Source organism: Streptomyces sp. NPDC058195 (genome assembly GCF_042883525.1).
Taxonomy (GTDB): Bacteria; Actinomycetota; Actinomycetes; order Streptomycetales; family Streptomycetaceae; genus Streptomyces.
This window is the reverse complement of sequence record NZ_JBHVVM010000010.1, coordinates 166,056-223,334: the sequence shown is the minus strand read 5'-3', so window position 1 is coordinate 223,334 and position 57,279 is coordinate 166,056. Positions and strand designations below refer to the sequence as shown.

At 71.9% G+C, this 57,279-nt stretch carries 47 protein-coding genes and 2 tRNA genes (2 of these 49 running past the window's edge); 26 read left to right on the top strand and 23 right to left on the bottom strand.

The window, feature by feature from the left end:
- Window positions 1-242: the 3' portion of a helix-turn-helix domain-containing protein gene (locus ACFVWY_RS15745; protein ID WP_389871948.1), read on the top strand. Its footprint begins 652 nt before the window's first position; only the last 242 of its 894 coding nucleotides appear in the window; its start codon lies beyond the left edge, outside the window; the stop codon is at window positions 240-242.
- 11 nt (window positions 243-253) lie between these two features.
- Window positions 254-580: a chorismate mutase gene (locus tag ACFVWY_RS15740; protein WP_389871946.1), complete on the top strand. Its 327-nt coding sequence runs from the start codon at window positions 254-256 to the stop codon at window positions 578-580.
- Between the two features lie 28 nt (window positions 581-608).
- Here ACFVWY_RS15740 and ACFVWY_RS15735 read toward each other — a convergent pair whose 3' ends face one another.
- Entirely contained in the window at window positions 609-1,358 is a 750-nt protein-coding gene (locus ACFVWY_RS15735; RefSeq protein WP_389871944.1) for a hypothetical protein, read from the bottom strand.
- A gap of 138 nt (window positions 1,359-1,496) precedes the next feature.
- Between ACFVWY_RS15735 and pepN the strand changes: the two genes are divergently transcribed.
- The 3 genes from pepN (at window position 1,497) to ACFVWY_RS15720 (ending at window position 7,083) form a co-directional block, all read left to right on the top strand.
- A complete protein-coding gene (pepN, locus tag ACFVWY_RS15730; RefSeq protein ID WP_389871942.1) occupies window positions 1,497-4,001 on the top strand; it encodes an aminopeptidase N in 2,505 nt (834 codons plus the stop codon).
- A gap of 263 nt (window positions 4,002-4,264) precedes the next feature.
- Window positions 4,265-5,668, top strand: a complete 1,404-nt coding sequence (locus ACFVWY_RS15725; RefSeq protein ID WP_389871939.1) for a pyridoxal phosphate-dependent decarboxylase family protein — start codon at window positions 4,265-4,267, stop codon at window positions 5,666-5,668.
- Window positions 5,665-7,083, top strand: coding sequence for a lysine N(6)-hydroxylase/L-ornithine N(5)-oxygenase family protein (locus ACFVWY_RS15720; protein WP_389871937.1), 1,419 nt, complete (start codon window positions 5,665-5,667; stop codon window positions 7,081-7,083). Before ACFVWY_RS15725 ends, ACFVWY_RS15720 begins: the two co-directional genes overlap by 4 nt.
- Window positions 7,084-7,153: 70 nt before the next feature.
- Here ACFVWY_RS15720 and ACFVWY_RS15715 read toward each other — a convergent pair whose 3' ends face one another.
- Window positions 7,154-8,965, bottom strand: coding sequence for a bifunctional metallophosphatase/5'-nucleotidase (locus ACFVWY_RS15715; protein ID WP_389871935.1), 1,812 nt, complete (start codon window positions 8,963-8,965; stop codon window positions 7,154-7,156).
- Between the two features lie 201 nt (window positions 8,966-9,166).
- On the opposite strand from ACFVWY_RS15715, the gene ACFVWY_RS15710 reads away from it, so the two are divergent.
- Together ACFVWY_RS15710 and pyk are read left to right on the top strand one after the other, a co-directional pair.
- Window positions 9,167-9,865, top strand: a complete 699-nt coding sequence (locus ACFVWY_RS15710) for an SIMPL domain-containing protein (RefSeq protein WP_389871932.1) — start codon at window positions 9,167-9,169, stop codon at window positions 9,863-9,865.
- 135 nt (window positions 9,866-10,000) lie between these two features.
- Window positions 10,001-11,434 (top strand): pyruvate kinase, encoded by a 1,434-nt coding sequence (gene pyk, locus ACFVWY_RS15705; protein WP_389871930.1) that lies wholly within the window; start codon window positions 10,001-10,003, stop codon window positions 11,432-11,434.
- Window positions 11,435-11,487: 53 nt separating this feature from the next.
- On the opposite strand, the gene ACFVWY_RS15700 is transcribed toward pyk, so the two are convergent.
- Window positions 11,488-11,570 (bottom strand) — tRNA-Leu (locus ACFVWY_RS15700).
- 99 nt (window positions 11,571-11,669) lie between these two features.
- On the opposite strand from ACFVWY_RS15700, the gene ACFVWY_RS15695 reads away from it, so the two are divergent.
- Window positions 11,670-12,320: an ANTAR domain-containing response regulator gene (locus ACFVWY_RS15695; protein ID WP_389871927.1), complete on the top strand. Its 651-nt coding sequence runs from the start codon at window positions 11,670-11,672 to the stop codon at window positions 12,318-12,320.
- Between the two features lie 77 nt (window positions 12,321-12,397).
- Here ACFVWY_RS15695 and ACFVWY_RS15690 read toward each other — a convergent pair whose 3' ends face one another.
- From ACFVWY_RS15690 to ACFVWY_RS15660, 7 genes are all read right to left on the bottom strand, one after another.
- On the bottom strand, window positions 12,398-13,114 hold the full coding sequence (locus tag ACFVWY_RS15690; protein WP_389871925.1) for an ABC transporter ATP-binding protein: 717 nt from the start codon (window positions 13,112-13,114) through the stop codon (window positions 12,398-12,400).
- Entirely contained in the window at window positions 13,111-14,010 is a 900-nt protein-coding gene (locus ACFVWY_RS15685) for an ABC transporter ATP-binding protein (protein ID WP_389871922.1), read from the bottom strand. Before ACFVWY_RS15685 ends, ACFVWY_RS15690 begins: the two co-directional genes overlap by 4 nt.
- Entirely contained in the window at window positions 14,007-15,794 is a 1,788-nt protein-coding gene (locus ACFVWY_RS15680) for a branched-chain amino acid ABC transporter permease (protein ID WP_389871919.1), read from the bottom strand. Before ACFVWY_RS15680 ends, ACFVWY_RS15685 begins: the two co-directional genes overlap by 4 nt.
- Window positions 15,795-15,799: 5 nt before the next feature.
- A complete protein-coding gene (locus ACFVWY_RS15675) occupies window positions 15,800-16,729 on the bottom strand; it encodes a branched-chain amino acid ABC transporter permease (protein ID WP_389871917.1) in 930 nt (309 codons plus the stop codon).
- Window positions 16,730-16,831: 102 nt separating this feature from the next.
- Window positions 16,832-18,055, bottom strand: a complete 1,224-nt coding sequence (locus ACFVWY_RS15670) for a branched-chain amino acid ABC transporter substrate-binding protein (RefSeq protein WP_389871973.1) — start codon at window positions 18,053-18,055, stop codon at window positions 16,832-16,834.
- 678 nt (window positions 18,056-18,733) lie between these two features.
- Window positions 18,734-19,204, bottom strand: coding sequence for a PaaI family thioesterase (locus ACFVWY_RS15665; RefSeq protein WP_389871914.1), 471 nt, complete (start codon window positions 19,202-19,204; stop codon window positions 18,734-18,736).
- Between the two features lie 159 nt (window positions 19,205-19,363).
- Window positions 19,364-21,661, bottom strand: coding sequence for an FdhF/YdeP family oxidoreductase (locus tag ACFVWY_RS15660; RefSeq protein ID WP_389871912.1), 2,298 nt, complete (start codon window positions 21,659-21,661; stop codon window positions 19,364-19,366).
- Window positions 21,662-21,851: 190 nt separating this feature from the next.
- Here ACFVWY_RS15660 and polA point away from each other — a divergent pair, with 190 nt between their 5' ends.
- Entirely contained in the window at window positions 21,852-24,563 is a 2,712-nt protein-coding gene (gene polA, locus ACFVWY_RS15655) for a DNA polymerase I (RefSeq protein WP_389871909.1), read from the top strand.
- A 29-nt stretch (window positions 24,564-24,592) separates the two neighbouring features.
- Here the strand turns inward: polA and ACFVWY_RS15650 are convergent, their stop codons facing one another.
- The gene (locus ACFVWY_RS15650) at window positions 24,593-25,423 is read right to left on the bottom strand and encodes a DUF4184 family protein (RefSeq protein ID WP_389871908.1); all 831 of its coding nucleotides are present in this window, start codon (window positions 25,421-25,423) and stop codon (window positions 24,593-24,595) included.
- 186 nt (window positions 25,424-25,609) lie between these two features.
- On the opposite strand from ACFVWY_RS15650, the gene ACFVWY_RS15645 reads away from it, so the two are divergent.
- The 3 genes from ACFVWY_RS15645 (at window position 25,610) to ACFVWY_RS15635 (ending at window position 28,638) form a co-directional block, all read left to right on the top strand.
- Window positions 25,610-27,349, top strand: a complete 1,740-nt coding sequence (locus tag ACFVWY_RS15645) for a lytic transglycosylase domain-containing protein (RefSeq protein WP_389871905.1) — start codon at window positions 25,610-25,612, stop codon at window positions 27,347-27,349.
- 147 nt (window positions 27,350-27,496) lie between these two features.
- Window positions 27,497-27,634, top strand: a complete 138-nt coding sequence (locus ACFVWY_RS15640; RefSeq protein WP_352274982.1) for an SPW_0924 family protein — start codon at window positions 27,497-27,499, stop codon at window positions 27,632-27,634.
- Between the two features lie 14 nt (window positions 27,635-27,648).
- Window positions 27,649-28,638, top strand: coding sequence for a DUF3068 domain-containing protein (locus tag ACFVWY_RS15635; protein ID WP_389871903.1), 990 nt, complete (start codon window positions 27,649-27,651; stop codon window positions 28,636-28,638).
- Here the strand turns inward: ACFVWY_RS15635 and hrpB are convergent.
- Both hrpB and ACFVWY_RS15625 read right to left on the bottom strand, forming a co-directional pair.
- Complete coding sequence (hrpB, locus tag ACFVWY_RS15630) at window positions 28,625-31,123, bottom strand: ATP-dependent helicase HrpB (protein WP_389871901.1); 2,499 nt, start codon at window positions 31,121-31,123, stop codon at window positions 28,625-28,627. The genes ACFVWY_RS15635 and hrpB overlap by 14 nt on opposite strands.
- 116 nt (window positions 31,124-31,239) lie before the next feature.
- Complete coding sequence (locus ACFVWY_RS15625; protein WP_389871899.1) at window positions 31,240-32,052, bottom strand: class I SAM-dependent methyltransferase; 813 nt, start codon at window positions 32,050-32,052, stop codon at window positions 31,240-31,242.
- Between the two features lie 396 nt (window positions 32,053-32,448).
- On the opposite strand from ACFVWY_RS15625, the gene rpsA reads away from it, so the two are divergent.
- Window positions 32,449-33,960, top strand: coding sequence for a 30S ribosomal protein S1 (rpsA, locus tag ACFVWY_RS15620; RefSeq protein WP_072483117.1), 1,512 nt, complete (start codon window positions 32,449-32,451; stop codon window positions 33,958-33,960).
- 106 nt (window positions 33,961-34,066) lie between these two features.
- Here rpsA and ACFVWY_RS15615 read toward each other — a convergent pair whose 3' ends face one another.
- Complete coding sequence (locus tag ACFVWY_RS15615) at window positions 34,067-35,029, bottom strand: nitrous oxide reductase family maturation protein NosD (protein ID WP_389871896.1); 963 nt, start codon at window positions 35,027-35,029, stop codon at window positions 34,067-34,069.
- A gap of 466 nt (window positions 35,030-35,495) precedes the next feature.
- Between ACFVWY_RS15615 and ACFVWY_RS15610 the strand changes: the two genes are divergently transcribed.
- From ACFVWY_RS15610 to ACFVWY_RS15600, 3 genes are all read left to right on the top strand, one after another.
- Window positions 35,496-36,434 carry a PAC2 family protein gene (locus ACFVWY_RS15610; protein ID WP_389871894.1) on the top strand — a complete coding sequence of 313 codons (939 nt, stop codon included), beginning with the start codon at window positions 35,496-35,498 and terminating at the stop codon, window positions 36,432-36,434.
- 43 nt (window positions 36,435-36,477) lie between these two features.
- A complete protein-coding gene (gene coaE, locus ACFVWY_RS15605; RefSeq protein WP_389871892.1) occupies window positions 36,478-37,080 on the top strand; it encodes a dephospho-CoA kinase in 603 nt (200 codons plus the stop codon).
- Between the two features lie 141 nt (window positions 37,081-37,221).
- Entirely contained in the window at window positions 37,222-37,590 is a 369-nt protein-coding gene (locus ACFVWY_RS15600; RefSeq protein ID WP_389871889.1) for a tetratricopeptide repeat protein, read from the top strand.
- Window positions 37,591-37,608: 18 nt separating this feature from the next.
- Here ACFVWY_RS15600 and ACFVWY_RS15595 read toward each other — a convergent pair whose 3' ends face one another.
- Entirely contained in the window at window positions 37,609-37,887 is a 279-nt protein-coding gene (locus tag ACFVWY_RS15595) for a DUF6343 family protein (protein ID WP_389871886.1), read from the bottom strand.
- A gap of 77 nt (window positions 37,888-37,964) precedes the next feature.
- Here ACFVWY_RS15595 and ACFVWY_RS15590 point away from each other — a divergent pair, with 77 nt between their 5' ends.
- The gene (locus ACFVWY_RS15590; RefSeq protein WP_389871884.1) at window positions 37,965-39,104 is read left to right on the top strand and encodes an ADP-ribosylglycohydrolase family protein; all 1,140 of its coding nucleotides are present in this window, start codon (window positions 37,965-37,967) and stop codon (window positions 39,102-39,104) included.
- 72 nt (window positions 39,105-39,176) lie between these two features.
- Here ACFVWY_RS15590 and ACFVWY_RS15585 read toward each other — a convergent pair whose 3' ends face one another.
- Genes ACFVWY_RS15585 through ACFVWY_RS15575 form a run of 3 tightly spaced genes read right to left on the bottom strand, consistent with a single transcriptional unit; the run spans window position 39,177 to window position 43,222 of the window.
- Complete coding sequence (locus ACFVWY_RS15585) at window positions 39,177-40,283, bottom strand: tyrosine-protein phosphatase (protein ID WP_389871882.1); 1,107 nt, start codon at window positions 40,281-40,283, stop codon at window positions 39,177-39,179.
- Window positions 40,284-40,324: 41 nt separating this feature from the next.
- Complete coding sequence (locus ACFVWY_RS15580) at window positions 40,325-42,316, bottom strand: hypothetical protein (RefSeq protein ID WP_389871880.1); 1,992 nt, start codon at window positions 42,314-42,316, stop codon at window positions 40,325-40,327.
- Window positions 42,317-42,322: 6 nt separating this feature from the next.
- Complete coding sequence (locus ACFVWY_RS15575) at window positions 42,323-43,222, bottom strand: SGNH/GDSL hydrolase family protein (protein WP_389871879.1); 900 nt, start codon at window positions 43,220-43,222, stop codon at window positions 42,323-42,325.
- A 187-nt stretch (window positions 43,223-43,409) separates the two neighbouring features.
- On the opposite strand from ACFVWY_RS15575, the gene ACFVWY_RS15570 reads away from it, so the two are divergent.
- Complete coding sequence (locus ACFVWY_RS15570; RefSeq protein ID WP_389871970.1) at window positions 43,410-44,621, top strand: PucR family transcriptional regulator; 1,212 nt, start codon at window positions 43,410-43,412, stop codon at window positions 44,619-44,621.
- 60 nt (window positions 44,622-44,681) lie between these two features.
- Window positions 44,682-45,377, top strand: a complete 696-nt coding sequence (locus ACFVWY_RS15565; RefSeq protein WP_389871877.1) for a class I SAM-dependent methyltransferase — start codon at window positions 44,682-44,684, stop codon at window positions 45,375-45,377.
- Window positions 45,378-45,389: 12 nt separating this feature from the next.
- On the opposite strand, the gene ACFVWY_RS15560 is transcribed toward ACFVWY_RS15565, so the two are convergent.
- Entirely contained in the window at window positions 45,390-45,734 is a 345-nt protein-coding gene (locus tag ACFVWY_RS15560; protein ID WP_389871874.1) for a hypothetical protein, read from the bottom strand.
- 214 nt (window positions 45,735-45,948) lie between these two features.
- Between ACFVWY_RS15560 and ACFVWY_RS15555 the strand changes: the two genes are divergently transcribed.
- The 3 genes from ACFVWY_RS15555 (at window position 45,949) to ACFVWY_RS15545 (ending at window position 51,266) form a co-directional block, all read left to right on the top strand.
- Window positions 45,949-46,890, top strand: a complete 942-nt coding sequence (locus tag ACFVWY_RS15555) for a slipin family protein (RefSeq protein WP_389871871.1) — start codon at window positions 45,949-45,951, stop codon at window positions 46,888-46,890.
- A 150-nt stretch (window positions 46,891-47,040) separates the two neighbouring features.
- A complete protein-coding gene (locus ACFVWY_RS15550) occupies window positions 47,041-49,968 on the top strand; it encodes a DEAD/DEAH box helicase (protein WP_389871869.1) in 2,928 nt (975 codons plus the stop codon).
- Window positions 49,965-51,266: an SWIM zinc finger family protein gene (locus ACFVWY_RS15545; RefSeq protein WP_389871866.1), complete on the top strand. Its 1,302-nt coding sequence runs from the start codon at window positions 49,965-49,967 to the stop codon at window positions 51,264-51,266. The genes ACFVWY_RS15550 and ACFVWY_RS15545 overlap by 4 nt, the downstream gene beginning before the upstream one ends.
- 158 nt (window positions 51,267-51,424) lie before the next feature.
- Here the strand turns inward: ACFVWY_RS15545 and ACFVWY_RS15540 are convergent, their stop codons facing one another.
- On the bottom strand, window positions 51,425-51,736 hold the full coding sequence (locus tag ACFVWY_RS15540) for a hypothetical protein (protein WP_389871864.1): 312 nt from the start codon (window positions 51,734-51,736) through the stop codon (window positions 51,425-51,427).
- Window positions 51,737-52,452: 716 nt separating this feature from the next.
- On the opposite strand from ACFVWY_RS15540, the gene ACFVWY_RS15535 reads away from it, so the two are divergent.
- Entirely contained in the window at window positions 52,453-53,184 is a 732-nt protein-coding gene (locus ACFVWY_RS15535; protein WP_389871861.1) for a hypothetical protein, read from the top strand.
- Between the two features lie 32 nt (window positions 53,185-53,216).
- Window positions 53,217-53,302 (top strand) — tRNA-OTHER (locus ACFVWY_RS15530).
- 297 nt (window positions 53,303-53,599) lie between these two features.
- Here the strand turns inward: ACFVWY_RS15530 and ACFVWY_RS15525 are convergent.
- Both ACFVWY_RS15525 and ACFVWY_RS15520 read right to left on the bottom strand, forming a co-directional pair.
- On the bottom strand, window positions 53,600-54,235 hold the full coding sequence (locus ACFVWY_RS15525) for a peptidase (protein ID WP_389871967.1): 636 nt from the start codon (window positions 54,233-54,235) through the stop codon (window positions 53,600-53,602).
- An 81-nt stretch (window positions 54,236-54,316) separates the two neighbouring features.
- On the bottom strand, window positions 54,317-55,528 hold the full coding sequence (locus ACFVWY_RS15520; RefSeq protein WP_389871858.1) for a pyridoxal phosphate-dependent aminotransferase: 1,212 nt from the start codon (window positions 55,526-55,528) through the stop codon (window positions 54,317-54,319).
- Window positions 55,529-55,612: 84 nt separating this feature from the next.
- Here ACFVWY_RS15520 and ACFVWY_RS15515 point away from each other — a divergent pair, with 84 nt between their 5' ends.
- Window positions 55,613-56,281, top strand: a complete 669-nt coding sequence (locus ACFVWY_RS15515) for a winged helix-turn-helix transcriptional regulator (RefSeq protein WP_389871855.1) — start codon at window positions 55,613-55,615, stop codon at window positions 56,279-56,281.
- Between the two features lie 57 nt (window positions 56,282-56,338).
- Here the strand turns inward: ACFVWY_RS15515 and ACFVWY_RS15510 are convergent, their stop codons facing one another.
- The gene (locus ACFVWY_RS15510) at window positions 56,339-56,704 is read right to left on the bottom strand and encodes a nuclear transport factor 2 family protein (RefSeq protein WP_389871854.1); all 366 of its coding nucleotides are present in this window, start codon (window positions 56,702-56,704) and stop codon (window positions 56,339-56,341) included.
- Window positions 56,705-56,881: 177 nt separating this feature from the next.
- Between ACFVWY_RS15510 and ACFVWY_RS15505 the strand changes: the two genes are divergently transcribed.
- A protein-coding gene (locus ACFVWY_RS15505; protein WP_389871852.1) for a hypothetical protein crosses the window boundary here: on the top strand, window positions 56,882-57,279 show its 5' portion. The gene runs 493 nt beyond the window's last position; only the first 398 of its 891 coding nucleotides appear in the window; the start codon lies at window positions 56,882-56,884; its stop codon lies beyond the right edge, outside the window.

Sequence of the window (57,279 nt, the reverse complement as noted above, 5' to 3'; positions counted from 1 at the left end):
GCATCCGGCTCGGTCGCGCCAAGGAACTCCTCGCCGCCACGGACCTGCCGGTCGCCGCCGTGGCCCGGCGCGTCGGCTACGACGATCCGGCGTACTTCTCCCGGCTCTTCGCCCGCCGGGTCGGCACCGCCCCCGTCCGCTTCCGCGAGCAGCAGGGGCGCAGTGTCCCCGGCGGCTGGAGCGACCGGGTTCCGGACCCGGAGCACCCGCCGACGATCACCACGCGGCCGGACACGGCCTAAGCTCGCTGACCATGACGACGAGTGACATCGACGCGTCCGTGAGCGCGGAACTGAACCGGCTGCGCGAGAGCATCGACAACATTGACGCCGCTGTGGTCCACATGCTCGCCGAGCGATTCAAATGCACCCAGCAGGTCGGCCACCTCAAGGCCGCCCACCACCTGCCCCCCGCCGATCCGGCCCGCGAGGGCCGGCAGATCGCCCGGCTGCGACAGCTCGCGGAGAGCGCGCACCTCGACCCGGCCTTCGCCGAGAAGCTGCTGAACTTCATCGTGGCGGAGGTCATCCGTCACCACGAACGGATCGCGGAGGAATCCGCCACCGCCGCCGACGACTGAGCACCGGACCCCGGCCGGTGCACCGGCACTAGGGCGGGGACACCGGTACGGTCACCGCGGCCCCGGGCCCGTCCGCCCGGCGCCGTCCGCGCCGCCTCGACCGCACCACCCCCGCGGTCACCAGCAGCCCCCATCCCGTGGCCAGCACGGTGATCCCGGCGGCGGCCGACTCGTTCACATGACCGCCGCCGCCCACCGGCTCCGGCGCCCCGCCGCCCGCCCAGTCCGGCAGGACCAGCAGCCCCAGCCCCACCAGGGCGGGCAGCACCCACCCCACGCTCCCGCGGCGCGCACACCGCACCGCCAGCAGCGCGCCCGCGGTCAGCAGCACCGCGCAGCCCAGCGCCGGAAGCACGGTGTACGCCAGCCATTCCGACAGCAACGGCCGCCAGTACCACTGCGCACCGGGCCTGGGCCCGTCGTAGTAGTACAGCGTCCGGGGCTGCGGGTCGCCCAGGAAGTCCCGTAGCGTCCCCGGCACCATCCCGCCCGCCAGCCCGCCGCCGAACACCAGCCCCGCGAACCGGCCGGACCGGCTCCCGTCGGCCCGGCCGATCCGCAGTGCCCCCACCGCGCAACAGCCCGCCAGCAGGCCCAGGAAGACCCCCTTGACCGCCCCGTAACCGACCGGTGTCCAGGCGCTCCACGGGTAGTTCTCCAGATGTGCGGCCCGCCACATCCCGACGAGGCACCAGGCGAGCGCCCCCGCCGCCACCCCGCACGGCACGACCCCCACGATCCGCTGCCCGCCCGGCCGCCCGGCCACCGCTCCCGCCACTGTCCGCCCCCGTGCCGCTCCTGCCCCGCCCGTCGCAGGGCGGGACGCGGGCCACCGCCCCCACGGTTGCCGGGCCCGTCGCTCAGCCGTGGGAGAACTCGACTGCGGGCGGCCCACCGGGTACGGCAGCATGGACGCATGTCCGTACTGACGCGCGACGAAGCGCAGACCCGAGCCCAGTTTCTCGACGTGCACCACTACACGATCGACCTCGACCTGACCCTGGGGGAGGAGACCTTCGACTCCCGCACCGTCATCCAGTTCACCGCGGCCACGGCCGGGGACACCTTCGTCGAGCTCAGGCCGGCCACCCTGCGCTCGATCAGCCTCGACGGACATGCCCTCGACCCCGCCGACCTCGTCGAGAACCGCTTCCCGCTCACCGGTCTCACCCCCGGCGCCCACGAACTGCGCGTCGACGCCGCCATGCGGTACTCCCGCACCGGCGAGGGCATGCACCGCTTCACCGACCCGGCCGACGGCGAGACCTACGTCTACACCCAGCTCTTCATGGAGGACGTCCAGCGCGTCTTTGCCGCGTTCGACCAGCCTGACCTCAAGTCCGTCTTCGCCCTCACGGTCACCGCCCCCGAGGGCTGGAGCGTCCTTGGCAACGGCATCTCCGAACACCAGGGCCAGGGCCGCTGGGAGCTGGCCGCCACGCCCCTGATCTCCACCTACCTCGTCGCGGTCGCCGCGGGCCCCTGGCACTCCGTGACCACCGAGCACGCCGGACTGCCCTTCGGCATCCACTGCCGCCGCTCGCTCGCCCCTCACCTCGACGCCGACGCCGACGAGATCCTCGACATCACCCGGGCCTGCTTCGACCGCTTCCACGAGAAGTTCGACGAGCCGTACCCGTTCGACTCCTACGACCAGGCCTTCGTACCCGAGTTCAACGCGGGTGCCATGGAGAACCCCGGCCTCGTCACCTTCCGCGATGAGTTCGTCTACCGCTCCGCCGTCACCGACACCGAACGCCAGACCCGCGGCATGGTCATCGCCCACGAGATGGCCCACATGTGGTTCGGCGACCTGGTCACCCTCGCCTGGTGGGACGACATCTGGCTCAACGAGTCCTTCGCCGAGTACATGGGCTTCCAGACCCTCGCCGAAGCCACCCGCTTCACCGACACCTGGGTCGACTTCGGCGTCGCCCGCAAGGGCTGGGGGTACGACGCCGACCAGCGCCCCTCCACCCACCCCGTCGCCCCCGACCCGGAGGCCGTGCCCGACACCGCGTCCGCGCTGCTCAACTTCGACGGCATCTCCTACGCCAAGGGCGCCTCCGCCCTGCGCCAGCTCGTCGCCTGGCTCGGCGAGAAGGACTTCCTGGCCGGGATCAACGCCCACTTCGCCCGCCACAAGTTCGCCAACGCCACCCTCGCCGACTTCATCGACAACCTCGCCTCGGCCACCGACCGCGACGTCCACGCCTGGGCCGACGCCTGGCTGCGCACCACCGGCGTCGACACCCTCACCTCCCGCGTCGAGGAGGCCGACGGCGGCTGGACCCTCGCCGTCGACCGCAAGGGCAGCCGCCCCCACCGCATCGCCGTCGGTGCCTACGACCGGGCCCCGGACCCGCACACCGGCGCCGACGGGCTCGTCCTGCGCGAACGGTTCGAGATCGACGTCCCGCAGAACGGCACCCCCGGGGTCCGCCCCGGCCACCGCCCCACCCTGCTCGTCCTCAACGACGGCGACCTCGGCTACGCCAAGGTCCGTCTCGACGGCCACTCCTGGGAGACCGTCCTCACCGGTCTCTCCGGCATCCCCGACGCGCTGAGCCGCGCCGTCGTCTGGAACACCGCCCGCGACATGGTCCGCGACGGCGAGCTCTCGCCCAGGGCCTACCTCGACGCGGCCCGCACCCACCTCCCGCACGAGAGCGACCTCGCCCTCGTCCAGGGCGTACTCGCTTTCTCGGGCACGCACATCACCCGTCAGTACCTCAGCTCCGAGGACCGCCCCGCGGGCCTCGCCACCCTCACCGCCCTCTGCCGCGACCTCATCCGCCGCACCGAGGACGGCCACAACCCCGGCCTCCGCCTCCTCGCCGTACGCCACCTCATCGACGCCGCCACCCAGCCCGACACCATCCAGGACTGGCTCGCCAACGGCACCGTCCCCGGCGGACCCGAGCTCGACCCCGAGCTGCGCTGGCGCGTCCTCACCCGCCTCGCCATCCTCGGCGCCACCGACGAGGCCGCCATCGCCGCCGCCCTCGAACAGGACCCCAGCGCCACCGGACAGGAAGGCGCCGCCCGCTGCCGTGCCGCCCTTCCCACCCCCGAGGCCAAGGACGCCGCCTGGCAGGCCCTGTTCCATGACGACAGCCTCTCCAACTACCTCTTCGCCGCCGTCGCCCAGGGCTTCTGGCAGCCCGAACAGGCCGATCTCGTACGCGCGTACGTGCCCCGCTTCTACCCCGAGGCCACCGCGCTCGCGGCCCGCCGCGGCACTGCCATCGCCGAGGCGGCCGGAGCCCACGCCTTCCCCGTCCACGCCGTCGACGCGGACCACCTCCGCCTCGGCGAGCAGACCCTGGACGGCCAGGACCTCACCCCCGCCCTGCGCCGCAAGCTCGTCGACCGGATCGACGACCTGCGCCGCGCCCTGACCGTGCGCGAAGCCCACTGACCGACCCCGGACCACCTGTGCCCGGCGCCCCCCACGGGAGGGCGCCGGGCACAGTCATGCCAGGCACCCGTCCCCACGGGAGGGCGCCGGGCAGAGCCATGCCAGGCACCCTTTAACACCAAAACCGCCACGCCACCCACCATTCGAATCGTCATCCCCCTTTCGGGTTCAAATTTTTCGGCTCCGTGCGTGAGCCCCGGCGAAACCCGGGCAAGCTGACACGTCGTCCCCTGCCCCCCACGCAGCCGAAGGGCCCCACAGCCATGCCCACGCAGCCCCCGCCCCTCGCCGGAACCACGACCGGACCCGCCGCGCTGCGCCCCCTTCTCGCCACCGTCCTCGACGCCCTCCACGACGGAGCCCGCCGACGCGACGGCCCCCTCCCCGCCGGTGGCCCCGACGCCGTCACCCCCCGGACGCGCGCCGCCACCCACCCCGTCATCCCCGACCAGGGCACCGGCCCCCACCACGCCCTGCGCACCCTCGTCACCGCCCTCGCCGAAGGCGCCGCCGACCCCGCCGACCCCCTCTGCACCGCCCACCTCCACACCCCGCCCCTCGCCCTCGCCGCCGCGGCCGACCTCGCCGCCTCCGCGCTCAACCCCTCCATGGACTCCTGGGACCAGGCCCCCGCGGCCTCCGCCATCGAGGCCGACACCACCGCCGCGCTCGCCGCCGAGGTCTACCCCCACCACACCGGCCCCGACGCCCTCATCACCACCGGCGGCACCGAGGCCAACCAACTCGCCCTTCTCCTCGCCCGCGAACGCAACGGCCCCGTCCAGACCGTCTGCGCCGCCAGCGCCCACCACAGCATCACCCGCGCCGCCTGGCTCCTCGGCCTCCCCGCCCCCGTCGTCCTCCCCGCCCCCGACGGGGTCATGGACCTCGCCGCCCTCGACGAAGCCCTCACGGCACTCCACCCGCCGCTGTTCGTCACCGCCACCGCGGGCACCACCGACACCGGCCGCATCGACCCCCTCGCCGACATCGCCGACCTCTGTGCCACCCACGGCGCCGAACTCCACATCGACGCGGCCTACGGCGGCCCTCTGCTCTTCAGCCCCACCCACCGCGGCAAGGTCCACGGCCTCGACCTTGCCCACAGCGTCACCCTCGACCTGCACAAACTCGGCTGGCAGCCCGCACCCGCCGGCATCCTCGCCGTTCCCCACCACCACGACCTCGACCCCCTCCATCACCAGGCGCCCTACCTCAACGCCCACGACGACACCGAAGCCGGCCTCCCCGACCTCCTCGGCCGTTCCCTGCGCACCACCCGCCGTCCCGACGCCCTCAAGATCGCCGTCACCCTCCGGGCGCTCGGCCGCGACGGACTCGCCGACCTCGTCGACCGCACCCTCGCCACCGCCCACCGCCTCGCCGACCTCATCGCCGAGACCCCCGGTCTCGACCTCTACGACCGCCCCACCATCAGCACCGTCCTCTTCCGCCCCACCGGCGCCGACGACGACACCGTCGCCGCCATCCGCCGCACCCTTCTCACCCGGGGACGGGCTGTCCTCGGCCGTGCCCACGCGGGCGGCCGCCTCTGGCTCAAGGCCACCCTCCTCAATCCCCACACCACCCCCGGCCACCTCCGCACCCTCCTCTCCCTGGTGCACCGGCTCGCCCACGAGATCCCGGAAGGCAACACCCCCCGATGACCGACCAGCCCACCCCCGGCACCGACCAGCCACACGACCTCATCGGCATCGGCATCGGTCCCTTCAACCTCTCCCTCGCCGCCCTCGCCCACGGCGTCCCCGGCCGTCCCCGCCCCCTCGACACCGCCTTCTACGAGCAGCGCCCCGCCTTCCACTGGCACCCCGGCCTCCTCATCGACGGAGCCAGCCTCCAGGTCCCCTTCCTCGCCGACCTCGTCACGCTCGCCGACCCGGCCAGTCCCTGGTCCTTCCTCAACTACCTCCGCAGCCGCGACCGCCTCTTCCCCTTCTACTTCGCCGAGCGCTTCCACATCCAGCGGGCCGAGTACGACGCCTACTGCCGCTGGGTCACCGGATCGCTCCCCGGCCTCCACTTCAGCCACCAGGTCGACGCCGTCCGCTGGAACCACCAGCGCGGCCTCTTCGAGATCGACTTCACCCAGCTCGACCACGACGGCGAGGCCCAGGCCCTGGGCCGCGCCCACGCCCGCCACATCGCCCTGGGCGTCGGCACCGAACCCCACATCCCCGGCCCCCTCAAACCCCTCATCGAGGCCGACGACCTCCCCGTCATCCACTCCGCCGACTACCTCCACCACCGGCAGGAACTCCTCGACGCCCACCACATCACCGTCATCGGCTCCGGCCAGTCCGGCGCCGAGATCTTCCTCGACCTCCTGCGCGCCCGACCCGCCGGCCGCGAGAACCTCCACTGGCTCGCCCGCACCCACGCCTTCGCCCCCATGGAGTACTCGAAGCTCGGCCTCGAACACTTCACCCCCGACTACAGCCGCTACTTCCACGCCCTGCCCGAAGCCGTCCGCGACGAACTCGTCCCCCACCAGTGGCAGCTCCACAAGGGCATCGACGCCGACACCATCGCCGCCATCCACGACGAGCTCTACCGCCGCACCCTCCACGGCGGCTGGCCCGACACCACCCTCACCCCCGGCGTCTGCGTACGCACGGCCGGACGCGTCGCCCGCGCCCGCATCGAACTGCACCTCGAACACACCCAGCAGAACAGCCGCACCCGGCTCACCACCGACGCCGTCGTCCTCGCCACCGGCTACCGCGAGCGCTCCCTGGACCGCGTCCTCAGCTCCCTCGACCCCTACCTGCGCCGCGACGCCTCCGGCCGCCCCCGTATCGACGACCGGTTCCGCCTCGTCCTCGACCCCACCGTCACCGGGAACGTCTACGTGCAGAACGCCGAACGCCACACCCACGGCGTCGGCGCCCCCGACCTGGGGCTCGCCGCCTGGCGCAGCGCCACCATCCTCAACGACCTCACCGGCACCACCCCCTATCCCCTCCCCGAGCGCACCGCGTTCACCACCTTCGGCCTCTCCCCCCAGGGCCCCGGCGTCCCCACCCGCAGCGCCGACCTCATCCCCCTCGCCCGTAACAACTGACTCCCCCCACCACACAGAAGGCGGCCGCCCCCTCCCGAAGGAGAAGACGGCCGCCCGCCGGCAGCACCCGCTAGAACACCGGTGTGCCCTCACGGGTCAGGCGCCAGTCCACCGAGGCGAACCGCGCGCTGTCCACCGAACCCTTCGCCTGCACCCAGGCGATGATGGTGTTCCGGATCTCCTCCGAGTTCGCCCACAGCTGCTTGGCACCCGCCACGTGCGGGAAGTTGCCTCCACCGCTGGCCCGGTAGTTGTTCACCGCCAGCACGAACTGCGCCGCCGGATCCACCGGCTTGCCCTCGAACGCCAGGTTCACGATCCGCGAGCCGCTGGGCTTGGCGATGTCGATCTCGTACGTCAGTCCCGACACCGCGTCGTAGTTGTAGTCCGGGGTGTTGTCCGCGTTCGTCAGCTTCGCCGTGTCCACCGGCGCACCCGCCGCCGTCCGCACGTAGTACCGCGCGGAGAACTCCAGGTAGTCCCGCAGCTGGGCGCCCGTCAGCAGCCGGGCCTCAAGGGTGTTCTCGAAGGGGTATAGACCCGCCGCGTCCTTGATCGTCACGTCCCCGGCCGGAATCCGCGCCGTACGCGAGAAGCAGGACGCCTGCGAGAGCACCGGCAGCGCCGCGTACGCGCCCCCGGCCAGTGCCTCCTTCACCGTCTCCGTCTGGACGACGTTGATCAGGTCGATGATCGGCTCGTCCTTCCAGGCCGCCTCCGCCGTGCTCATCGCCGCGGTCGACGTGCCGATGACCTGATTGACGTAGGCCACCACCTTCCTGTGCTCGTCCGCCAGCAGCCGGGTGATCTTCGGGTCCTCCGCCTCGGTGTTGGAGTTCAGCACCCGCGAACCGGCCTTCTCCACCACCCAGCGGCCCTTCTCCCACACCAGGCCGAAGTCGAAGAGGGTCAGCCGCTGCCCCCACTTCAGCGGCTCGGACAGCACGACCTTCTTGCCCGTCTGCCTGTTCTCCACGAAGTACTCGGGGATCTCCAGGTGCGCGTGCCCGACCAGGATCGCGTCGATCCCCGGCACCTGCTCGGCGACCAGCCCCGCCGCGTTCTCCACGTAGGGCACCTGGTCCCCGTACGACGAGGTGCCGCTCGTGCCCGAGTGCGCCGCGACGATCACCACGTCCGCACCCAGCGAACGCAGCCGCGGCACGAACTTCGCCGCCTGCTCCTCCAGTCCCGGGAACACCATCTTCCCGCCGACGTTCGCCTTGTCCCAGATCGCGATGCCCGGGTTGGTCAGCCCCAGGATCCCGACCTTCACGTCCCGGCCGTGCGGCGTCCGCAGCTTCTTGATGACGTACGGGGCGAACGCGGGCCGCAGCGACTTCGCGTCCAGCGCGTTCGCTCCCAGCAGCGGGAAGTCGCACTGCTCCTCGAACTTCCGCAGCACCGGGATGCCGTAGTTGAACTCGTGGTTGCCGAGCGCCGCCGCGTCGTAGCCGATCGCGTTCATCGCCTGTGCCATCGGGTGCACCGGACCGCGCTTCGCCGTGATCGGGTCGATCTTGGCGTAGTAGTACGACAACTGGGTGCCCTGGATGGTGTCACCCGCGTCGATCATCAGCGTGTTGTGACGGCCCTTCTCCCGGCGGACCCGGTCCACCAGCGTGGAGATCTTCGCCAGACCGACGTCGTTGTGGTCCTTGTCGTCGAACTCCTTGTCGGTGAAGTAGTCCCAGTTGAAGACGTTCCCGTGCAGGTCCGTCGTGCCCATCACGGTGAACGAGTACCGCTTCTGCGGACGCCCGTGGCCGTGGCCCCGGCCGGGGCCGTCGGCCGCGGCGGGCGCCGCGGAACCCCCCGCGACCGCCACACCCGCACCGGCGGCCGCCGATGCGCCCAGGAACGTCCTACGGTTCAGCGGCATTTCGTCTCCCACATCTCAGTTCTCACGCGCTTCAGTTCCCGCGCGTTCCGTTCGCGTACGGCACGGCGCGGTTCCGGAATCACCGGGCCGACCGCGCACAACGCGCGTAGATAATGTCGCAGGAGCCGCACCCGGCAACACCCCTCGCGGGTTTCGATCTGGTGACCAGCCGTTGTCGGACCCGGATGCGACAGTGGAACCATGACCCAAGCGCCGCCGCCCCACGGAACCCCCGAGCACCCCCGCGTCGCCGTCCGCGGCGACGCCCGCCTCGAAGTCGAACCCGAGACCGCCCGCGTCGGCATCACCGTCACCGCCCGGGGCAAGGACCGCCGCCACGCCCTCGACGACCTCACCCGCCGCAACAACCAGGTGCTCGAACTCGCCCGCGGTTACGGACCGGCCGTGGAAAAACTCGAAACCGGCGCGTTCTCCCTCACGCCCGAACTCGCCCAGTCGGGCCGGAACGAGAAAATCCGCGCTTACCACGGCCGCGTCCACATCACCGCCGTCCTCAACGACTTCACCGCGCTCGGTGAATTCACCACCCGAATCGCCGACCTCGAAATGACCCGGGTCAACGGCCCCTGGTGGGGCCTGCGCCCCGGCTCACCGGCCCACGCCGAAGCCCGCCGCCTCGCCGTCCACGCGGCCGTCCAGCGTGCCCGGGAGTACGCCGGTGCCCTCGGCTCCCAGCTCACCGCGCTCGTCGAACTCGCCGACCTCGGCGCGGAGAACGCCGCCCCGCCCGTCCCGGCCGCTCCCGGAGCCCCGCGCGGCCGCGCCGCCTACGCGGGGGCCGCGGCCGAGCCCGCCCCCGCCCTCGATCTCGAACCCCAGCGCCAGACCGTCTGCGCCCAGGTCAATGCCCGCTTCATCATGTCACCGCCAAAACTCTGACGAGTTCCGCGGGAAATGCTCATCCGAGCACCCCGGTGCACAATTCGGCACTTGTCAATAACCCTTCATCCAAAGGTCGTTGAGCAGTCACAGGAGGCCAATCGGCTACCCGTAGGTAAGGGCTAGGGTCGAAGCATGCGCCGAGCGAAAATTGTTTGCACCCTGGGCCCTGCCGTCGACACGTACGACCGGATCAAAGCATTGGTCGAAGCGGGAATGGACATCGCCCGCCTCAACCTCAGCCACGGCACCTACGCGGAACACGAGGAGCGGTACCGCCGCGTACGCAAGGCCTCCGGCGAGCTCGGGCGCAGCGTCGGCATCCTCGCCGACCTCCAGGGGCCGAAGATCCGCCTCGGCTGCTTCGGTGAGGGCCCCGTGCTCCTCGAACGGGGCGACACCTTCACCATCACCGTCGAACCCGTCGAGGGCGACCGCCACATCTGCGGCACCACCTACGACGGGCTCGCCGCCGATGTCACGCCGGGCGAGCGCATCCTCGTCGACGACGGCCGGGTCACCCTCGAAGTCACCGGGGTCGACGGCCCCCGGGTCCGCACCACCGTCATCGAGGGCGGCATGGTCTCCGACCACAAGGGCCTCAACCTTCCCGGCGTCGCCGTCTCCGTCCCCGCGCTCTCCGAGAAGGACATCGAGGACCTGCGCTGGGCCCTGCGCACCGGCGCCGACATCATCGCCCTCTCCTTCGTGCGCAGCGGACGCGACATCGAGGACGTCCACCGCGTCATGGACGAGGAGGGCCGCCGCCTCCCCGTCATCGCCAAGGTGGAGAAGCCCCAGGCCGTCGAGAACATCGACGGCATCGTCGCCGCCTTCGACGGCATCATGGTCGCCCGCGGCGACCTCGGCGTCGAGATGCCTCTGGAGCAGGTGCCGATCGTCCAGAAGCGGGCCATCAAACTCGCCAAGCGCAACGCCAAGCCGGTCATCGTCGCCACCCAGATGCTCGACTCGATGATCGACCATTCCCGCCCCACCCGCGCCGAGGCCTCCGACGTCGCCAACGCCGTCATCGACGGCACGGACGCGGTGATGCTCTCCGGCGAGACCAGCGTGGGCACGTACCCGGTCGAGACCGTCCGTACGATGTCCCGCATCGTCGAGGCCGCCGAGGAGGACATCCTGGCCAAGGGCCTCCCGCCGCTGACCGACCGCAGCAAGCCCCGCACCCAGGGCGGCGCGGTGGCCCGCGCGGCGGCCGAGATGGGCGACTTCCTCGGCGCGAAGTTCCTGGTCGCCTTCACGCAGAGCGGCGACACCGTCCGCCGGCTGTCCCGCTACCGTTCGCCGATCCCGCTCCTGGCCTTCACCCCGGACCGGGCCACCCGCGCCCAGCTGAACCTGACCTGGGGCGTCGAGACCTTCCTGGGTCCGGAGGTGGACTCGACGGACGCCATGGTCGCCCAGGTCGACGAGGAGCTCCTGAAGATCGGCCGCTGCCAGAAGGGCGACATCGTGGTCATCACGGCGGGCTCCCCGCCCGGCGTCCCGGGCTCGACGAACCTGGTCCGGGTGCACCACATCGGCGAGGACGACAGCCCGAAGTAGGGGGGAAGCGGAAAGCGGATGCTCACGAGAGTGTGAACATCCGCTTCGGGATGTGCCGGGTGCGGGAGTCGAACCCGCACGTCCTTTCGGACAGATGTGTTTGAGACATCAGCGTCTGCCATTCCGCCAACCCGGCTGGCCAACCCGGTCGGAGTCTACCGGTTCCGCGCGGGTTCCTGCAGCTAGGTAGGCTGCATCAGCAGCAGCATCTGTCCGGCCCGTAATGAGGAGCCCCGTGACCACGCCCGAGTCGCCCCAGCCAGCCGCTGACGATGACCAGCCGCACGTTCCGCCGCTGACGACCCGCGTCGTCATCGCCGAGGACGAGGCGCTCATCCGTCTCGATCTCAAGGAGATGCTGGAGGAAGAGGGGTACACGGTCGTCGGCGAGGCGGGGGACGGGCAGCAGGCCGTCGAGCTGGCCCGGGAGCACCGGCCGGATCTGGTGATCCTCGATGTGAAGATGCCGGTTCTCGACGGGATCTCCGCCGCGGAGAAGATCGCCGAGGAGTCGATCGCGCCGGTGCTGATGCTGACCGCCTTCTCGCAGCGCGATCTGGTGGAGCGGGCCCGGGACGCCGGGGCGATGGCGTATCTGGTGAAGCCGTTCAGCAAGAGCGACGTGGTGCCCGCCATCGAGATGGCGGTGTCGCGGTTCGCGGAGCTGAAGGCGCTGGAGAACGAGGTCGCGGACCTGGCACAGCGGCTGGAGACGCGGAAGCTGGTGGACCGGGCGAAGAGCATTCTGCAGACGGACTACGGGCTCTCCGAACCGGCCGCGTTCCGGTGGATCCAGAAGACGTCGATGGACCGCCGGCTCTCGATGCAGCAGCTCGCCGAGGCGCTGATCGCGGACGCCGAGGAGAAGAAGAAGGCCGCCGAGTAGGCGGCGCACGAGCGTACGCGCAAGGCCCGCACCCGGGGTGGAAACGGGGTGCGGGCCTTCCGCGTACGGGAGGAGGGTCAGTCCTCGCCGAGGTAGGCCTTGCGGACGGACTCGTCGTGCAGGAGGTCCGCGCCGGTGCCGGAGAGGACGATCTTGCCGACCTCCATGACGTGGCCCTGGTCGGCGAGGGAGAGCGCGGCCTGGGCGTTCTGCTCGACGAGCAGGATGGTGGTGCCCTGGGCCTTCAGCTCGACGATCGTCTCCATGATCTTCTGCATCATGATCGGGGAGAGGCCCATGGAGGGCTCGTCGAGCATCAGGAGCTTGGGCTGGCACATGAGGGCACGGCCCATGGCGAGCATCTGCTGCTCGCCGCCCGAGAGGGTTCCGGCGGCCTGCTTGCGGCGTTCCCCGAGGATGGGGAAGAGGTCGTAGGCGCGCTGGATGTCCTTCTCGATGCCCGCCTTGTCGCTGCGGAGGTAGGCGCCGAGCTGGAGGTTCTCGGTGATGGTCAGCCGGGGGAAGATGTGGCGGCCCTCGGGGGAGTGCGCCAGGCCCAGCGCGACGACCTTGTGGGCGGGGACGTCGTTGAGCGGTCTGCCGTCGAAGACGATACGGCCGCCAGCTGGCTTGAGCAGGCCGGACAGGGTGCGCAGGGTGGTGGTCTTGCCCGCACCGTTGGTGCCGATGAGGGTGACGACCTGACCGGCTTCGACGGTGAAGGAGATGCCCTTGACGGCTTCGATCTTGCCGTAGGCGACGCGGAGGTCCTCGACCTCTAGCAGTGCGGTCATCGGGTGTCCTCCTCCTCGGTGCTGGTGCTGGTGCTGGTGGTGGCGGCCTTCGCCGCGCCGGTCTCGGCGGCCTCGACCTCGGCGGCCTCCTCGGCGCCGGGGGCGCCTTCGAAGGGGGTGCCGAGGTAGGCGGCGACGACGCGTTCGTCGCTCTGGACGACGTCGGCGGTGCCCTCGACGAGCTTCTCGCCCTGGACGAGCACGGCGACGCGGTCGCAGAGGTTGAAGATGAACCGCATGTCGTGCTCGATGACGAGTACGGCGATGCCCTTGTCCCGGATGGCGAAGATGAGCTCTTCGGTGACGCGGGTCTCCTGCGGGTTCATCCCGGCGGTGGGCTCGTCGAGCAGCAGGAGCCCGGGGTCGCTGGCGAGGGCGCGGGCGATCTCCAGCTTGCGCTGGTCTCCGTAGGGGAGGTTGCGCGCGAGGTGGTCGGCCTTGTCCTGGAGACCGATGAACTCCAGGAGTTCCATGGCGCGTTCGCGGCTGGCCTGCTCGGCCCGGGTGAAGCCGGGGAGGCGGAGCAGGGCGGACCAGAGACCTTCCTTGGTCCTGGTGTGACGTCCGACGAGGACGTTCTCCAGAACCGTCATATTGGCGAAGAGCCGGATGTTCTGGAAGGTGCGGGCGATGCCGGCCTGGGTGACCAGGTGCGGCTTGGGCGGCAGGACCGTGCCCTTGTAGCTGACCTTGCCCTCGGTGGGGACGTACAGCCCGGTGAGGCAGTTGAAGAAGGTGGTCTTGCCCGCGCCGTTGGGGCCGATGAGGCCGACGATCTCGCCCGCGTTGACGGTGAAGTCGACGCCGCGCACGGCGGTGAGGCCGCCGAAGCGCATGGTGACGCCGCTGGCTTCGAGGACGGGGGTGGCGGTCTTCGTGGTGGTCATGGTGGTCACGCCCCCGCCTTGGCGATACCGGCGCCGGTCTCTTCGGACTGCCGTGGTTCGGGTACGTCGGGCTGGTCGTTCTCGTGGAACTCAAGCTGCTTGCGGCGGTCGGCGACCAGTCCTTCGGGGCGCAGCCGCATCAGCAGGATGAGCGCGATGCCGAAGAGGAAGAGCTGGTAGTCCTGCATGAACTGGAGCTTGGCCGGGATGAGGTAGAGCAGCGCGGCGCCGACGAGCGGTCCGCTGAGGGTGCCCATGCCGCCGAGGATGACCGCGGCGAGCAGGAACGCCGAGTTCGGCGGTACGGAACCGGCGAACTGGTACTGCTCGGGCGTCACGGTGTAGTTGACGTGCGCCTGGACGGTTCCGGCGAGCCCGGCGAGGGTGGCGCCGAGGGCGAAGGCGAGCAGCTTGAGCCGGAAGGCGTTGATGCCCATGGCGGTGGCGGCGGTCTCGTCCTCGCGGATGGCGACCCAGGCGCGGCCGATACGGGATTCCCCGGAGCGGCGGAAGACCAGGACGACGACGGCGGTGAAGACGAGCATCAGCAGGTAGTAGTTGGAGGACCTGCCGAGGTCGAAGCCGAGGATGCTGTGCTTCAGGCCGAAGTCGAAGCCGAAGAAGTTGAGGTCCGGGATGCTGGGGATGCCCTGGGAGCCGTTGGTGAGGTCGGGGCCGCTGTTGCCGTTGAGGTTGTTGACGGTGAGGCGGAAGATCTCTCCGAAGCCGAGCGTCACGATGGCGAGGTAGTCGCCGCGGAGCCGCAGGGTGGGTGCGCCGATGAGTACGCCGAAGACGAGCGAGGCTCCGGCGCCGGTGAGGACGGCGGCCCAGAAGGGGAACTCGACGCCGATGGCCGACATGGTGGAGCCGGAGACCAGGGCGGCGGCGTAGGCGCCGACACCGAGGAAGGCGACGTATCCGAGGTCGAGGAGGCCGGCGAGGCCGACGACGACGTTGAGGCCGAGCGCGACGGTGCCGAAGATGAGGATGTTGGCGCCGATGAGCGCGTATTCCTCTTTCTGCTGGGTGAAGGGGAAGCAGACGGCTGCGACGAGCGCCGCGGCGAGCGTGATGTTGCGGTGCTTCGCGGTCAGCGCGGTGAGGCGGGAGACGAGTCCGGCCCGGTGGAGCGCGGTGAAGGCGAAGGCGACGGTGATGAGGAAGCCGATGAAGAGTTCGGTGTAGTCGGTGTCGATGCCGTAGGCGAAGACGTAGAGGCCGATGCCGAACGCGACGACGATGATCAGGATCTCGGCCCAGGAGGGGAGGGCCTTGGCCCGGGGGGCCTGCGGGGCGCCGAGGCTGTTGCGGAAGCGCTGCCAGGCGGTGGCCCCGGTGCCGGTGAGCGGCTGGTCGCCGGGGAGGCCGAGCGCGGCGACCGCGGCGATGAGCGCGCCGATGCCGCTGACCCAGGCGCCGGGCTCCAGGTTGACGGCGCCGCCGAGTTCGTAGGAGATGGCACCGAGGGCGTAGCCGGTGGTGCCGAGGGTGCCCAGTGCGACGAGGCGTACGGGGCTGTTGGTGCCGCCGGGAGTGAGCCAGCGCAGACCGCTGATGCCGTACCCGGAGAGGGCGAGGAGCAGGGTGAGCGCGGCGCTGATCAGGGTGAGGACCTGGAGGCCGCCGGGGTAGCCGGTGACGGTGAGGTCGCCGGGGAATTCGCTGGTCCAGGTCCAGGCGAGGAAGGTGCCGGCGAGTGCGGCGGCGGCGCCGACGACGGTGCCGATGCGGGCCGCGGAGGCGGGGACCGGCAGGAAGGCGGCGGGTGCGGTGGTGTGGTTCGTGGTCATCCGTATCACGCCCGATCCGCGACGCGTTCGCCGAGCAGACCCTGGGGGCGCAGCAGCAGGACGATGATGAGCAGGACGAAGGCCCATACGTCCTTCCAGGCTCCGCCGCCGAAGAGCTCCATGCCGGGCACGTTGCTCATGTAGCCGGTGGCGAGGGATTCGGCGATGCCGAGGACGACGCCGCCGAGCATGGCGCCGTAGATGTTGCCGATTCCGCCGAGCACGGCCGCGGTGAAGGCCTTGAGGCCCATGATGAAGCCCATTTTGAAGCCGATCTGGCCGTTCTTGAGCCCGTAGGCGACGGCGGCGACGGCGGCGAACGCGGCACCGATGGCGAAGGCCATGACGATGATGCGGTCGGTGTTGATGCCCATGAGCTTGGCGGTGTCGGGGTCCTGGCTGGTGGCCTGCATGCCGCGGCCGGAGCGGGTCTTGGAGACGAAGAGCCCGAGAGCGAGCATGCAGATGGGTGCGGTGATGAGGACGAAGAGGTCACCGCGCTGGATGTGGGCGCCGAAGATGTCGAGCGCCTCACCCTTGAACTGGGGGAAGGAACGGTCCTTCTTGGCGTCCGGGTACCACTTCCAGATGGCCTGCTGGAGCGCGAGGGAGAGTCCGATCGCGGTGATCAGCGGGGCCAGCCGGGGTGCGTTGCGCAAGGGCCGGTAGGCGAAGCGCTCGGCGGCGGTGCTGACGGCGACGGAGCAGATGACGCCGCCGATGATCATGAGAGGGATGATTGCGAGGAGGGAGACACCGGCCGGCATCCAGAGGTACACGGTGAGAGCTCCGAAGCCTCCGATCATGAAGATCTCGCCGTGGGCGAAGTTGATGAGCTGGATGATTCCGTAGACCATCGTGTAGCCGATCGCGATGAGTCCGTACATCGCGCCGAGGATGAGTCCATTGGCCAGCTGTTGCGGCAGTTCGTTCACCGCAGGGCCTCCGTGGAGTGGTTCGGATATGGCACCGCGCGGGAGGCTGGTAGCGCTCCCGCGCGGTCTGGTGTGGGCGTCAGGCGTGGGCCCGGGAGCGGGTTACGGCTTGTAGGCCTCGCTGAGCTTGGAGGCCCACTTGCCGCCGTCGACCTGGTAGGCGGTCATCATGGTGTTGGTGGTGTCGCCGAACTCGTCGAAGGAGACCGGGCCGGTGACGCCCTCGAACTTGACCTTGGCCATGGCCGCGAGGACCTTGGCGCGGACCTCGTCGCTGCCGGGCAGCTTGCCGCCGTTGTCGGCGACGGCGATCTTGACGGCCTCGATGATCGACCAGGTGGCGTCGTAGGTGCCGCCGCCGTACGCCTCGTAGGCGTCCTTGTACCCGGCGTTCTTGTAGTCGGCGATGAACTTCTTGGCCGAGTCGAGCTCCTCGACGGGCTTGCCGACGGAGGTGGCGATGTCGCCCTGGGCCTTCTTGTTGAGCTTGATGAAGTCGGCGCTGTACATGCCGTCGCCGCCCATGAGCGGGATCTGCACGCTGTCCTTGAGCTGCTGGCTCAGCGGAGCACCGGCGGGGTACTCGCCACCGTAGTAGACGGCCTTGGCGCCGGACCGCTTGACCTTGGTGACGACGGCGTTGAAGTCGCGGTCGTCGGGGTTGACGTGGTCGGTGCCGACGATCTTGCCGCCGAGGGTGGTGAAGGTGTTCTTGAAGGACGCGGCGAGACCGGCGCCGTAAGGCTTCTGGTCGTCGATGAGGTAGACCTGCTTGATCTTCGCGTCGTTGAAGAGGTACTTCGCGGCGAAGGCACCCTGGATCTGGTCCGTGGTGGCGGTGCGGAAGTAGGTCTTGAAGGGACGCTTCTTGTCGCCGGTCTTCCAGTTCTCGCCCTGGGTCAGCTCGGTGCCCGTGTTGGCGGGGGAGACCTGGGTGAGGCTGGCGTCGTTGAGCGGCTTCTGCATCGACTGCGAGACGCCGGAGTTCAGGGGGCCGACCACACCGACAACGCTGTCGTCGTCGATGAACTTCTGGGCGTTCTGCTGGCCGACGGAGGGCTGCGCCTGGTCGTCGAGCGGCTTGACCTCGAACTTGATGCCCGGGACGGTGTTTTCCTTGTTCGCCGTCTTGGCCGCGAGGTCGGCGGAGTTCTTGATGCCGAGGCCGAGGGCGGACAGGTCGCCCGTGATGGGCGCGTCGACGCCGATGACGACGGTCTGGGTGTCGCCGCCGCCACCACCGCCGCCGTTCTTGCTGTCGTCGCGCGACCCGCAGGCGGTGAGTGTCAGTGCTCCGGTGGTGAGCACTGCGGTGAGTATGAACAACGAACGGTGTCGCACGAAAGGTCCTTTCCCTGGCGCGGCCTCCTCTGCGTGAGGTGCCGTGACGTTCGCCGGGCCGTACTGGGTGGTACAGGGCCGTGCTTGCAGACGCGCCCGGCGGCGCGGTGACTGGCCGTGACTCTAGGCGCAGGGGCGGGCGTCGGGGGTGGGTCCGCCGCAGGATGTGACTGTCTTGTTATGCCGTTGAGCAAGGCTTGAGGTGGCTGTGCGGACATGTACGTCTTTTTACCGGACGGTGAAGTGACCGCATTCTGAGAACACCCAGCTCTGCTAAGGGGCTTGAGCCGATCACGCTGCTGTCGCACGAGGTGGCGCGGGGTGCGGCGGGCGGAGGTGCGGCGAGGGTCCGGTGGCCGCCGGGCCGGGTGCCCGAGGGGCGGAAAGGGTCCGGGCGGTGACTACGCAGCGTCACCTTGGAGGTGGTGCGGTCGACTCGGCGTGGCACGCGTGATGGTGAGTTGGCCATACAACAGGGCGCTCGGTCAAGGGAGTTGATGCATCGAATGGCCAACTCCACCGCGTGTACGGGCTGTTGTGGACGGAAATGACTCTGCCCGGCCGGATTGTTCTCCGGCCGGGCAGGGGCGTCGCACCTCGTGGTGCGTTGTGCTGGGTTGTGGTGCGTTGTGGTGCGTTGTGGTGCGTCGCGCTTCCGGTCCGTCAGCCCGCGTCGGGGCGCGGGGCGTCACGGAGCATGCAGGTGAGGCGTGCGGTGCAGACCCGCTTGCCCGCCTCGTCGGTGAGGGCGATCTCGTACGTGGCGGTGGAGCGCCCGCGGTGTACGGGGGTGGCGACACCGGTCACGAGCCCGCTGCGCACCCCGCGGTGGTGGGTGCAGTTCAGGTCGACGCCGACGGCGAGCTTGGACGCACCGCCGTGGAGCATGGCGCCGACGGAGCCGAGGGTCTCGGCGAGCACGGCGGAGGCGCCGCCGTGGAGCAGCCCGTAGGGCTGGGTGTTGCCCTCGACGGGCATGGTGCCGACGACGCGCTCCGCCGTGGCCTCGACGACGGTGACGCCCATGCGTTCGCCGAGGTGCCCGGCGGAGAAGAGCGCGGGCAGGTCGACGCCGAGGGCGGCGTACTCGTCGATGATCTCCTGGGGGAACGTGGGTGCGGTGTGCTCGCCCATGGGCCTGCTCCGATCGTCTGCGGTGGTTCACGGCATCACTGTGTGCGTCGTTCCTATCAGACGACTGAGCGGACGCTTAGGGCGTGTCCGCCGGGCGCCCGCGCGGGCATGCGTGCGCAGGCCGCGGAACGCCGGTGCCCGGGACCGGGGCGGGCCCTCTCAGGGCCTCTCGTCCGGCGGGCCCGCCGTGGTGTTCTCGCACCGGACGACGACGGACTTGCTGGCCGGGGTGTTGCTGGTGTCCGCGGTGGAGTCGAGCGGGACCAGCACGTTGGTCTCCGGGTAGTAGGCGGCGGCGCACCCCCGGGCGGTCGGGTAGTGCACCACGCGGAAACCGGGGGCGCGGCGCTCCACGCCGTCCCTCCACTCGCTGACGAGATCGGTGTACGCGCCGTCGGGCAGGCCCAGGGCGCGGGCGTCGTCGGGGTTGACCAGGACGACGCGGCGGCCGCCCCGGATGCCGCGGTAGCGGTCGTCGAGCCCGTAGACGGTGGTGTTGTACTGGTCGTGGGAACGCAGGGTCTGCAGCAGCAGCCTGCCCTCGGGGACTTCGGGGTACTCGACGGGGGCGGCGGTGAAGTTGGCCCGGCCGGTCGCGGTGGGGAAACGGCGCTCGTCGCGTGGGGCGTGCGGGAGGGTGAAGCCGCCGGGGCGCGCGACGCGGGCGTTGAAGTCCTCGAAACCGGGGACGACGCGGGAGATGCGGTCGCGGACCGTGGCGTAGTCCCGTTCGAACTCCTCCCACGGCGTGGCCGACCCGGGCCCGAGTACGGCGCGGGCGAGCCGCGCGACGATGGCGGGTTCGGAGAGCAGATGGGGGCTGGCGGGAGGCAGGTTGCCGCGCGAGGCGTGGACCATGCTCATGGAGTCCTCGACGGTGACGAACTGCTTGCCGCTCGCCTGGACGTCCTTGTCGGTACGTCCCAGCGTGGGAAGGATCAGCGCGCGGGTGCCGGTCACGGCGTGCGAGCGGTTCAGCTTGGTGGAGACGTGGACGGTGAGGCGGGCGCGGCGCATCGCGGCCTCGGTGACGTCCGTGTCGGGGGTGGCCGCGACGAAGTTGCCGCCCATGGCGAAGAAGACCTTGGCGTCGCCGTCGCGCAGGGCGCGGATGGACCGGACGACGTCGTAGCCGTGGTGGCGCGGCGAGGTGATCCCGAATTCCTTGTCGAGGGCGTCGAGGAAGGCGGCGGAGGGGCGCTCGAAGATGCCCATGGTGCGGTCGCCCTGCACGTTGGAGTGGCCGCGGACGGGGCAGACCCCGGCACCGGGACGGCCGATGTCGCCCCGCAGCAGCAGGAAGTTGACCACCTCGCGGATGGTCTGCACGGAGTGCTTGTGCTGGGTGAGGCCCATGGCCCAGCAGACGATCGTGCGCTTCGAGGCGAGGACCATGGCCAGGGCCTGCTCGATGGTCTCGCGGTCGAGGCCGGTGGCGGTGAGGGTCTCGTCCCAGTCGGCCGCGCGGGCGGCGGCCGCGAACTCCTCGAACCCGTGGGTGTGCTCCTGGACGAACGCCTCGTCGACGGCGCCCGGGGTCTCGATGACCATCTTGTTCAGCAGGCGGAAGAGGGCCTGGTCGCCGCCGATCCGGATCTGGAGGAAGAGGTCGTTGAGCGCGGTCCCCCGGACCAGGCCGAGCGGCGTCTGCGGGTTCTTGAAGCGCTCCATGCCGGCCTCGGGGAGCGGATTCACCGAGATGATCTTCGCTCCGGCGGCCTTGGCCTTCTCCAGGGCGGAGAGCATCCGGGGATGGTTCGTGCCGGGATTCTGCCCGGCGACGATGATCAGGTCGGCCCGGTGGAGGTCCTCCAGGGAGACGCTGCCCTTGCCGACGCCGATGGTCTCCGTCAGCGCCGAGCCGGAGGACTCGTGGCACATGTTGGAGCAGTCGGGGAGGTTGTTCGTCCCGAACTCGCGGGCGAACAGCTGGAGCAGGAACGCGGCCTCGTTGCTGGTGCGGCCCGAGGTGTAGAAGAGGGCCTCGTCGGGGGAGGCGAGCCCGGTCAGCTCCTCGGCGATGACCGCGAAGGCCCGCTCCCAGCTCACCTCCTCGTACCGGTCGGCGCCCTCGGGGAGGTACATCGGGTGGGTGATCCGGCCCTGCTGGCCCAGCCAGTACCCACTGCGCGCGGCGAGGTCGGAGAGCGGGTGCGCGGCGAAGAACTCCGGGGTGACCCGGCGCAGCGTTGCCTCCTCGGCGACCGCCTTGGCGCCGTTCTCGCAGAACTCCGCCGTGTGCCGCCTGTCGCTCTCGGGCCAGGCGCAGCCGGGGCAGTCGAAGCCGTTCTTCTGATTGACCTTGAGCAGGGTCTGCGCGGTGCGCCGCGCTCCCATCTGCTGCTGTGCGACGCGCAGGCTGTGCGCGACCGCGGGCAGTCCGGCGGCGGCGTGCTGCGCCGGTCCGACCCGCGGTGCGTCCTGGACCGGGTCACCGGTGGGCGGCTTGGTGGCCATGGTGTGCTCCCCTTCGGGTCCGACTGCGGGGCGGCGCGGTGCGCGGCGCGCACCGGGGCCGTCCGTGTTCCTCGCTGTTCCTCGTTCTCCCCGTGATCCTGTCACGCGGGACCGGCGGTGGCACGGGCCCCGGGGCCCGCCGCAGCCCGGTCGGTCGGGAATGTCAGTGGTCCGTGGCAGGATCGGGGGCGTGGCTGAGACGGCATCGAAGAAGACGGCAGACAACCGACCGCGCCTGCTCCTGATGGACGGGCACTCCCTGGCGTACCGGGCGTTCTTTGCGCTGCCTGCGGAGAATTTCACGACAGGGTCGGGGCAGCCGACGAACGCGGTGTACGGCTTCGCGTCGATGCTCGCGAACACGTTGCGTGACGAGGCGCCCACGCATTTCGCGGTGGCGTTCGACGTGTCCCGCAAGACCTGGCGCTCGGAGGAGTTCCCGGAGTACAAGGCGAACCGCTCCAAGACCCCCGACGAGTTCCGGGGGCAGGTCGAGCTGATCGGCGAGCTGCTGGACGCGATGCGGGTGGACCGCTTCGCGGTCGACGGCTTCGAGGCGGACGACGTCATCGCCACGCTGGCCACGCAGGCCGAGGCGGCCGGCTTCGAGGTGCTGATCGTCACCGGCGACCGGGATTCCTTCCAGCTGATCACCGACAACGTCACCGTGCTGTACCCGACCAAGGGTGTCTCGGAGCTGACCCGCTTCACCCCCGCGAAGGTCGAGGAGAAGTACGGACTCTCCCCGCGGCAGTACCCCGACTTCGCGGCGCTGCGCGGCGACCCGTCGGACAACCTGCCGGGCATCCCCGGGGTCGGCGAGAAGACGGCCGCGAAGTGGATCAACCAGTTCGGTTCCTTCGACGAGCTGGTCGAGCGGGCCGAGGAGGTCAAGGGCAAGGCCGGGCAGAATTTCCGCGACCACCTGGACGCGGTGCGGCTCAACCGCCGGCTGACCGAGATGGTCCGCGACGTGGAGCTGCCGAAGACGCCGCAGGACCTGGAGCGCGCGCCCTACGACCGCACGGCCGTGACGGGCGTGCTGGAGGTCCTGGAGATCCGCAACCCGAGCCTGCGCGAGCGGCTGCTGGCCGTCGACCCGGGCGCGGCCGAGGACGAGGCCCCGGCGCCCGCCGCGGGCGTCGAGCTGGACGGCGCGGTGCTGGGCGCGGGCGAGCTGGCCCCCTGGCTCGCCGAGCACGGCGGGCAGCCGCTGGGCGTCGCCACGGTCGACACCTGGGCCCTGGGCAGCGGCGCGGTCACCGAGATCGCGCTGGCCGCGGCGGACGGCCCGGCCGCCTGGTTCGACCCGGCCCGGCTCGACGAGGGCGACGAGCGGGCGTTCGCCGCCTGGATCGCCGACGCGGACCGGCCCAAGGTCATGCACAACGCCAAGAGCGCCATGCGGGTCTTCCCCGAACACGGCTGGTCGGTCGACGGGGTCACGATGGACACCGCGCTCGCCGCCTACCTGGTCAAGCCCGGCCGCCGCTCCTTCGCGCTGGACGCGCTGACGGTGGAGTACCTGGGCCGTGAGCTGGCCCCCGCCGCGGCCTCCGAGGGGCAGCTGGCCTTCGGCGCGGACGACCAGGCGGAGGCCGAGTCCCTGATGGCCCAGGCCCGCGCGGTGCTGGACCTGGGCGAGGCGTTCACGACCCGGCTGGCGGAGGTCGGAGCCGACAAGCTGCTGCACGAGATGGAGCTGCCCACCTCCGCGCTGCTGGCCCGGCTGGAGCGGCACGGCATCGCCGCCGACCGGGCCCACCTGGAAGGCATGGAGCAGCAGTTCGCCGGTGCCGTGCAGCAGGCGGTGAAGGAGGCGCACGCGGCGGTCGGCCGCGAGTTCAACCTCGGTTCGCCCAAGCAGCTCCAGGAAGTCCTCTTCGGTGAGCTGGGCCTGCCCAAAACGAAGAAGACGAAGACCGGCTACACCACCGACGCCGACGCGCTGGCCTGGCTCGCCGCGCAGACCGAGCACGAGCTGCCGGTGATCATGCTGCGTCACCGCGAGCAGGCCAAGCTGCGGGTCACCGTCGAGGGCCTGATCAAGACGGTCGCGGCGGACGGCCGTATCCACACCACGTTCAACCAGACCGTGGCGGCGACGGGCCGGCTCTCCTCCACCGACCCCAACCTGCAGAACATCCCGGTCCGTACGGACGAGGGCCGGGCCATCCGCCGCGGCTTCGTCGTCGGCGACGGCTTCGAGACGCTGATGACGGCCGACTACAGCCAGATCGAGCTGCGGGTGATGGCCCATCTCTCCGAGGACGCCGGTCTCATCGAGGCGTTCACCTCCGGCGAGGACCTGCACACCACGGTCGCCTCGCAGGTCTTCGGCGTCGACAAGCCGGCCGTCGACCCGGAGATGCGCCGCAAGATCAAGGCCATGAGCTACGGGCTGGCGTACGGGCTCTCCGCGTTCGGCCTCTCCCAGCAGCTGAACATCGAGCCGGCCGAGGCCCGCGGTCTGATGGACACCTACTTCGAGCGCTTCGGCGGGGTCCGCGACTACCTGCACCGGGTGGTGGAGGAGGCCAGGGCCACGGGCTACACGGAGACGGTCTTCGGCCGCCGCCGCTATCTCCCCGACCTCAACAGCGACAACCGCCAGCGCCGTGAGATGGCCGAGCGGATGGCGCTCAACGCACCGATCCAGGGCACGGCCGCCGACATCGTCAAGGTCGCCATGCTCCACGTCGACCGGGCGCTCGGCGAGGCGGGGCTGAAGTCCCGGATGCTGCTCCAGGTCCATGACGAAATCGTCCTGGAGATCGCCGGGGGCGAGCGGGAGCGGGTTGAGGAGATCCTCCGTCACGAGATGTCCACGGCCGTGCGGTTGCGCGCCCCGCTGGACGTCTCCGTCGGTGTCGGCACGGACTGGGAGTCCGCCGCCCACTGACCGCCGACGGCACCGGACGGGCCGGGGGGTCACCCCATGGTCCGTCCGGTGGCCGCCGCGGTGGTCGTACGCGGCCGCCGCAGCCGGGCCCACGCCCCGTACAGCACCAGACCCGCCGCCAGCCCCGCCCCGGCGCCGAAGCAGATGGTCGGGATGATGTCCAGCGGGGTGTCGATGTGCCCGAAGTACGCGTACCAGCGCACGCACCGGTGGGCGACGCCGAGCAGGACGCAGACGCCCAGCAGGACGCCCGCCGCCCACCGCCCCCGGCGGCCCAGCACCGGCACGGACGGGGGGACCGGAGCCGCCCCGGCCCGCCGCAGCCCCGAGGCGGTGAACCACACCAGCACCGCCAGCGCCACCGCCGAAGTGCCGTACTGCACCAGCTGGAACACCGGGAACCCGCCGAGGCTCCCGTTGAGCACCGGCACCAGACGCACCCCCCAGCGGCCGTGATGGGTGAAGGCGTCCCACACGACGTGGCTGGCCGCGCCCAGAACCGCCGACAGCACGAACCACCCGGCCGCCCGCGGCCCCCAGGCCCTCGCACGCCCCCGTACGAAGGCGTGCACCCGCCCCTGCCAGGACTCCGGCAGCAGCGCCACCAGGGGTTCGCGCAGCAGCAGCCAGAGCGCCACCGCGGCCGCCGCGATCAGCACGTCGACCGTGAGCACGCCCCACACCGCGTGGGTGACCTCACCGAACTCCATGGCGCCCGGGATCGCCGTGTCCGCGAAGTACGTCATGTCGGGGGCGAAGGAGCCCGCCACGAGCGCCGAGGCGAACAGGGGCCCGCGCGCCGTCCCGTTCCGTCGTATCCCCGGGAGCACGGCAGCGGCATGACTGAGTGTGAACGGCATGGCGGCCAGTATGGGCGCGCTGCGTGGATGCTTCGGACACCGCCGTACAACTTGCTGTCCGGAACGTGAAAAAGAGGTAAGAACCGGTCGGTGCGCGGTGTCCCGGCGGTACGAGTTGCCGTAGGGTCGCCTGAGTCCGGCGCTGGGGAGCGCGGGGCAGCCGTCGAAGGGGAGGGGCCAGAGGTTATGGCAGCGCAATTCGGTCGCCGACTTCGCAGGGGGGCGACCACCGCGGCCGTGGCCGCACTGGCCGTGGCGGCGCTCTCCGCCTCGGGTGCCCCCGGAACCACACTGGTCACAGGGAACGGTGACCCGCAGGCCACCGGGTCGACCCCCGATCCCGACGACAGCGCGGCGACCGGCAACTCGCCGTACTACACGGACCTTCCCCCGCTGGACACCCCGAACAAGCCCGGCGCGTCCACCGGCCTGCCGGTCACCGGCCGTGCGGAATCCGGCATCCCGGCCTCGGTCCTGGCCGCGTACAAGAAGGCTGAGCAGACCCTTCGCACCGGCGACGCCGCCTGCCGGCTGCCCTGGCAGCTGCTGGCCGCGATCGGCAAGGTCGAGTCCGGCCACGCCCGCGGCGGCCGGGTCGACGCGAGCGGCACCACCTTCTCGCCGATCCTCGGCCCGGTGCTCGACGGCCGGGGCTTCGCCATGATCAAGGACACCGACAACGGGGCGTACGACGGGGACACCACCCACGACCGCGCCGTCGGCCCGATGCAGTTCATCCCGTCCACCTGGGCCACCTGGGGCCAGGACGGCAACGGCGACGGCCGCAAGAACCCCAACAACATCTACGACGCCGCGCTCGCCGCCGGGCGCTACCTCTGCGCCGGTTCCCGCGACCTGTCAACGGCCGCGGACCTCGACCGGGCGGTCCTGAGCTACAACCACTCGGACGCGTACCTGCGTACCGTCCGCTCCTGGTTCGACTACTACAAGCGCGGCACCCACGAGGTCCCCGACGGGACCGGCGCCGTCCCGCCCGGTCTCGGCGGCGGCACCGGTCCGTCCCCCTCACCGTCCGGGACGCCCCGCCCCGGCACCAAGCCGCCGAAGCCGGGCGGCGGCCCGAAGGACCCCAAGCCGAGTCCGAAGCCCACCCCGTCCGGGAAGCCGGCGGCCATCGAGAACGCCGGTACCGGCAAGCTGACCGCCACCGCCGGCGACGTCTTCGCCGAGCGGATCATGGTGCGGGCCGAGGACAAGCGCGGCGGCCCGCTGGCCAAGGTGTCGGTGACCTTCGCCATCACCAGCGACACCGACGCCGCCTTCGCGGGCGGGAGGAAGACGGCCGTCGTGCGCACCGCCGCCGACGGTACGGCCACCGCCCCGGCACTGAAGGCGGGCGAGAAGACCGGCCTGTTCACCGTGCGGGCCACGGTCACCGGCAGCTCGCTGCCGCCCGTCACGTACAGCGCCACCGTCACCGCCCGGCGGGCCGACGCGATCGCCCGCACCGGGGACACGGCGCTGACCGCCGCCCCCGGGGCCCGGTTCGCCGACGCCGTCGAGGTCAAGACCACCTACAAGGGCGCGGTCGCGGCCGGGGTCACCGTCACCGCCACCATGATCACCGACGCCGGGGAACCGGCCGAGAACGACAAGGGCCCCTACTTCAAGGACGCCGACGGCAAGCCCGTCCGCACCCTCACGGCACTGCGGACCGGCGCCGACGGCACCCTGGAACTGCCGCAGATCTACGCCGACGGCACCGAGGGCACCTTCAAGCTGCGCCTCACCACCGAGGGCGGCGCCACGCTCGTCGTCGAGCTGAAGGTCGAGGCCTCCGAGCCCACCACGACCCCCTCGCCCGGCGAGTCCTCCGACGGGGGCGCCACCCCCGCGCCCGGCGTGAGCCCCTCGGCCACCGGGAGCCCCTCCACCGCCGCGAGCCCCAAGGCCTCCACCGCCTGATCCGGCCCGCCCGGCCGCACCACCCCAGCAGCCCCTTTGCCACCACCCGGCAGAGGGGCTGTTCCACGTGTTCTCATCTCGCGCCCGCGTTGCTACGGTGCCCGCACCCTGACGGCCCATCAGATTGATGTTCTCCGGGAGGACCGCATGCGTGCCCTCGTCGCCGCCGCCATCGGACTGGCCGCCGCCCTCGCGCTCGTCCTCACCATCAGCGCGATCGGCGCCCCGCCCGGAAAGACCTCGCCCAAACCCCTGCTGACCACCGTCCCCGGCCCCAAGAACTAGGGGGTGGCACCACCATGCGCCGCCGAGCCAGCCTCGTACTCCTGGCCTTCGCCGTCTTCTTCACCGCCCTGTCGCCCCTGCTGCGCTGGTACGCCTTTCCCAGACTGGCGAAGATCCCGCCCAGCCAGTACCAGGAGACGGTGCTGGAGGCGAAGCCCGCCACACTCCTCGACTACAACGACAACATGAAGGTGAAGACGGTCCCCAAGGTCACCATCGTGCAGACCCTCAAGGGCAACGTCGAGGAGTCCGAGCGCATCGAACGCAGCGCGGGCCGCGACGTCGTGGTCTGGGACGCCCTCAGCTACGTGGCCGGGCCGGACGGCAAGATGGTCTCCGAGATCCCCGAGCGCTACATCTTCGACGCCCACAGCCAGGCCCCCGTCCACGCCACCGGCGAAATGGTCGACGGCGACCCGGTCCGGCGCGAGGGCATCGAGTTCAAGTGGCCCTTCCTCACCGAGAAGCGCGACTACGAGTACTTCGACGCCCAGGCCCGCACCAGCTCACCCATCCACTACGGGGGCACCCGCACCTTCCGCGGCATGGAGGTCTACTACTTCGAGCAGACGATCCCGTGGACCAAGGTCCCGATGCCGAAGAAGATGCCGATCCAGGGCGTCAGCCCGGAACAGATCGCCAAGACCGGCATGACCCGCTGGTACACCACCAAGCGCATGTTCTGGGTGGACCCGGTCACCGGAGCCCCGGTCAACGGCGAGGAGATCCACAAGGAGGAGCTGCGCAACGCCAAGAAGATGGGGATGCCCGAGGACACCATGACCGTGTTCGCCGGACACGTGAAGATGCGCCCCGACTACGTCGAGTCGATCGTCGACCTCGTCAAGTCCCAGCGCCTGCTGGTCCTGCTGCTCACCGCCTACCTGCCCTGGGGCTTCCTGGTCCTCGGCGGCGGACTGCTCGCTCTCGCCCTGTGGCTGGAGGCCCGCTCCCGCCGCCCGGACGCGCCCGCGGAACCGGACCCCGCCCCTACCCCCGCCTGAGCCGGGCGCTGGTGAACCGGGTCGCCTGCGCCGTCGCCGGATCCTCGGGCCACGGATGCTTCGGGTAGCGGCCGCGCAGCTCCGCCCGCACGGCCCGGTAGCCGTCCTTCCAGAACGACGCCAGATCCGCCGTGACGGCCGCGGGGCGCCCGGCCGGTGACAGCAGGTGCACCAGCACCGGCACCCCCGCCACCCGCGGCGTCTCGCGCAGCCCGAACAGCTCCTGGAGCTTCACCGCCAGCACCGGCTGCGCCCCGCCGTACTCCACCCGCACCCGGGAACCGCTCGGCACCTCGATCCGTTCCGGCGCCAGCTCGTCCAGCCGCACCGCCTCGCCCGTCGCCCACGGCAGCAGCCGCCGCAGCGCCTGCCCCGCGTCGATCCGGGCCAGATCCGCCCGCCGCCGGGCCCGCGAGAGCTCCGGCTCCAGCCACTGCCCGGTACGCTCCAGCAGCGCCTCGCGGGACATCCCGGGCCAGGGCTCGCCCAGCTCGCGGTGGAGGAAGGCGAGCCGCTCCCGCAGCTGCTCGCTCTCCCGCGTCCAGCGCAGCAGCCCGAGTCCCTCCCGCCGAAGACCCTCGACCAGCGCCTCCCGCACCGCGTCCGGCACCGGACGCGTGAGAGGGCGCACCGTCAGCTCGATCGCACCCAGCCGCTCCACCCGGCGCGCCACCACGTCGCCGTCCGCCCAGCGCACCTCCTCGCCGTCCCGGAGCAGGTGTCCGGCCGCCGCCCGAGCGGTGCCCTCGTCGATCACCGCGGCCAGCCGCACCCGCGCCGACGCCGCGTGCACCGGGCGGTCCGCCACCGCCACCGCCAGCCAGGGCGCACCGCGCAGCCCCGAGCCCTCCCCGCTCTCCGCACCCGTCCCGGACGCCATCAGGAACGCCCCCTCGCCCCGGGCCCGCGCCACCCGCTCCGGGAAGGCCAGCGCGGCCACCAGCCCCACGGCCGCGTCCTGCGTCCCCGGGTGCCCGTCCGCCCCGCCGAGCGAGGCGGACAGCCGCTGTACCTCCTGCCGCCACCGCGCCGCGTAACCGTCCCCGCCCCGCCGCGCGGTGCGCAGCGCCGCCGCCAGATCGTCCCCGTATTCCCGGGGCGGCTCCTCGCTCAGCAGCGCCACCACCTCGGCGGCCCGCCGCCCGCCCACCTCGGCCGCGCCGTCCAGCAGCGCCCGCGCCAGCCGGGGGTGCAGGCCGAGCCGGGACATCCGCACGCCCCGGTCGGTCACCCGCCCGTCCGTGTCCACCGCGCCGATCGCCGCCAGCACCTCGCGCGCCGCGCCCATCGCACCGGCGGGCGGCGGGTCGAGCAGCGCGAGGCCCGAGGCGTCCGGATCGCCCCAGCACGCCGCCTGGAGGGCGAACGCCGCCAGGTCCGCGACCCGGATCTCCGGGGACGGGAACCGCGCCAGCCGCCCGTCCTCCGCCTGCGCCCAGCACCGGTACACCGTCCCGGGCGCCTCCCGCCCGGCCCGGCCCGCCCGCTGCCGCCCCGCCGCCTGCGAGGCCCGCACCGTCGTGAGCGCGCTCAGCCCCCGGGCGTGATCGGTACGCGGCTCCCGGGCCAGCCCCGAGTCGACCACGACCCGCACCCCCGGCACCGTGAGCGACGACTCCGCCACCGAGGTCGCCAGCACCACCCGCCGCCCGCCGGACGAACCGGCCAGCACCGCGTCCTGCACCGCCGCCGGGGCACGCCCGTGCACCTGGAGCACCTCGGCGCCCGTGCCCGTCAGCTGCCCCGCCACCCGCCCGATCTCGCCGACGCCCGGCAGGAAACACAGCACGTCGCCGTCCCGCTCGGCCAGCGCCCGGCGCACCGTCGCGGCGACATGTGCCAGCAGCGCCGGATCGACCCTCATCCCGTGCGGCGGCCGCACGGGTGCCGCGGGCGGCGCCCAGACCACCTCCACCGGATGCGCGACCCCCTGGGCCTCGACCACCGTGGCGTCGCCCAGCAGCCGCGCCCAGCCCGCCGCGTCCGTCGTCGCGGAGGCGGCGACCAGCCGCAGACCGGGCCGCAGGGTCTCGCGCACATCGAGCAGGAACGCGGCGACCGTGTCCGCGTCCAGATGCCGCTCGTGGCACTCGTCGATGATCACCGCGTCGACCCCGGCCAGCTCCTGGTCGCGCTGGAGCCGCTGGAGCAGTACCCCCGTGGTCACCACCTCGACCACCGTGCCGGGCCCCACCACACGCTCCCCGCGCACCGTGAAGCCCACCCGCTCGCCGGCCCGCTCCCCGAGGAGCCACGCCATCCGCCGCGCCGCCGCCCGCGCGGCGATCCGCCGGGGCTCGGCGACCACCACCCGGCGCACCGGGCCGCGCCCGGTCAGCCCGGCCAGTACCAGCGGGACGAGCGTCGTCTTGCCGGTGCCGGGCGGCGCGCACAGCACCGCCACGCCACGGTCGTCGAGCGCCCGCTCCAGGGCGGGCAGCGCGGTGCGTACGGGCAACTGGTCCAGGGCATCGGTACGGATCACGCCCCCAGTCTCGTACGCCGCCGGTCCGGCCCGTACCCCAGTCGCGTACGCCGCCGGTCCGGCCCGTACGCGGACGGATCAGCCCCGTGCGCGTACGGGCCGGCCGCGGACGGGGATCAGTCCCGTACGCAGACGAAGATCGCGGTGCCCGGGATGAGGTTGCCGCGCAGCGGGGACCAGCCGCCCCACTCCTGGTGGTTCCAGGCCGGCCACTCCGGCTCGGCCAGGTCCACCAGCCGGAAGCCGCCCGCCACCACGTCCCGCACCCGGTCGCCCAGCGTCCGGTGGTGCTCGACGTAGACGGCCTCGCCCCGCTCGTCCTGCTCGACGTAGGGGGTGCGGTCGAAGTAGGAGGCCGCGACGGAGAGGCCCTCCGGACCCGGCTCGTCCGGGAACGCCCAGCGGACCGGGTGCGTCACCGAGAAGACCCAGCGGCCGCCCGGCCGCAGCACCCGGCGCACCTCGCGGAAGACCCGCACGGGGTCGGCCACGAACGGCACCGCGCCGTAGGCGGAGCACGCCAGGTCGAAGGAGCCGTCCCGGAACGGGAGCACCCCGGCGTCCGCCTCCACCAGCGGAACCCCGCCGCCGATCCGCAGGGCGTGCTGCAACTGCCGGTGCGAGAGGTCCACCGCCACCGGGCGGGCCCCCTGGGCGGCGAGCCAGCGCGAGCACTGCGCGGCGCCCGCGCCGATCTCCAGGACGTCCAGCCCGCGCAGCGAGGCGGCGGGGCCCAGCAGCCCGGCCTCCGCCTCGTCGAGGCCCTCCGGCCCCCAGACGAAGCGGTCGTCACCTAGGAAGCCGCCGTGGTCGCTCTGGTACTCGTCGGCGTTCCGGTCCCACCAGCCGCGGCTTGCCCGGCTGCTCTCGGTCTCCGACGCCTCGCGGCGGGTCGCCTCGGGTTCGGCCGCGTAGATCTCTTGGCTCATCGTGTCCGTCGTTGTAGTTTGCCTTCACCCCGCCGCATGCGGCACGCACCAGGGGGTACTTGTGAGTACGGTGCCTGTGCGCACGGATTCTTCCGGGGCGGATCCGGCCACAGAGCGCACGAGTTGCACCGGATATGCGCCGGAGCGCCCCCGGTGTGCGCCTTCGCGCATTGACCGTGCCCGGCTGCCCCCGTATGCTACAAGTTGCGCTGCGAGCCTGCGCGCCTCAGACCTAGCAGGCCGCGCTCGCATCTGTTGTATGCCCCTCGGTTCACGAGGCGCCTCCCGCCAAGCGGGTCGGCGCTTCCCGAGCTGTCTGGAATTCGGCAGAGGTGATACGGGCTCCCGGCGTAGCAGTACCTACGACTCACTGTCCGTACCGGAGCCCTTTCCCACATGACGAGCAGCACCGAGACCACCGCCACCACCCCGCAGGTAGCGGTCAACGACATCGGTAACGAGGAAGCCTTCCTCGCCGCGATCGACGAGACGATCAAGTACTTCAACGACGGCGACATCGTCGACGGCGTCATCGTGAAGGTCGACCGGGACGAGGTCCTGCTCGACATCGGTTACAAGACCGAAGGCGTCATCCCTTCCCGCGAGCTCTCGATCAAGCACGACGTCGACCCGAACGAGGTCGTCAAGGTCGGCGACGAGATCGAGGCCCTGGTTCTCCAGAAGGAGGACAAGGAAGGCCGCCTCATCCTGTCCAAGAAGCGCGCTCAGTACGAGCGTGCCTGGGGCACGATCGAGAAGATCAAGGAAGAGGACGGCATCGTCACCGGTACCGTCATCGAGGTCGTCAAGGGTGGTCTCATCCTCGACATCGGCCTCCGTGGCTTCCTGCCGGCCTCCCTCGTCGAGATGCGCCGTGTCCGCGACCTCCAGCCCTACGTGGGCAAGGAGCTCGAGGCCAAGATCATCGAGCTGGACAAGAACCGCAACAACGTGGTCCTGTCCCGCCGTGCCTGGCTGGAGCAGACCCAGAGCGAGGTCCGCCAGACGTTCCTCACGACCCTGCAGAAGGGTCAGGTCCGCTCCGGCGTCGTCTCCTCGATCGTCAACTTCGGTGCGTTCGTGGACCTCGGCGGCGTCGACGGTCTCGTGCACGTCTCCGAGCTGTCCTGGAAGCACATCGACCACCCCTCCGAGGTTGTCGAGGTCGGCCAGGAGGTCACCGTCGAGGTTCTCGACGTCGACATGGACCGCGAGCGCGTCTCGCTGTCGCTCAAGGCGACGCAGGAAGACCCGTGGCAGCAGTTCGCCCGCACGCACCAGATCGGGCAGGTCGTTCCCGGTAAGGTCACCAAGCTCGTTCCGTTCGGTGCGTTCGTGCGCGTCGACGAGGGCATCGAGGGTCTGGTCCACATCTCCGAGCTGGCCGAGCGCCACGTGGAGATCCCGGAGCAGGTCGTCCAGGTCAACGACGAGATCTTCGTCAAGGTCATCGACATCGACCTCGAGCGCCGTCGCATCAGCCTCTCGCTGAAGCAGGCCAACGAGTCCTTCGGTGCCGACCCGGCCTCGGTCGAGTTCGACCCGACCCTGTACGGCATGGCCGCGTCCTACGACGACCAGGGCAACTACATCTACCCCGAGGGCTTCGACCCCGAGACCAACGACTGGCTCGAGGGCTACGAGACCCAGCGCGAGGCGTGGGAGACGCAGTACGCCGAGGCGCAGCAGCGCTTCGAGCAGCACCAGGCCCAGGTCATCAAGTCCCGCGAGGCCGACGAGGCCGCTGCTGCCGAGGGCGCTGCCGCCCCGGCCGGTGGCGCCCCGGCTGCCTCCGGCGGCAGCGGTGGCGGCTCGTACTCCTCGGAGTCCGCGGACAACTCCGGCGCCCTGGCGTCGGACGAGGCCCTGGCTGCCCTGCGCGAGAAGCTGGCGGGCGGCCAGAGCTGACGCTCCGTGCCCCCTCCGGCCGATGATCGGCCGCAGTAGGTGAAAGTGAGGCCCGCTCCCTTCGGGGAGCGGGCCTCATGCGTGTCCGCGACCGCCCGCGGGGCCGCTACGGGGTGACGCTGATGTTGGTCAGCCCCTTGCCCCCGGTCACCGTGTTGCTGCTGTAGACGGTGGTCGGACAGCCGGAGCCGTAGTTGGTGACGTTGATCGCGAGGCGCTTGTCGCCGGAGGCACCGCTCAGGTCGGAGGTGTTGCCCCGGAAGACGGTGCCGCAGCCCCAGCCGCTCTGCTGGGTGTGGGTCTCGTAGCCGGTGTTGGCGGTGTGGGTGCCCTTGTTGTTCTCGACCAGGACGTCGTTGCCCTTCACGTCGACCCAGGAGTCGTCGAAGTGGACGCCGGTCAGTCCGCTGCCGTCGAAGGTGTTGCCGACGATCCGGACCCCGGTGGTGCCCTCCTTGACGTCGACGTTCTCGCCGCCGACCCCGGGGCCGATCGTGTTGTCCAGGATCTGCACCCGGTCGCTCCGGTCCGAGAGGTCGTTGGCGGTGCCGACGTACACGCCCTCGCCCATGCCGCGTCCGTCGTTGCCGGTGTCGTAGATCCGCGAGTTCTTGAGGACGCCGTCCTTGCTGGACTTGCGGAAGTGGACGCCCTCCATGGCGAGGCCATGCACGGTCACCGAGTCGATGACGACGCCGGTGGCGGTGTCGGCCATGATCCCCTTCTGGCCGCCGGTGACGGTGATGCCCCGGACGGTCCAGTAGGAGGCGCCGTTGAGATGCAGCCCGTAGCCCCCGCTCGCGGTGAGGACCGCCTTGGCCGAGCCGGTGAGGGTGATCCGGGCGGCGGCGGTGGCGGGGACGGTCGCCTTGAAGTTGCCGGTGTAGGTACCGTCGGCGAGCCGGATGGTGTCGCCGGGGGAGGCCGCGGCGAGGGCGGACTTGAGCTGGGCGGCGGTGCTGACGTCGATGACCGCGTCGGCCCCGGCCGCGGTGGCGGCAGCGAGGGCGAGGCCGCAGGTGGCGAGGGCGGTGGCAGGCAGGACCGGGAGCAGCGTGCGGGTGCGCATGGGGGGTGCCTTCCCGTCGAAGGAGTTCGAGGTTCTCGTACATGAATGCGGGGCGAGCCTCTGAACGTGCTGCCCAGTGACGGTAGGGACGCCGTGCGGCCGTGTCAATGTCTGGACCAATGCCGCACGAGGTTCCCGGATGGGCGGTCCGGGCGAACCGGGGAACGCATGTGTGGGACGGGTGGGGCGGCCGGGGTGCGGCACGGCCCGTTGTCGTCGGCAGCGGTCCCGTGCAGCCGCCAACTCAACTGGTACGGGGCGCTGTTCGGGCGCGTGACGGTCAAGAGGCGGGCTTCCGGGCGCCGGTGTGGAACGGCTCGGGGCGGGGGCGTGCGCGTACCGTGGCCTTCGCTCCGGCGCTTTGGCGCCTGGCCCGGCATGAACCGGCGGGTGAAGGGGCACAGTCCGGGAATGCATGTGCGCTGCCGGACGTTCTTCCCGACGAATACGAGGAGGAGCGGTAACCGTGCCTGATCCGCAGAGTTTGTACGAATGGGAGCCGAAGGGGCTGGCCGTCGTCGACATGGCGCTCGCCCAGGAATCGGCCGGCCTGGTCATGCTCTACCACTTCGACGGATACATCGACGCGGGTGAGACCGGCGAGCAGATCGTGGACAACCTGCTCGACTCGCTGCCGCACCAGGTCGTGGCCCGCTTCGACCACGACCGACTCGTCGACTACCGCGCACGGCGCCCGCTGCTGACCTTCCGCCGCGACCGCTGGACCGCCTACGAGACCCCGACGCTCGACGTCCGGGTCGTGCAGGACGCCACCGGGGCGCCCTTCCTGCTGCTGTCCGGCCCCGAGCCCGACGTGGAGTGGGAGCGCTTCGCCGCCGCCGTCGAGCAGATCGTCGAGCGCCTGGGAGTCCGCCTCGCGGTGAATTTCCACGGGATCCCGATGGGCGTCCCGCACACCCGCCCCGTGGGCCTCACCCCGCACGGCAACCGCACCGACCTCATGCCCGGCCACCGCAGCCCCTTCGACGAAGCGCAGGTTCCCGGCTCCGCGGAGGCCCTGGTGGAGTACCGGCTGATGGAGGCCGGGCACGACGTCCTCGGTGTCGCCGCCCACGTTCCGCACTACGTCGCCCGCTCCGCGTACCCCGACGCGGCGCTCTCCGCGCTGGAGGCGATCACGGCCGCGACGGGCCTGGTCCTGCCGGCCGTCGCCCACACGCTGCGTACGGAGGCGCACCGCACCCAGACCGAGATCGAGCGGCAGATCGGCCAGGGCGACGAGGAGCTGGTCTCGCTGGTCGAGGGCCTTGAGCATCAGTACGACGCGGTCGCCGGGTCCGAGACCCGTGGAAACCTGGTCGCCGAACCGGTGGACCTGCCGTCGGCCGATGAGATCGGCCTGGAATTCGAGCGCTTCCTGGCGGAGCGCGAGGGCGACGTCTGACCGCTCCCCCCCGGCCGTGGGCCGGGGTACTAGGCTGCGGGTCATGCTGAAGGTGGGCCTGACCGGTGGGATCGGCGCCGGCAAGAGTGAAGTGTCACGGCTGCTCGTCGGATACGGGGCCGTGCTGATCGACGCGGACCGGATCGCCCGCGAGGTGGTCGAGCCGGGAACCCCCGGGCTCGCCGCCGTGGTCGCCGAGTTCGGCGAGGGCGTCCTCGCCGCCGACGGCACCCTGGACCGGCCGAAGCTCGGCTCGATCGTCTTCGCCGACGCCGGTCGTCTCGCGGCGCTCAACGCCGTCGTCCACCCGCTGGTCGGCGCCCGCTCCGCCGAGCTGGAGCGCGCCGCGGGCCCCGATTCGGTCGTCGTCCACGACGTACCCCTGCTCACCGAGAACGGCCTCGCCCCGCTCTACGACCTCGTGGTCGTCGTGGACGCACGCCCCGAGACCCAGCTCGACCGGCTGGTCCGGCTGCGCGGCATGACCGAGTCCGAGGCACGGGCCCGGATGGCCGCCCAGGCCACCCGCGAGCAGCGGCGCGCCGTGGCCGATCTGATCATCGACAACGACGGGTCGCTCGCGGAACTGGAGCCGCAGGTCCGCGAGGTCTGGGCGGAGCTGACCCGGCGGGCCGCGGCCGGCTGACCCCACGGCCTCGGGGCCCGGTCCCGTACGGAATACCGGTCCCGGGGCGGGCGTTGGACACCTGGTGGGACAAGGGGCCTGCATACGAGCCGGGCCGGGCCGGTGCGACGCGTACGAAGGCCCGAAGGGAAGGACGAGACCGTGCCCGAGAGGACTCCGGAGACCGATGTCATCGACTTCCGCGCGGCCGAACGGCTGCTGGACGCGCGCGACCCGCGGGGCGCGGTGAAGCTGCTGGACTCGGTGATCGCGGCGCATCCGGAGAACACCGCGGCCCGGCTGCTGCGCGCCCGCGCCTTCTTCGCCGCCGCCCAGCTGCGTCCCGCCGAGCTCGAATTCGAGCTGGTTTTGGAGCGTGAGCCGGACAACGCCTTCGCGCACTTCGCGCTGGCCCGTACCTTCGAGCGCTCCGGCCGGACCGGCCGGGCCGCCCGGCATTTCCGGCTGGCGGCCGCGCTGGACCCGAACCCGGAGTACCTGAGGGCGGCCCGCTTCCCGGTCCAGGACTGAGGCCCGGGTCACCCCCGCTCAGTGCCCGTACCTGCGGTGTCCGCCGTGGTCGGGCTCGTACGGCGGGATGGTGCGGCCGGGCTGGTAGTGCGGGCCCTGGTGGATGTGGTGGACGATCACGGTGAGGTCCACCAGCACCAGCAGCACCAGCAGCCCGCAGGCGACGGCCCAGCCGTCCCGGTCGGCCAGAGTGAAGGCGACCAGGCCGAAGAGTGCCCAGGCCAGGCCCCATAGACTCAGGCAGAGCCGCAGCCGCAGCGCACTGCGGGCCGTCGTCGGTTCATTGCCGGTACGCATGGCGATCGCCTCTTCTACCAGGATGGACCCGCGACGGCGTTTCGGCGCAGGACGACATCCGATCGAGGGGAACGCGCGTGAACGGCACATCGTGGGAGGACCGTACGGGCCGCAGGGCGAGGATCCGGGGCTGCCTGCTGGGCGGGGCGATCGGGGACGCGCTGGGCAACCCGGTGGAGTTCCTGTCCCTGGCCGGCATCCGGCGTGCGTGCGGTGAGCACGGTGTGACGGGGCTCGTCCCGGACGGCGAGGGCGTCGTCGGCCGGGTCACGGACGACACGCAGATGACCCTGTTCACCGCGGAGGGGCTGATCAGGGCCCATTCCCTGGCGAGGGCGAAGGGCGGTGGCGGTGGTGGCCACGGCGATGGCGGAGCCACGGCCCGGACCGTACGGAACGCCTATCTGCGCTGGCTGGACACCCAGAACCACCCCGCGCCGCCGCGCGCGGGCGGCGGCAGTGCGGTGCGTACCGGCTGGCTCAGGCAGCAGCCCTGGCTCTACGCGCGCCGCGCCCCCGGCAACGCCTGCCTGACCGGCCTCGCCACCGGCCACGTTCCCGAACCGGCCGACCGTCTCGGCGCGCCCGGCCCCGTCAACACCGGCTCCAAGGGATGCGGAACGGTGATGCGCTCCGCGCCCTTCGGGCTGGTGGGACAGGACCCCGAGGCGGCCTTCCGGCTCGCGTACTGGTGCGGGCAGATCACCCACGGCCATCCGACCGGTGCGTACGCGGCCGGGGCCTTCGCCGCGATCATCGCGCATCTGCTGGAAGGCGACTCAACCGAGGGCGCCGTGCTGCGGGCGATGGAGCTGCTGCGCCGCCACCCGGGCCACGAGGAGACCTCCGCGGCGCTGCGGGCCGCCCTCGACCTGGCGGCGGAGGGCGCGCCGGCCGGTGAGAAGGCGGAGAGCCTGGGGGCGGGCTGGGTCGCCGAGGAGGCCCTGGCCATCGCCGTGTACAGCGCGCTGGTGCTGCCAGGCGCCGACCAGGTCGCCGCCGCCCTGCTGCTCTCGGTCAACCACTCGGGCGACAGCGATTCCACGGGGGCGATCTGCGGCAATCTGCTCGGCGCCCGCCACGGTGACGTACACCTCCCGCCCTCCTGGCTGGTGGCGACCGAGGGCCGGGCCGTGATCGGTGAGCTGGCCGACGATCTGTGCCTGGAGTTCGAGCAGGCGGTGGCCTGGCCGGAGGGCCGCTACCCGGCGTACTGACGGACGGGGGCGCCGCCCGCCGGAACGCCGGGCGCTGGCGGTGCGTCAGGCGGTCCGGCGGTGGTGGCCGGTTCAGCCGGTCAGGAGCTTGGCGCGCAGCTTCGCCACCGTCGCGTCGTCGAGCCTCAGCCCCTCGCGCACGTAGCTGCCGAAGTCGCCGTATATCTTGTCGACCTGGGCGAACGCGGCACGCAGCCAGCTCAGTTCGACGGCCTTGGGGTTGCCCAGGTAGTCGTTGCTGGCGAGGAAGTCCGCCTCGACGGTCTCGCGCGGGACGCCGAGCAGGGTCAGCAGGACGGCGGTGCTCCAGCCGGTGCGGTCCTTGCCCGAGCTGCAGTGGTAGACCGTCGCGCCGGAGTCGTTGTTCGCGACGGCGGTGACCAGGTCGCGGAAGGCGTAGTCGGCGCCCACGAAGTTGACCATGAACGGGTAGCCGATGGACTGGCCGAGGTCGGACGAGCCGGAGAACAGCCCGGCCGCGATGGCCTCGGCCAGTGTCATCAGCGCCGAGTCGTGGAAGCGGATGCCGTGGTCGAACGAGACCACGTCGGCGACCTGGTACGTCACCCCGGCGGGCAGCCGGTCCGGGTCCTGGTAGCGCTCCACCGCGTTGCGCAGATCGATGTCGAGCGTGAGGCGCTGGGAGAGCAGCAGCTGCTGCTCGGCGTCACTGAGCTTGTTGATCTTGTTGGAACGGTAGACCAGGCCGGGGCGCACCCAGCGGCCGTCGGTGGTGCGGTAGCCGCCGATGTCCCGGAAGTTGCGGGCGGATTCGATGCCGGCCGAGCGCTCGGCGATGACGAGCGGGGAGCCGCTGTCCGGCACCAGGCGGAAATACCAGCGCCCGGTGGCGGCGAGGGCCCCGGCGGGGACGGTCAGTGAACCGGTGCCGGGGGCCGTGCCCACCGGGGTGCCGGTGGTGGCGTCGGGAGAGGCGAGGGCGGTGACCGTGACCGATCCGGCGCCGGAGGCCCAGGAGAGCGTGTAGCCGCCGTCGGCGGCGCGCTTGGCGGTGGCCGCCGTGAACGGTACGGCGGCGCGCGTGGTGGCCTGCGCGGAGGCCGGGGCGCCTGCCGCGGGGGCACCGGCGGGGGCGGCGGCGAGCGCGGGCGGGGCGAGGAGGGTGCCGGTGAGCAGCGCGGCCGTGACGGCGGCCTGGGCGATGCGGTGCGTGCGCATGGTGCTCCTTGTCTGCGTCCCTTGCGGGGCGTGGCGGGGGGTCAGGAGGTGGGTGCGGCGGTGCACGGTGTGGTGCCGCAGACATTGATGACACGGCCGGTGGTCAGGAAGGTGGCCTTCTGCTGACGCGCGGCTGGCGAGTTGCGGGGGTCGGAGTGCGGGTCGTGCCCGTACTGCGGGCCTGCGGGCGGGGTGTTGGTGACCGGCGGGGAGGGGGTGCCGCTGTCCCACACCGTCATCGCGGAACCCCGGTAGGGCAGTTCGTCCCGGTCGAGGGGCCTGATGCCCCAGTACGGGACGGTGTCCGGGCTGCGGCCGGGCGGCAGCGCCGGGCTGATCAGCCGGGCGCCGATGGTGCGCGCCTCCACCTCGGCCGCCGCGTTGGCGACCTGGTGGTCCCCGTACGCGACGTGCATCAGCACCTGGTGGCGGTCGGTGAGGCGGGCCGCGTAGCCGTTGGTCTCGCCGCGGTCCCACACCATCTGGAACAGCTGGAGGACGATCTGCTGGCGCAGCTTGTCCGGGTAGGAGGCGTCCAGGACCTGCTGGAACGGTGCGAAGTCGACGCTGCGGTTGAGGAGCAGGCCGTAGTTCATGCCGGTGACGCCGAGGACGCCGCGCCGGATGTCGGGCGAGGCGGCCAGCAGGGCGCCGCCGAGGATGCCGCCCTGGCTGTTGCCGTCGTATCCGATGCCGTGCCGGATGTCGACGAGCCGGCGGCCGTTCCCGTCGCGGAAGGCCGGGTCGCTGGTCAGTCCGGCGGGGTGGATCAGGGCGCGGGCGAGGAAGAGGGCGTTGAGCAGGCCCTGTTCGGTGCGTTCGGGGACGGCGGGGAAGAGGTTCGGGTCGGACAGCGCGCCGACCACCGCCAGGATGTCCTCCTCGGCCATTCCGATCCAGTCGGTCGCGCAGAACGTGAAGTTGTGCTCCGCGGCCATCGCCTTGACGTTGCCCGCGCCGACCTCCGCACGGCGGCCGAGGAGGCCGTGCCCGTAGAGCGCCGGGTGCGCCGGGGTACGGAACGCGGAGCGGGGTATCTCGCAGCGGAACTCGGCGATCTGGATGCTCCCGGGGAGACGCCGGGGCAGCCCGTCACGGCCGCGGTGCAGTACGGAGCCGGGCGGGCCGCCGGGCCGGTCCAGATAGCCGGGCACCTCGATCCGGCCGGTCACCTCGCGGGCGATCCGGGCGTCCTGTCCGGCGGTGAAGTCGGTGACACCGGTGACGGTGAACGCGGGCGACCGGCCGCCGAGGCGGCGGAAGGCGTCGTCGCGCACGGCGAAGAGGTCACCGCTGAGGCCGCGGGCGCTCGCGACGGTGAAGTCCCAGGCGAGGTAGAGCCCTTCGGTCCGCACCCCGGCCCCGCGCAGCGCCGCGAGCGCGGGCCGGAGCCGGTGCTGCCGGGTACGCAGCGGATGCCCGGCGGGCAGTGGCCTTCCGGCGACGGCGGCGAACGGCGCGGCCGCCGGGATGGGGTGCCCGGCCTCGTCCTTGAGGTTCCTCAGGGCCACGGCGTAGTGGTGGCCCTCGCGGAGGTTGCGGGCGGGGTGGATCAGCAGGGCCCGGCGGGCGGGGCCGGTGGCGTTGGCGTCGGCCTCGGCCCAGTACGGCCACCGCTCGCCGGTCGCGGTGTCCAGCAGGACGACCGGGGCGTCGGGGGCGAGGGAGCGGCCGATGTCGGTGAGGGGGGCCGCGCCGGTCGCGGCCGGGTCGAGGCCGGGGACGTGCGCGATCAGCGTCGAGCCGGGGGAGAAGCCGTCGGAACGGTTCCAGGCCGTCGGAACCACGGGACGCCCGGCCGCGGCGGGCGGCAGCGCGGTGGTGGCGAAGGAGACCCGGCGGCCGGTGTCGGTGGCCGGATCGGGCCGGGTGTACCAGTCGTTCGGGAACGGCAGCAGGCACTCGGTGGGGGCCAGCGGGTCGCAGCCCGGCCCGGACGACCCGGCGGCGCGGGCCGCGGGGGCGTCCGGGACGAGCAGGACGGCGGCGCCGAGTGCCACCGCCAGCAGCCCGCGCAGCAGGCGGTGGCGCAAGACCGGTCAGCTCCCCTGGATGTGTGCGCCGATGAGGGAGGCGTAGGCTGCCTCGCCCTTCCGGTTGGGGTGCAGCGGGGCGGCGGCCGCGGTCGGCACGTACCCCTCGACCCACTTGTCCGACGGGGACTGGCAGGAGTCGTGGCCCTTGCTGGGCGTGGCGAGATCGATGTACTCGGCGCCGTGGGCGGCGCTCTGCTCGGCGATCACCCGGTTCATCCGGTCGACGCTGCCCTGGAGGAAGTCGGCGTCCACCGGAAGCACCGGCTGGAGCGGCCAGCAGCCGCCGGGCTTGATGTACAGGCCGTAGCCCGTGACGACCACCCGGGCCTGCGGCGAGCGCTGGTGGATCGAGTCCAGTACGACGCCCAGCTTCGGCGCGAACGCGGCGATGCGCTGCCCCACCTGGTCCACCCCGCCCTCGTTGTACTTCTCCTTGCAGGGGGTGGCGTTCGGGTCGAGGTTGGTGCACTTCTGCGCGATGCCGACCAGACCGGTGTCGTTGCCGCCGATGGTGAGGGTGACCAGGTCGGTGTCGGCGCGCAGCGCGTCGAACTGGGGCGGTGCCGAACCCATCGGGATGTCGAGCACCGACAGCGACTGCGCTTCGGTCATGTGCTTGGACGCCGCGCCGCTGCAGGTCACGTCGGTCAGCGACGCGCCCAGACGCGAGGCCAGTTCGTGCGGGTAGTTGTGGGTCGAACGGCCGCAGGCCAGCGGTCCCGTGAAGTCCGGGATGAGCGGCCCGGAGGCCATCGAGTCACCGAGCGCGACGTAGGAAAGGGTGTTGGCCTCGGCGGCGGAGGCCGGAACCGCGCCCGTACCCACGGCCAGACCGGCCAGGGCGAGCACGCCCACGGCAGTCCTGACGGTCCGACAAAAAGCTTTGTGCTGCGACACGTTCACAACATCCTCCGACGGTGGGGGGCGGGGCGTGGCATGGCGTGTGACGCCGGTCATCATGCAGACTCAAGTGCCGTCGTTTAACTGGTGGGTAACGCAGACTTCCGCGGGGGAATTTGTGACGCGTGACAATCGGCCGCCCGTCGTCACGGGGGAGTCCGGCGCCACGGGAGGGCCGAAGGGCCGGCCGCTGGCCATCGCCGGGCGTCCGGTGGCCGCACACCTGCGGGCCCGTGTCCCCGCCCTGACCGGCCGGGTCGTGGCCCGGCTGCTGGCCGATCTGCCGGTCTACGCCGATCTGCCGCACGAGGAGATCTCCGGCGACATCGCCGACATCGTCCAGCACAATCTGCGGCTCTTCGCCGACGTCATCGAGCACCGCCGCCCCGCCACCGACGCCGAACTCGCCCAGCAGCGCGACTCCGCGGCCCAGCGTGCCGAGGAGGGCGTGCCGCTGGACGCGATCCTCACGGCCTACCAGGTCGGCACGGCGATGTGCTGGCAGGAGACGGCGAAGGGGGCGCTCGCCGACGACCTGCCCACGGTGCTGGAGATCATGGACCGCATCATGGTCCTCCAGCAGCAGCTGACCTCCGCCGTCAGCGGCGCGTACCTGGAGGCCCGGCAGATCCTCGACAGCCAGGAGCACGGCGGTCGGCACGCCCTGATGGCGGCCCTGCTGACCGGCGAACCCCTGGACCGCTTCACCCACCGCACCGGACTGCGCCCGGCCGCCCGCTACCTCACGATGACGCTCGTGCTCGCCCCGCACCCCGACGAGCTGAACCAGCCGCCGGGGCCGGGCGCGGGCGTCGCCGCCCGCCGCAAGATCCGCCGCGTCCGCACGGCCCTCGACCACTTCGCCGGTACGCCGGTGCTCACCGCCCTCGACACCTCCGGCGGCACGGTCCTGCTGCCCGCCACCGAACCGCCGCGGTGGCGCGGGCCGGGCGGGCTGCGCGCGCTGATCGAGGAGGCGGCCCGCGCGGCCGGTGTGCCCATCACGGCCGCGGCGGAGACCGCCGAGCCGGAGGCGGTGCCGTCCGCCGTGGCCCGGAACGCCGAGATCGTCGACCTGGTCGCCCGTACCGGACGACCGCCCGGCCTGTACCGGCTCGCCGATGTGCTGCTGGAGTACCAGCTCAGCCGCCCCAGCGAGGCCCTGCACGGACTCGCGCAGCTCCTGGGCCCGCTGGAGGCGAAGCCGGAGCTGCTGCGCACCCTGGAGACCTATCTCGAACTGGGCCTGGACCGGCGGGCCACGGCAGCCGCCCTGCACATCCACCCCAACACCGTCGACTACCGGATCCGCCGCATCGACCGGCTCACCGGCCTCTTCCCGGGCCGCCCGGCCGATCTCCAGCACCTCAGCGCGGCCCTGGTCGCCCGCCGGTCGGTGTGAGCGGGCGGGCGAGGGGCGTGCCGGCGGAACCATCGCGGACGGCCGTGCGTTCGACCGCTTATGAGCGGACAACGGGTACGTGAGGGCTATTCAGGTACGGGACCTGGTGCGATCACCCCGGACGGCTGCGCCGTCGAGCTGTACCGGCGGCTGCCCGTGGGCGACGAGCCGGACGTGATCGCGGCGGCCGTGCCCGCAGGGGCGAGCATCCTGGAGCTGGGCTGCGGCGTGGGCCGGGTGACCCACCCGCTGATCGAGCGGGGCTTCGAGGTCACCGCCGTGGACGAGTCGGCGCAGATGCTGGAGCACGTCCGGGGCGCCCGGACGGTGCGCGGAGCGATCGAGTCGCTGGACCTCGGCGAGGAGCGGTTCGACGTGGTGCTGCTGGCCTCGTTCCTGGTGCACGCGGGCGATCACCGGGTCCGTGACGGGCTGCTGCACACCTGCCGCAAGCACGTCGGGGACGGCGGTGCGGTGCTCATCCAGCGCGAGGGCGCCGACTACCACCAGAACCTGCCGCGGGAGCGGACCTACCCGCAGGGGCACACGGTACGGATCGTCTCGGCGGAGCCCGTGGGCGACGGGGTGGACTCCGTGCTCGCTGAGTACATCTTCGACGACGCGCGGTGGACTCAGACGTTCCGGTCCCGGGAGCTGTCGAAGGAGTGGTTCGAGGGGTATCTGGAGGCGGCCGGTCTGGCCGTCGACCGGTATCTCACGGACGACGGCATCTGGGTGCGGGCCGTGCCCGTGTGATCCCGGGGGCGGTCAGTGGACCGTCGTGTAGCTGCGCCAGAGCAGGGAGGTGGGTGCCTTGACGTCGCTGAGCGACCGCCCGATGTAGGTCGTTCCCGGACCGGTGCAGTCACGCGTGCGGTACAGGATGATGTCGACCAGGGTGCCGTTGGTCACTTCCTTCGCGCCCGGGGCGAGCCGGTGGCAGCCCTTCACGAGCGGGCTGTTGACCGTGACGACGGCGTCCCGCTGCGTCGTGTAGATGACCGGCCCGACCGCGGTCCGGCCGAGGCCGGAGCAGCCTGCGACGGTGAGGGTCAGGAGGGCGGTCCCGGCCGCGATGCCGAGGCGGCGGCGTCGGTGGGCGATCACGGGCATGGGCGGGTCCTCGTCTGTCTCGTACGGGTGTCACGTGCCGACGCTGGTCACCCTGCCCGCTTCCCGGAGCCTCGGCATCCGCTGCGCGGCCGGGCGGGGGACGGTGCCAGGAGCGCCATGTTCACATGGGGTTATTTCGGGCATACCGTGGTAATAGCGACTGACTCATTCGCCTGGAACGCTCCAGGTGGTTTCCGGCTTTCAGGGGGCCGTCATGGTCCAGGAGCTCGTGATCGCGATAGTGGCGGCGATCTCGGCCGTCGTGCTGTACGTGGCAGTGGGGGCCAAGGTCGTCAAGCAGTACGAACGGGGCGTCGTGCTGAGGCTCGGCAGGCTCCGTGACGACGTGCGCGGGCCCGGTTTCACCATGGTGCTGCCCGGCATCGAGCGGCTGCGCAAGGTCAACATGCAGATCGTCACGATGCCCGTCCCGGCGCAGGACGGGATCACCCGGGACAACGTGACGGTACGGGTGGACGCGGTCATCTACTTCAAGGTGGTCGACGCGGCGAGTGCCGTGATCCAGGTCGAGGACTACCGGTTCGCGGTCTCGCAGATGGCGCAGACCTCGCTGCGGTCGATCATCGGCAAGAGCGATCTGGATGATCTGCTGTCCAACCGGGAGAAGCTGAACCAGGGCCTTGAGCTGATGATCGACAGCCCGGCCGTCGGGTGGGGGGTGCAGATCGACCGGGTGGAGATCAAGGACGTCTCGCTGCCGGAGACGATGAAGCGTTCCATGGCCCGCCAGGCCGAGGCCGACCGTGAGCGGCGTGCCCGGGTCATCAACGCGGACGCCGAGCTCCAGGCCTCGAAGAAGCTCGCCCAGGCGGCCGGGGAGATGTCCAGCCAGCCCGCCGCTCTCCAGCTGCGTCTGCTCCAGACCGTGGTGGCGGTCGCGGCGGAGAAGAACTCCACGCTGGTGCTGCCGTTCCCGGTGGAACTGCTCCGCTTCCTGGAACGGGCCGCTCAGCCCGTCCAGTCCGCACCCCCTGTGCCGTCCGCGCAGCCCGTACAGACGTCCCGGCAGCAGGCGGCGCGTCCCGGACCGCGGCCCGCGCCGCCGCCCGCACAGCAGCAGCCCGCACGGCAGCCGTCGCAGCCGTCGCGGCCTTCCGCGCTCCCGGCCCGTCCCAAGCCCCTCGCCAGGCACTGATTCCCGGGCCGCTCCCCAGTCCTCCGTACCAGGTCTGACCTGCTGAGACACGGCTGCCCGACCGGTTGTCGGACCACCCGCCTAGACTCGGCGGGAGTCATAGGGAAGTACGACGGCCACGACAGCCGGAGCGGGAAGGGAGGCGCGGCGATGAGTGCGGCACAGCACCGGCAGCAGGATGTTTCCGCTGCCCGCCTGCTGCGCTGCGCCGCCGTGTTCCTGCCCGCCCCGCTGCCGAGGGACGGCAGCGTCGCCTTCTGGGATCCCGAAGGGGGCCCGCTGCCGGAGCCCGCCGAGGCCGGCCTGCATCCCGCCGGTCCGGAGGGCCACGGCTCCGGCGCGCGCACGGCCGAGATCACCGTCGTCCGCCCGTACGGGCACGGGGACGCGGTACGCGGATGTGCGGTCCCCGCGGTGCTGCTGCCCGTCGCCGACGCGCTGCCGCTGCTGGTCCGGGCCCGGCACCGGGAGTCGGCCCATCCCGCCACCCGGTGCTGGGGTGCCGCCGCGCTCCAGGCGCTCAACCTGGCCGCGCGAGGTCGGCTGCTCCCGGGCCTGACGGGCCAGGACCACGACGCCTGGCGGGCCGGTCCGCGCGACGCCGAGGACATCGCCCACCTCAGGGCGATCGCCGCAGCCCTGCCCCCCGAGGGCAACGCGGTCCCGCTGCCGGACCGCACCCCGCTTGAGGTCGCCGACCCCCAGTGGCTGATCGGCTCGTTCCTCGACGCTGTCGCGGACACCCTGCCCCGTACGCCCGCCGCGGCGTACGCGATGGGCGCCCCGTTCGCCGCCCGCGAGGCCCAGCACCTGCCGGGGGCCCGTGCCTGGGCGGTCGAGGCCGCGTCCGGCCTCGACGCGGGGGTGCGCGTCTCGCTGCGCCTCGACCTGTCGGCCTACGCGCTCTTCGACACCTCAGGCACATCCGACGCCTCCGGCACGTGCGCGGACTCCGGCACGCCCAGCGCCCGGCACGCCGCCGCTGCCATCACCCAGGTGCACAGCCTCGCCGACCCCACCTACGTCACCGACGCCGCCGCGCTGTGGAGCGGTGCGGCGGGCGAGCCGTTCGGCCCGCGCGCCCGGGTCGACGCCGTGCTCGCGCTGCGCCGGGCCGCCCGCGTCTGGGAGCCGCTGGAACGGCTGCTGGACCAGCCGGTGCCCGACGTACTCGCCCTGACGGAGGACGAGTTGTACGAGCTGCTCGGCGACGCCGGAGCCCGGCTGGCGGCGGCCGGGGTGAACGTCCACTGGCCCAGGGACCTCGTCCGCTCGCTCACCGCCACCACCGTGGTCCGGTCCGCGCCCGGCTCGGCCACCGACGGCACCTCGTTCTTCGACGCCGGCCAGCTCTTCGCCTTCAACTGGCAGCTGTCCCTGGGCGAGGACCGGCTCACCGAAGCGGAGATGGACCTCCTCGCGGAGGCCCACCGCCCGGTCGTGCGCCTGCGGGACCAGTGGGTCGTCGTCGACCCCGCCCTCGTACGCAAGGCACGCAAACGGGAGCTCGGCCTGCTCGATCCGGTCGACGCCCTCGCCGTCGCCCTGACCGGCACCGCCGAGGTCGACGGCGAGCAGGTCGAAGCCGTGCCGGCCGGCGCGCTGGCCGCGCTCCGCGCCCGCATCACCGACGACCGCGCCACCGTCGCCCCGCCACCCGGCCTCGACGCCACGCTCCGCGACTACCAACTGCGCGGCCTCGCCTGGCTGGACCGGATGACCTCGCTCGGCCTGGGCGGCTGCCTCGCCGACGACATGGGGCTGGGCAAGACGATCACGCTCATCGCCCTCCACCTCCACCGGGCCCGCCCCGAGCCCACCCTGGTGATCTGCCCCGCCTCCCTCCTGGGCAACTGGCACCGCGAGATCAGCCGCTTCGCCCCCGGCGTTCCCGTGCGCCGCTTCCACGGAACCGACCGCACCCTCGGCAAGGCGGACGGCGGCTTCGTGCTCACCACGTACGGAACGATGCGCTCCAGCGCCGCTCAGCTGGCCGGACATGCCTGGGGGCTGCTCGTCGCCGACGAGGCGCAGCACGTGAAGAACCCGCAGTCCTCCACCGCCAAGGCGCTGCGCACCATCCCGGCCCCGGCCAGGGTCGCCCTCACCGGCACCCCCGTGGAGAACAACCTCTCCGAGCTGTGGGCCCTGCTCGACTGGACCACACCCGGCCTGCTCGGCCCCCTCAAGGCGTTCCGCGCCCGGCACGCCCGCATCGTCGAGAGCACCGGCACGGCCGCGGGCCTCGCCAACGACGAGGCGGTCGAACGGCTCTCCCGGCTGGTCCGGCCCTTCCTGCTGCGCCGTAAGAAGTCCGACCCGGGCATCGCCCCCGAGCTGCCGCCCAAGACGGAGACCGATCACCCCGTCTTCCTCACCCGCGAGCAGGTCACGCTCTACGAGGCGGCGGTCCGCGAGACCATGGCGTTCATCGAGGCGTCGGAGGGCATCGCCCGGCGCGGCCTGGTCATGAAACTGCTGGCCTCGCTCAAGCAGATCTGCAACCACCCCGCGCAGTACCTGAAGGAGGAGCCGACCCGGCTCGTCGGCCGCTCCGGAAAGCTCGCCCTGCTCGACGAACTCCTCGACACGATCCTCGCCGAGGACGGCTCCGTCCTCATCTTCACCCAGTACGTCTCCATGGCCAGGCTCCTCTCCGCCCACCTCGCCTCACGGGCCGTTCCCACCCAGCTTCTGCACGGCGCGACGCCCGTCGCCGAGCGGCAGCGGATGGTGGACCGTTTCCAGTCCGGCGAGGTCCCGGTCTTCCTGCTGTCCCTCAGGGCCGCGGGCACCGGTCTCAACCTCACCCGGGCCGCCCATGTCATCCACTACGACCGCTGGTGGAACCCGGCCGTCGAGGAGCAGGCCACCGACCGGGCCTACCGCATCGGCCAGACCCAGCCCGTGCAGGTCCACCGGCTGATCGCGGAAGGCACCGTCGAGGACCGGATCGGCGAGCTGCTGGAGGCGAAGCGGGCCCTGGCCGACACGGTCCTCGGGACCGGCGAGAGCGCCCTGACCGAGCTCAGTGACCGGGATCTGGCCGATCTCGTCTCGCTCCGGAGGCCGGCGTGAGCCCCCGCCCGCCCGCCGTCTCCCGCCGCCCCGCGGTGCGGCCCCGGCCCGGCCCGGACGACCTGCGCCGCACCTTCGAGGCCGTGCCGCCCCGCACCTCTCAGGGCGACGAGCCCTTCGCGGACAGATGGTGGGGCCGTGCCTGGGTGGCCGCCCTGGAGTCCCTCTCGATGGACGACGCCCGGCTCTCCCGGGGGCGTGCGTACGCCGACAGCGGCAAGGTCGCCGCGATCACCGTCACCCCGGGACGGGTCGTCGCCTACGTTCACGGCAGCCGCCCCCGCCCCTACCGCTGCGAGCTGCGGCTGCGGGCCTTCGACGACCCCGACTGGGAGACCTTCCTCGACGCCGTCGCGGCCCGCCCCGGCCACCTCGCCGCGCTCCTCACCAAGGAGATGCCGCACTCGCTGGCCGACACGGCGGCCGAGTCCGGCATCGGGCTGCTGCCCGCCGCCGGGGACCTCGACCCCAGCTGCACCTGCCCGGACCACGGCCGCCCCTGCAAGCACGTGGCCGCGCTCTGCTACCAGACGGCACGGCTGCTGGACGCCGACCCGTTCGTCCTGCTGCTGCTGCGCGGACGGGGCGAGCGGGAACTGCTGGCGGAGCTGGGCCGCCGCAACGCCGCCCATTCCGCCCGGGAGCGCCCCGAGGCCCCCGGCATACCCTCCGTTCCGGCCAGCGAAGCCCTCGCCAGCCGCTACCTCCCGCCGCCGCCCGCCCCGCTCCCGGTGCCGCCGCATCCCGCGCAGCCCCCGTCGTACCCGAGCCTGCCCGGGGCCCGTGACCCGCTCGCCCTCGACCACCTCGCCACGGACGCGGCGGCCCGCGCGCACGCGCTCCTCACCACCGGGGCCGACCCGGTCGCCGGGCTCACCACCTGGCAGGACGCGGTGCGGCTGGCCGCGTCCGGCCCGACCGCCGGACTCACCGCCACCACCCGCGCGCTCTACCGCGAGCTGGCCCACGCCACCGGCCGCACCACCACCGACCTGGCCCGCGCGGTCGCGGCCTGGCGCCAGGGCGGCGCGCCGGGGCTCGCCGTCCTCGAAACCACCTGGGATCCTCCGGCCGGTCCGTTCGACCGGGCCCGTCCGGCGCTCTCGGCGGCCGGTTTCCCCCGGTTCCAGCCCCGGCGCAACCACCTCACCCACCCCGGCGGCACGCTCCAGCTCCGCTTCGGCCACGACAGCCGCTGGTACGGCTACGAGTCCGAGCCGCGGGAGGACGACTGGTGGCCCCGTGCGAGGCCCCACGCCGACCCGGTGCGCGCGCTCATGGAACTGAGCGGCGACTGAAGCGGCACGGACCTGCCCGCGCCGCAGCCCGTCCGGCCGGTGCAGCCCCGCGCCGTAGCCGGTTTGGTGTGGAGCCCCGCTCCGTAGTCCGTCTGGCCCGTGCAGTCCCGCGCCGCAGCCCGGCCGGCCTGGAGCGCCGGTCCTGGAACGCGTCCGCCTCAGGAGTTGCCCAGCCAGACGAAGAGCGCGATCAGCAGCACGGCGATGATCGGCAGCATGATCATCCGCGCCTTGCGGAAGCCTTCGTCCTCCTGCTGGGACAGACCGCCGTCGGCGCCGTGCGCCGACGCGAGGTGCTCGGCGGCCATGTCGTCGATCCGCCGCGTGGTCAGCAGTGACGGTGACCAGTCGCAGTGCGCGCAGACGACGAAGTCGCGGTACGGGTCGTAGCGGAAGTCCCGCTCGATCCGGACGGTGTACTCCCGTCCGTCCGCCGCGCTGGCCGTGAAGTGACGTACTGGCGTGCCCATCTGGATCGTGCCCCGTTCCGTGTGTATGGCGGGTTCCGTACCCGGCCGCGGCACAGTACCCCGACCGGCCGCTGCCAGCCCCCGGCGCGGTCAGCGGGGCACTACGGCATCGGCGGTGTCCCGGGCGGAGTTGGCCCGCTGGACGCGGACCGCCCGGCCCGTGCTCCATGGACGGTTCCCAGGGCCGCCCCGAAGCGGTCCTGGAGCGGAGGGAGTTCTCGCGGCGGGACGCGGGAGCGGCGATCGGCCTGATGGGCGGGCCCGTGGCGGCGGCCGCCACGGACGGGGCGCGCACCGGCGGGCGCAGCCCGTTCTTCCGGGCCGTGCTGGTTGGTTGCGGGGTGCGCGGGGCGTACACCTGGCGCACTCATCGGCGTACCGCGGCTGCTCGCCGGAGGAGGTACGGCGCCGACCGTCGTCGTTCCGTACGCGGCCGGGGCCCTGCGGAGGCTGCGGGCGGCCGGTACCGGGAGCGGCGGCGTCGGTGCTTCTCCCGGTGGCCGCCGAGTCCCGGGCGCGGGCGGGCCACCGGGGCCAGCGGTCCTCAGAGGGCGGCGGCAGGGCGGCGTGGGCGTCTGCGGCGGACGCCGCCGCATCCACCCGTACGGCCCGGCAGCCGTTCCCCGCGGGCTTCCCGCCCTTTGCGGCCGAGCGGTGAACCAACCGTTCGGAAAAACACTTTGTTCGGGTCGGCGCCGGATTGCTAGGTTCCTGACGTGGCGAAACTCAATCAGATCATCGCAGTGGAGAAGGGCGTCAAGTCCAAGGCTCACCAGGACCTGACGGCGGCTCATCACGGCCTCCAGAAGGCGGGCCTGCTGGCAGGGATCTCGCGGACGTATCAGCCGAAGGACGAGGAGGGCGAGCAGTTGCCGCCCGAGTCGACGCTGGTGCAGATCAAGGCCGAGGACGTGCTGCGGGAGACCGCGACGACCCTGACCCGGCTTTTCGACGTGACCGCCACGAAGGACTGGGCCAACTGCACGGCCCGCGCGGACGTGAAGGCCGACGGCCGGGTGCTCGTCAGCGACGTACCGGTCTCGTACCTGCTCTTCCTGGAGAAGCAGCTGACGGACCTCAACACCTTCCTCCGCAAGCTGCCGGTGCTCGACGCCGCGGAGGCCTGGACCCAGGACCCGTCGACGGACTCCTGGAAGACGGAGCCGGTGCGGACCCTCCGTACGAAGAAGGTGCCCCGCAACCACGTGAAGGCGGAGGCCACCGACAAGCACCCGGCCCAGGTCGAGGTCTACTACGAGGACATCCCGATCGGCTACTGGACGACGGTGAAGTTCTCCGGCGCCCTTCCCGCCCGGCGCGTCAACGAACTGCTGGACCGGGTGGAGAAGCTCCAGCAGGCCGTGAAGTTCGCCCGCGAGGAGGCCAACGCAGTGGACGTCACGGACCAGCGGGTGGGTGATGCGGTATTCGGTTACCTCTTCGGGTGACCGACCATGGATTCCCCGGCCGACTCATTGCGGCCGGGGTGCGCGAGGAGCGCAAGCTGAAACTGAAGTTTGTCGTGACGACGCGGTTCCAGTGGAGGTTCGATTCCTCCCCCCGGCACTCCGTACGACGCCGTACGGGAGCGGGCCGGGGTAGCCCAAATGGCAGAGGCAGGCCGCGATCAATCTCAGACTCTTGCTCCAGACTCAGCATCGGCCACCCATCGCCGAATCGAACGGACCAGTGCCCATGGGCGTCGAGATGCCGGTTCGACTCCGGCTCGCAGAGCTTCGATCTGCGGTCGTCTAAAGGCAGGATGCGACGACATCAACCTGACACGGGTCCTTAAAAGTGTCGGCGTGTGACAGGGGTGGCACACCAGGGCCTGGGGGTCGGCTACGCCCCCGGGCCCGCTCCTTATTCCGCGCCCGACGGGGCGCCGCGGAGGGCCAGGGACACCCCGCGCCCCGCGAAGAACCGCTCAAAGTCAGACAGCGAGAGCTCCGCTGCCCGCGTGCGGGCCGTCGTGCCCGACGGGTTGTGGAAGTGGACGCCTCTGCCGTCGGCGGTACGTGAGGTCAGCAGCACCAGATGCCCGCCCCGCCCCGGAGCGGGCCGCTCGGGGTGCCGGATGGCGTAGTGCACCGAGGCCATGACCGCGCGCCCGGCGTCCAGCAGCCCGGGAATCTCCTGGGGCGCGAGGCTGCGGTGCACCGTGGCTTCCACGCCGTGTGCCTCGCGCGCGTACACGGCGAAGGGGGCGTAGACCAGGCCCCGGATCTCTCCTTGCGCGTCCTCGGTGTAGGCGCCGTGGCGAAGCGCGCCGTCGCGCAGTGCGAACAGGGACGGGGCTCCGGCCCCGAGCGCCATGCGCAGACAGGTCATCCCGCACAGATGTCCCGACCAGCGCGCGTACTCGGCCGGGGACGCCGCTCCCGATTCCGCCCAGGCCGGGTCGGTGGCCGGATCGAGCCCTTCCTCCACGATCGGTCCGACGAGGGACGGCGAGGCGAACTGGGTCTGGACGGGGAAACGGCAGGCGGAGCAGGTCACTGGCGGCATCCGATCACTGGGGAGGGTCCGGTCACCGATGGTGCCCGACCGGCGAGGGCGCCCGGCTACCGGCGCGGTCGCTCACTGGCGGTATCCGGTCAGGAAGCGGCCGATGCGGCTGATCGCGGCGTCGAGATCGTCGGCGTGCGGGAGGGTGAGGATACGGAAGTGGTCGGGGCGGGGCCAGTTGAAGCCGGTGCCCTGCACGACCTGGATCTTCTCCCGGAGCAGCAGGTCCAGCACGAACTTCTCGTCGTCGACGATGCGGTGGACCTTCGGATCCAGGCGCGGGAACGCGTAGAGCGCGCCCTTGGGCTTCACGCACGACACCCCGGGGATCTCGTTCAGCTTCTCCCAGGCCCGGTCGCGCTGCTCGGACAGTCTGCCGCCGGGCGCGACCAGCTCCCGGATCGACTGCCGGCCGCCGAGCGCGGCCTGAATGGCGTACTGCGCGGGCGCGTTGGGACACAGCCGCATGGAGGCGAGCATGGTCAGACCCTCCAGGTAGCTGCGGGCGTGCTGCTGAGGTCCGGAGACCACCAGCCAGCCGGAGCGGAAGCCCGCCACGCGGTACGTCTTGGACAGCCCGCTGAAGGTGAGGCAGACCAGGTCGGGGGCGAGGACCGCCGCGCTGTGGTGCTCGGCGCCGTCGTAGAGGATCTGGTCGTAGATCTCGTCGGCGAAGACCATCAGGCCGTGCCTGCGTGCCAGGTCGAGGATGCCTTCGAGGACCTCGCGTGAATAGACGGCACCGGTCGGGTTGTTCGGGTTGATGATCACGACGGCCCTGGTGCGGTCGGTGATCTTCGAGGCGAGATCGGCCAGGTCGGGGTTCCAGTCCGACGACTCGTCGCAGACGTAGTGCACCGGACGGCCGCCCGCGAGGGTGACCACCGCCGTCCACAGCGGATAGTCGGGGGACGGGACCAGCACCTCGTCACCGTCCTCCAGCAGTGCCTGGACGGCCATCGAGATCAGCTCGGAGACACCGTTGCCGAGGAAGACGTCGTCGACCCCGACCTCCGTCATCCCCATCGCCTGGTAGCGCTGGGCGACCGCCCGGCGGGCGGACAGGATGCCGCGCGAATCCGTGTAGCCGTGGGCCTGCGGAAGCATCCGGATCATGTCCTGGACGATCTCCTCCGGCGCCTCGAAACCGAACAGCGCGGGGTTGCCCGTGTTGAGCCGGAGCACGCTGTGGCCCGCCTCTTCCAGGGCGTTGGCGTGCTCGATGACCGGGCCCCGGATCTCGTAACAGACCTCGTTGAGCTTGCTGGACTGCCGGAATTCCATGCGTGCCTCCCCGACCCGATTGCGATACTTGGTTTTACCAAGCTCGGGCTTGGAAAGTCCAACAACATGTCTAGACTGCGTCCCATGCCACGTCAGCAACAGCCCGCCGCACGCCCGGTCCGGCGCCGGAGCTACGACCAGTTCTGCGCCACCGCGCGCGCCCTCGACGCCGTGGGCGACCGGTGGACGCTGCTGATCGTGCGTGAACTGCTGGCGGGCCCCCGCCGGTACACCGACCTGCACGCCGACCTGCCCGGCGTCAGTACGGATGTGCTCGCCTCCCGGCTGAGAGACATGGAGCACAACGGCCTGGCCGTCCGGCGCAGACTTCCGCCTCCGGCCGCCGCCTCGGTCTACGAGCTGACCGGGCGGGGCCAGGAACTGATGCCGGTGCTGGCCGCGCTCGCCGAATGGGGGGCTCCCGCGCTCGCCGAGCGGCGGCCCACCGACGCGGTGCGGGCCCACTGGTTCGCGCTGCCGCTGCTGCGCGCGCTGGACGGGCTGAGCCAGGCGGGTACCGTCGAAGTCCGGCTGGAGGAGGGCCGGTTCCATGTGCGCACCGGCGGCGCGGAGGACGGCTCGCCGGTCTACGGGGACGGCCCCGCCCCCCGCGCCGACGTCTGCATAGCGCTCGACGTCGAGGTCTGTCTGGAGCTGGCGCACGGCGGGCTGAGCCTTGCCGAGGCCGTCGGCGGCGGACACGTCGAGGTGTCGGGCGAGGGCCCGCTCGCCACCGAGCTGCGCGGCGGGTGACACCCCGGGCCGGGGGCCTTCGGGAGTGCCGCGCGGGGGCGGCCCTGCCGCTGGTCGTCAGACGGCGAGCGTGTTCCCGTACGCGCCGAAGCCGGAGATCACCAGGCCGTCGCGGAAGGTCAGCACCTCGCTGACCCGGCCGCCGATCTGGTTGCGGTAGTCGATCACCAGGGCGTTCACGCTCACCCGTACGTCCACCAGCTCGAACCGCAGCTGGGGGATGCGTTCCAGGCCGGTCGCCCAGTACGCGCGCAACGCCTCCTTGCCGTGCACCGTGCCGGAGGCGTCGCCGGTCATCTGCTTGATGACAGGCGAACTGAAGGTCACGTCGTCGTGATAGTGCGTCAGAATGCGGTTCAGGTCGTGGGAGTTCCAGCCCTCCAGCCATTCGTTGGCGAACGCGCGGGCGAATGCGAGATCCATGGGGGGATCGTAGAAGGCGCAACCGTCGATGCGCCCGGCGAACATCGGAAGCGACGGACGGTGGCGACCGGAGACACCGAAGGCGCCGAAGGCACCCGCCGAAGGTCTCGGCGGAAGCATCGGAAGCGATGGAAGTGACGGAAGTGACGGAAGTGACGAACGGCGGGAGGCAGCGTCATGGACGGGCGGCCATTGCGGGACCGGGCGGGTACGGACGGGCTCGACCCCGGGCGTCGTGCGGCGTTCGCCGGTGAGCTGACCCGGTCGCTCGCCGCGCACTGCCCCGGTTCGCGGGCGGAGCTCCGGGGCTCGCTCGCCCGGGGAACGGCGGACGCGTACAGCGACATCGACCTCGCCTGGACCGTGCCGGGCAACCGGTTCGCCGGCTGCCTCGCCGCCGTACGCGACGTACTCGGCACGGCCGGGACGCTGGACTCGCTGCGTACCGACCCCGGCACACGGGGCTCCGGTGAGCGGCGGCTGCTCTTCGCCGCCTTCCGTGGCCTGCCGCTCTTCTGGCGGGTGGACCTGGAGGTCGTGGCGGCGGAGGGAAAGGCGGCCGGGCCCGTGGCACC

Bases quoted from the DNA above. Each gene is read 5' to 3' on its own strand.
- ACFVWY_RS15635 (WP_389871903.1), top strand. From the start codon at position 27,649: ATGCGCCGCCGAGCCAGCCTCGTACTCCTGGCCTTCGCCGTCTTCTTC.
- ACFVWY_RS15725 (WP_389871939.1), top strand. From the start codon at position 4,265: ATGCCCACGCAGCCCCCGCCCCTCGCCGGAACCACGACCGGACCCGCC.
- ACFVWY_RS15615 (WP_389871896.1), bottom strand. From the start codon at position 35,029: ATGCGCACCCGCACGCTGCTCCCGGTCCTGCCTGCCACCGCCCTCGCC.
- rpsA (WP_072483117.1), top strand. From the start codon at position 32,449: ATGACGAGCAGCACCGAGACCACCGCCACCACCCCGCAGGTAGCGGTC.
- ACFVWY_RS15510 (WP_389871854.1), bottom strand. From the start codon at position 56,704: ATGGATCTCGCATTCGCCCGCGCGTTCGCCAACGAATGGCTGGAGGGC.
- ACFVWY_RS15690 (WP_389871925.1), bottom strand. From the start codon at position 13,114: ATGACCGCACTGCTAGAGGTCGAGGACCTCCGCGTCGCCTACGGCAAG.
- ACFVWY_RS15515 (WP_389871855.1), top strand. From the start codon at position 55,613: ATGCCACGTCAGCAACAGCCCGCCGCACGCCCGGTCCGGCGCCGGAGC.
- ACFVWY_RS15720 (WP_389871937.1), top strand. From the start codon at position 5,665: ATGACCGACCAGCCCACCCCCGGCACCGACCAGCCACACGACCTCATC.
- ACFVWY_RS15665 (WP_389871914.1), bottom strand. From the start codon at position 19,204: ATGGGCGAGCACACCGCACCCACGTTCCCCCAGGAGATCATCGACGAG.
- ACFVWY_RS15555 (WP_389871871.1), top strand. From the start codon at position 45,949: ATGGTCCAGGAGCTCGTGATCGCGATAGTGGCGGCGATCTCGGCCGTC.
- ACFVWY_RS15645 (WP_389871905.1), top strand. From the start codon at position 25,610: ATGGCAGCGCAATTCGGTCGCCGACTTCGCAGGGGGGCGACCACCGCG.
- pepN (WP_389871942.1), top strand. From the start codon at position 1,497: ATGTCCGTACTGACGCGCGACGAAGCGCAGACCCGAGCCCAGTTTCTC.
- ACFVWY_RS15680 (WP_389871919.1), bottom strand. From the start codon at position 15,794: ATGACCACGAACCACACCACCGCACCCGCCGCCTTCCTGCCGGTCCCC.
- ACFVWY_RS15710 (WP_389871932.1), top strand. From the start codon at position 9,167: ATGACCCAAGCGCCGCCGCCCCACGGAACCCCCGAGCACCCCCGCGTC.
- ACFVWY_RS15740 (WP_389871946.1), top strand. From the start codon at position 254: ATGACGACGAGTGACATCGACGCGTCCGTGAGCGCGGAACTGAACCGG.
- ACFVWY_RS15540 (WP_389871864.1), bottom strand. From the start codon at position 51,736: ATGGGCACGCCAGTACGTCACTTCACGGCCAGCGCGGCGGACGGACGG.
- ACFVWY_RS15565 (WP_389871877.1), top strand. From the start codon at position 44,682: ATGAGCGGACAACGGGTACGTGAGGGCTATTCAGGTACGGGACCTGGT.
- ACFVWY_RS15595 (WP_389871886.1), bottom strand. From the start codon at position 37,887: ATGCGTACCGGCAATGAACCGACGACGGCCCGCAGTGCGCTGCGGCTG.
- pyk (WP_389871930.1), top strand. From the start codon at position 10,001: ATGCGCCGAGCGAAAATTGTTTGCACCCTGGGCCCTGCCGTCGACACG.
- ACFVWY_RS15550 (WP_389871869.1), top strand. From the start codon at position 47,041: ATGAGTGCGGCACAGCACCGGCAGCAGGATGTTTCCGCTGCCCGCCTG.
- coaE (WP_389871892.1), top strand. From the start codon at position 36,478: ATGCTGAAGGTGGGCCTGACCGGTGGGATCGGCGCCGGCAAGAGTGAA.
- ACFVWY_RS15560 (WP_389871874.1), bottom strand. From the start codon at position 45,734: ATGCCCGTGATCGCCCACCGACGCCGCCGCCTCGGCATCGCGGCCGGG.
- ACFVWY_RS15650 (WP_389871908.1), bottom strand. From the start codon at position 25,423: ATGCCGTTCACACTCAGTCATGCCGCTGCCGTGCTCCCGGGGATACGA.
- ACFVWY_RS15640 (WP_352274982.1), top strand. From the start codon at position 27,497: ATGCGTGCCCTCGTCGCCGCCGCCATCGGACTGGCCGCCGCCCTCGCG.
- ACFVWY_RS15585 (WP_389871882.1), bottom strand. From the start codon at position 40,283: ATGCGCACGCACCGCATCGCCCAGGCCGCCGTCACGGCCGCGCTGCTC.
- ACFVWY_RS15715 (WP_389871935.1), bottom strand. From the start codon at position 8,965: ATGCCGCTGAACCGTAGGACGTTCCTGGGCGCATCGGCGGCCGCCGGT.
- ACFVWY_RS15660 (WP_389871912.1), bottom strand. From the start codon at position 21,661: ATGGCCACCAAGCCGCCCACCGGTGACCCGGTCCAGGACGCACCGCGG.
- ACFVWY_RS15520 (WP_389871858.1), bottom strand. From the start codon at position 55,528: ATGGAATTCCGGCAGTCCAGCAAGCTCAACGAGGTCTGTTACGAGATC.
- ACFVWY_RS15625 (WP_389871899.1), bottom strand. From the start codon at position 32,052: ATGAGCCAAGAGATCTACGCGGCCGAACCCGAGGCGACCCGCCGCGAG.